This is a genomic window from Gabonia massiliensis, assembly GCF_001403595.1.
Taxonomy (GTDB): domain Bacteria; phylum Bacteroidota; class Bacteroidia; order Bacteroidales; family Coprobacteraceae; genus Coprobacter; species Coprobacter secundus.
On record NZ_LN877938.1, the window covers coordinates 561771 to 619441 of the forward strand.

Genomic DNA, 57671 nt, shown 5'->3' on the forward strand with positions numbered 1-57671 from the left:
ATTGTAGCTCGTCCATGCTTCTGCAGGAGTGCCGCCCCAGGTACAGTCGATAACTCCGACCGGAATACCGAGTTCCTGCCACAGACGACGGGCAAAGAAGTACCCCAGTGCGGAAAATTCGGGTACGGATGCGGGAGAGCATTCTTGCCAGCCTCCCATTGTCGAAGCGACGTCGGCTGCGGGGGCAAGCGATGTTGCTTTTTTTACCTGAAACAGGCGTATACAGGGATAATCGGCAGCGGCCACTTCCTGTTCGTAGTTCAAGACTTTGCCCCAGCCTGCTACGGGCATTTCCATATTGGACTGTCCGGAACAGAACCAGACTTCTCCTATCAGGATATTGCGCAAGGTGATTTTTTTCCCGTCCGAGATGGTTATGTCAAAGGGCCCTCCAGCTTCGGGGGTGGGTATGCGCACGCTCCAGTTCCCTTCGGCATCGGAGTGAAAACGGTATTGCTCATGGTCCCACTCGGTAGTTACGGTCATTTTCTTACCGGCGGCAGCTTTTCCGTAGAGGGTAACTTGTGTTTTTTGCTGCAAGACCATATTGTCGGTGAATATGGCGGGCAATGTGACTTTTGCCCGGGCACTTCCGACGACCAGGCAAAGGCATAACAGGATAAATAGCTTTTTCATATTTTTTTTACTGCTGGTGGTTGTTTTTCTATGTGTCGTATTTTTCAGCGGACTATTATTGTCCGTACAAAATGTATTTGGTCTGATGCGCTTCCTACTTGTATCTCAAATTCTCCGGGCTCTACCACTTTCTGCATACGGGTATTGTACAGGGCGAGTTCCGAGAGAGGCAACGTAAGTTCGACGGTCTTTGTCCCACCGGCTTCGACAGAGATTTTGTCGAAAGCTTTCAACTGCTGAACCGGTGTCGCCACAGTGCTTATTTTGTCTCTTACGTAGAGTTGCACTACTTCCTTGCCGTCTCTTTTTCCTGTATTCTCTACTGTAACCTTGACTTTGAGTATGCCATCTGCCGTCAGGAGAGTATCGCTCAGGACACAGCCGGTGTACCGGAATGTCGTATAGCTGAGCCCGTAACCAAAATTCCATAGGGGGTCGGGCTTATCGAATATATAGTGACCCTTGGGTTCGTCGGGAGTCCCGGGCTGGTCGAAGGGTTCTTCGCGGTCGGTAACATAGTGATTGTAGAAACAAGGAGTATTGCCCGTACTTCGGGGGAAGGAAACGTTTACTTTTCCCGAAGGGTTTACCTTGCCTGTAAGAATGTCTGCCAAGGTATTGCCCTGCTGCTCTCCAGCATACCACTGCACCAGAAGGGCATCGGCATTTTCTTTTACCCACGGCATTGCCAAAGGCTTACCGGCAATGAAAACGACAATGAGCGGTTTGCCGGTCTTTTTTATTTCCTTTAAGAGGGTCAGTTGCTCCCCGGGCAGCTCCAGAGAGGAGAGGTCGAATCCTTCACCGCTTGTAGAGTATCTGGGCGAACGTCCCAGATAGGTGCTCCGCGTACCTATGGCGACTATGGCTATGTCGCTCCGGCGGGCTACTTCAACGGCTTCTGCTATCTTGCTTTTGTCACGGCTCCACCAGTCACAACCTTGGGCATAATTGATGGCAACTCGGTCTTCCACAACGTTTTTAAGTCCCTGTAACAAGGTTATTCCTTCGTCGGTGTCGCTTGTCGTCCACGAATAGTCGCCCATGACTGTCTGGTCGGCATTGGGCCCGATGACGGCTATGGATTTGTAGCGTGTGATGTCCAACGGAAGTATGCCGTTTTTGTTCTCCAGCAAAATCGCACTCTCGTCGGCTATGGCTTTCGACAGTGCTATCTTCTCTTTGCTGCGTACTACTTTTTTCACTTGTTCGGGGTCGCCATAAGGTGCATCGAAGAGCCCGAGGCGAAATTTTACTGTCAGTATCCTTCTTACTGCCCGGTCGATGTATTTCTCGTCTAACCTCCCGTCGGCCACCATCTTTTCAAGGGTTTCGTAAGAAGAGTCTATATTCAGGTCTACCCCTGCTTCGAGTGCCATTTTTGCGGCTTCTTCCCGAGTAGCTGCTGCCCGGTGGAATGTGTGCAACCGCTCTACCGAGCCCCAGTCGGAATATACGTATCCGTCGAATCCCAGCTCCTCGCGCAACAGCTCGGTCATGTAGTAATAAGAACCGGTTACGGGTACACCGTCATAGGCACTGTAACATGTCATGACGGCCATCGGGGCGGTGCTCCGTATCACTTTTTCAAAGGGGTACAGGTACAGGCTTCTCAATTCTCTTTCTCCCCCGCTTACTCCGGCACAGTTCAGCCCGCCGGCAGGCGTACCGTGTGCTACAAAGTGCTTGGGCATACAGGTTATGTCGTATTCTTGGTATCCTTCGATAAAGGCTTCGCCCATGCGGGCTATGAGATAGGGGTCTTCGCCATAGGTTTCTTCTACCCTTCCCCACCGTAATTCCCGGGCAATGTCGAGCACAGGCGAGAGGATTTGGTGTATACCTATTGCCCGGGCTTCTTCTCCGGCTGCCCGGGTCATCTGCCGAACCAGCGAGGGATTGAAAGTGCTGCCTTGTGCCAATGCGTGGGGAAAGATGGTACAGCCATTCTGCAATATGCCTTCTATGCCTTCGGCTGAAGTGAGTACGGGAATGCCGAGGCGGGTATTGGTCTTCATGTATGTCTGTAATGCGCGGTACATTACGGCACAGTCGAAAGCGGGCATACTCATCTCATGCGTAGTGCCAAAACTTCTTCCGGCAAAGATTTTGTCTATATCTTCGAGCTTGCCTGATGCCCGGTTTTGCAACTGGTCTATTTTTTCTTGCAACGTCATCCGCGAGAGCAGGTCGTCGACCCGCTGCTGTACGGGTGCCGAAGCGTCTTTATACAAGGGCATTGCCCCTGTTGCAGACAGCGATGTTGCAGCAAGGGCAATGGAAATGGTTATGAGGTACTTTTTCATGATTATTTGTTGTTGTAAGGTGTTACTTGCAGGCGGTATGAGCCTCCTTGCAGGAGAGACTTGTCGAAAGTGATGGCGAGGTCTTTGCTCTCACCGGGCATGAGGGTAAAGTAGTTGTCGTTCATCATGGCGGGAAGTATGCGTTCTCCGTCGGTGGTACGTACGGCCTGAACGTGTACGGCAAATGCTACTCCTTGCGCCGAACGCGGATTAGTGACGGTTGCATTGATGCATGCTTTGCCTTCTTCGTCACCATCGACCAATTTGGAGGAAACTTTCAGCCGGGCTTCGGGCAGGGTATTCAATGCCGTAAAATCTCGACGGCCGTTTCCTCTCCAGTAGTTGTTCTCGGAGAGTACTTTTCCGGATTTGTCTTTCAGCGTAAGGCGTATAAAATGCACATCGGTGAGGCCTTCGGTGGGACGGGTCCCGCTGAGGACGTCGAAACTCCAGAGAGAATAACCGAACCACCATCCCAATTCGATGCCGAACATACGCACGTAACGGGCTTTTACTTCGGGGAAGGTGATTTCTTCCACGCCTTCGCGCCCTTCGTTCGTCTTGTATATTTCTTTCCAGTTTTTGGCGTCGTCCGAGATTTGTATTTTATAGGCTTTTCCATAGGCTGCTTCCCAATTGAGGCGTACGCCCCCGACCGATTGTATGCTGCCCAAGTCGACATATATCCATTCATTGTCGCTCCTATGCGCTGCCCAACGGGTATCGTCCTTGCCGTCCGATACATAGGAGGGGTCACCTTGTGCAGTAGACGAGGCTACTGCGGGCTTGCCCAGCGACAAGATTTCTCGCTCACGATTTACATCGAGGGTAAAACATGTGGTTGCCGTATTGGAGAGGGCATCGACAAGGGCTTTTTTCTGAAGGTGCTTTACCGGCTTGCCATCCATATTATAGATTACGGCTTCGGCTGTGAGTGCTTCGTAATTTCGTGCTGTGGTATTGGCAACTTTGATTTCTTCGGTAACGGGATTCCAGTATATATGGAGGGGCTCACATGCGGACTTGCACCCCCAATAAGCTCCTGTAAGGTCGTAATAGTAATCGTACGTCTGCCATACCATAGAGGGATATGCCGACTGCCCCATCCAAAGCATGATGCCTGAGGCATCTTCCCACATGTGGTCTAACCAGCCTTCGAAGAGGGCTTTATTGGATTCTATATTGACAAGCTGGGCTTTGCGGCAAAAGTCTTGTGCGTCGCGGGCAGTTCCGAATTCCCGGTCGATGGACTCGGCATAACGGTCGGGCAAGGCATTGCCTGCTCCCGAACCGAAATAGTGCTTGTTCCACATATCATCGCGCGGCCACCAGTTCTCGCGGGGCATGAATTTACGGAAGCTCTCGAAGGTGGGAACTACGGCTGTTCCTATCTCGGTACGGAATCCCCAGCCCCGTTTACCGTCTCCTCCGGAAGAGGGGTCGGGATATTTGCTGAAATAATAACGGGGGTCGAAGGCTCCCCAGTAACCGCTTCCACTCAATCCTCCGGAGTTGGAACAGGGCTGGAAATAGCGGTCGCCTCCGTCGAAAGTACGAATGTTCTCGGCCATCCAACCGGTAAGCGGGGGTTCGGGTGTCGCTTCATTGTCACCACACCATACGGCTATACAGGGATGGTTGCGTACGCGCTTGATTTTTTCGAGCATGTTGTTGTTGAAAGCGTTCAGGTCATACGGCAGAGTCGGGTTGGAATTGATCCAGAAATCGTCCCAGACCATGATGCCGTATTTGTCGCAGTACTCGTAAAACTCGTCATCGGTAACCGAACCGAGCCAATTACGAATCATATTGAAATTCATGTCTTTATGAAGCCGTATCCGAGTCTCGTATTCCTGCCCGCGGCAGCGCAGCATATATTCCGACATGCCCCAATTGGCTCCTTTGACGAATACGGGGACTCCGTTGATGTGGATGTGGAAGATATCGCCTTCCTTGTCATAGGTATATTTACGGATACCGAACGTAATGTCCCGGGTGTCGGATATTTCGTTACCCGCCAGAACTTCTATTTTGCAGTTGTACAAGTTGGGGTCTCCATACCCGTTGGGCCACCAGAGTTTGGGACTGTTGATACTTAACTGAGGGTAATAACGTTTGTCGAATTTTATTTTCCGGGTAGCTCCTGCCTCGATTTGTATCTCTTCTTCGAAGGTGATGTCCCCGGGTGTAATCGTGCCTTTGACGATGTATTTTTCTGCTCGGGAACGATTGTTTTCTACATCAAGCTCCAGCGAGAGGTCGGCTCTTGCATTGGTGGGCAAGTCGGTACGAATCCAGGGGTCGATAAGGGTTGCCGTACCGGTATTGCTCAAATAGACTTTGTCGGTAATACCGCTATTGAGACCCGGCACATAGGGCATCCAGTCCCACCCTCCGCTCGACAGGTAGTTGGGGCTCCCCTGATTGGCCAACGGGGTGCGAGGTATGTGCACCAGAACGGCCAATATATTCTTGCCATCTCGGTCTATAATGTCGGTGACGTTGAAGCGTCCCCGATGCATAAATCCGTCTAACGTCCCTAACAGAGCCCCATTGAGGTATATGTCGGCTTTGCGGTTGACTCCGTTGAAATGTAACCAGACCAGTTCTTTTTTATAGTCGGCAGGGACTGTAAATTCGGCCCTGTACCAAAAGCTCCTGTCGTACTTGCTTCTATCGACCCGGTGTATATTGTCTCCGAAATTGGGGTCTTCCTCGTAGCCGGCTACTACATACGAGTTGAACACAGTCCCCGGAACTACGGCATCGACCCACGAAGACATATCGTAACGGGGGTCGGACAGGCGGCTGACGTCATTGCCGACTTCGGCCTGAGGTTTTACTTTCCATGTAATCGACGGGGTTCCGCTGTGGAGGTAGATATTTTCGGCCTGTAACGGAATGCAGCCCAGACATGCAGATATGAAGGCTGTACATATTTTTTTCATATTTTACGCTTTGTTTTTTGTTGTCGAAATTGTTTTTCTCTTTCTTGTCAAGGGTTTTGTACGGATAAAAAGGGATGTACCATTTGCTGCCGCGTCTTTTTCATTTATCCTAAAGACCGGCTTGCCATGATGATACTCCCTTTTTATCTTCTCTTTCAAAAAGGGAAACGGGACAGCTACTTCAATGTGATACGATAGATGCGTGCATCTTTCCCAGGTATATCATAGTGAAGTTCCCCGTTTTCTACGGCAGCGGACCGGCCCGTCCACAATTCTTTGACCGATACTACCTTACGAGGGTTTATATCCAGAGCTTCCATAGATACCGAACCGGAAAGGTCGCCTTCGGCATCGTAGTTGAAACAGGCAACGTAGAGATGATGTCCGTCACGCAGCATAAATACAGACTCGGCTCCGTAATGGGTATCGCGAAACGATTTGTAACCGTAGACGGGCATAAACGAACGTTCTAAAGATGCCAATGCGAGTATATCTTTATTGTCTAACAGCTGAACCGCCCGTTCGATGGAGAGTTTCGGATTTCCGGTTTTTGACGGCTCGTCGGTACTGAAGTTGTCGCCCAACAATATCATTCCGGTAACTACTCCGGTGGTAATACGTGCCCGGTTTTCGCCCTCTGTCTCTCCGTCTTTCTGCAATACAATATGGTCGGGGTCGTTGTACTGGAAAAGCTTATCGGTCCACCATCCATAAGAAAGAGCGTTCATCACGTATTCAGAGTGTCCTATCGTGCCCCAAGCGTCGCAAGAGATGCGCCGGGAATTGCCATACTGGTAAGGGAAAAGCGGGGCTATCGAGAGGGAAAGGAACATGTCGTCGCCTGCCAAACCGAGCAGATAGCTGAATCCCTGATTGTAGGCTTGTGTCCCGGTGGTAACATTCTTGTCGTAGTAAGAATCGCCTTGTACGGCTCCGTTGGTCACAAAGTCGAGTTTTACATATTTGAATCCCCATTCTTTGAACTTCTTGAACTGATATGCCATGCGTTCTTTTATGGCCGGATGGGTGGGGTCGACACAGTACCCGCCTTGTTTGTGGGGCTTCCCGTTTACATACAAAAAGCAATCTTTGTACTTGTATTTGTTCTGAGTTCCTTCTACATAGGAGTCGCCATTGTCGCCCCAGTATGAGAAGGGACACCAGTAAATTCCGGGAATCTGCCCGTTTTCTTCACATTTGCGAACGTATTGTTTCAACTGGTCTTCGCTCATGTTGTCCCAAAAGGAGTCCAAGTCGAGGACAACTTTACCTTGTCTATTGTGGAATCCTTTGGGGTATAATGTATTACGGAAGAAATCGGAGGCATCGGCAGCTGCTTTATAGTTGAGATGATTGGCAAGTACCGCCCAACTATTCCAACCGACAGGGGCTCCTTGTGTCCAAGTAGAACGTATCGGGATAACACAGGTATTCGCTTCACCGTAGGCATTCATTCCTTCGCGCCAGTCATCGAAAACGCCCAGCATCATCTTGGCCGATTTTACACTATTGCCCTTTACCTTACCATGAGGTAACTTGTCGCGGGTAATATCGGAGGATGCTCCGGAATAGCAACAAAGCTGCTCGACAGTACCGTTGTCGGCCGACTTGACACGGACGGCGCTCTTCCAGGTGTCGTGCTCGACCGAGCCCAGCACTACTCCCTTGCGACTGTCGCCATGATAGAGCGAAGTGACTTCGTAAGAGGTGAGTTCGCCGGTCAGCTTGTGACACTCGTAACGGATAAACCCGTCGTTGTCCCAGGGCACGAACAGCATCCTGTTCTGTTCGCTTCGGGGAAACCATGCGACCGGTGTTTCTGTAACAACCGGGGCCAGGTAGTTGGACGATATACCGGCATCACCGGTCAATTCGACTTCGGTAAGAATATAGGGGCGCTTATCGTAGGTATATATCTTTTGCACCAATGCAACCGACGCCGAAGTACCGCTGAAACGAAAGGTATGGCATGTTCCTTTCCCGAAATTGTCATCGACCTTGTTCCGGGTATATTGCATCGTGGCGAATGAAGCGGGTGTCAGGGTCTTGGTCCCTATACCGGGAATATCGCAAGTCGCTTCAGGACGGGCATTCGCAAATATGCGAAGCCCTTTATAGTCGTAATCGAAACTTTTTGCCTGCTCGTCATAGGTGATGCGCCACCCTCTGTTTTTTATGGTTACGGCTCCGGCCCGCAGGGAAAATGCGGACAGAATAAATATGCTTAAAAATAATATTGTTCCGGTTTTCATGATAATGTCTTTCTATGATTTACAATGCTACTGCCTCGAAAACAAGGCTCTCGTACTCGTCGCTCATATAGAACGCGACACCGTGGTTCATCAGGAAATCGCCGGAGAATACTTTTCCTTCCAAGGAGTCGAATCGTGACCAGCGATTGGGTATCTTGTTGAGCTCGTGCAGGCGATATTGCTTGTCGGGGTCTAGTCCTTTGAGGTACAGTACTTGATGGTCTCCGTTCAGTGCCTTAGCCATGAGATAGGAATAAACAACGGCATGGCTCTTGTCTTCCAAAGCATACATAAGGGACACGCGGTTGCTCTCATAGGGCGACAGGAGGCGGTACATGTCACCGAACTGCACTACGTCTTTGACCCGGTTGTAATCGCTCATGGCCAGACGGCAATAGGCCTTTTCGTCGTCGGTCATCTGCCGGGGTTGCAAGTCCATACCGAGTTTGGCCGATGTGGCTACGTCGAAACGGAACTTCAAAGGTACCGTCCTGCCGGTGATGTGGTTGGGACATACCGAAACATGGCTTGCCATACAAATGGCGGGGAAGAACTGGCTGGCTCCCCACTGTATCTTGATGCGGTCGAGTGCATCGGTATTGTCGCTAATCCAGAACTCGTCGAAATAGGGCAATGTACCGTAATCGATGCGTCCCCCACCACCGGAACATGCCATGATGGTGACGTCGGGATACTTCTCCCGTACACGCTTGAGTACCGAATATAGACCTCTGACATACTCTATCCACAAGTGAGACTGCTTGTCGGCAGGGAGATAGCCGGATGCTGCATTTGTCATAAACCGGTTGCAGTCCCATTTGATGTAAGATATGTCTTCGGTCTCGCTCATGGTCTTGTCTACTACGCTGAAAACGAAGTCCTGTACTTCCGGGTTACAAAGGTCGAGAACAAGCTGATTACGGCTCAAATCCAACGGGCGGTTGGGTTGTGTTATCACCCAATCGGGGTGTTTTTCATAGAGTTCGCTTTTGGGATTTACCATCTCGGGTTCTAACCAGATACCGAACTTGATATTTCTCTTCTGACACTCTTTTACCAGATAGCCCAAGCCGTCGGGAAGTTTCTCCCGGTTTATCGTCCAATCGCCCAAACCGGCATTGTCGCTGTTTCTGGGGTGCTTCTTGCCGAACCAGCCATCGTCGAGAAGGAAAAGGTCGAATCCCATATCGGCGGCATCGTCGATGATACCGGTCAGTATTTCATTGTTAAAGTCGAAATAAGTGGCTTCCCAATTGTTCATCAACGTCATATGGGGCTTCGTCCCGTTGTATACTCCATATTGGCGGGCCCAGCGGTGAAAGCGGCGCGATACCGTACCTTTACCCTGATTGCTGTATGTGTACAGCAACGGTGGCGTAGTCAAGGTTTCGCCTTTTTTCAGGGTATATTGCCCGGCATACGAGTTGATACCTGATATGATGCGCAGCTTATCTTGGTTGTCGACACTGAAATGGAAGGCAAAACTTCCCGGCCATGCCAGCGTAGCCCCGATGACCTTGCCGCACTCTTCGGCCGCAGGCTTGTCCAAAGAGAGGTAGAAACAGGCATGCCCGTACTCGTTGGAGCGAACACCCAGGCGCGACTCGACGGTCTTTACCCCACGGGTGAGAGCACTCTCGGTCATGTGCATCTCATTTGCCCAATTTCCCCAAAACTGAGTCATATAATAATTTCTTGCATACAGGCTGATGCAGGACGAGGCGTAATCGTAAAGTACAACAGGCTTTTTCTCGTTACTGGTATATTCTACCCATTGTTCTATGATGTCTTCTTTCTCGTATGTCTTGAAGGAAACTTTTGCTCCGAATGCAAAATACGTGTCTTTCAAAAAGATGTCGGTCTGCACTTGATTATCGTTCAGACGACGCTGCTCGACCCTGTCAAACACCAATTCGGTAGAAGTGTTCCCGTCACCGTGTACGGCTCGAAGCGCCGGCTGGTGCACATATCCGGTTCCGAATGTAAGCAGTATTTCGTCGTTGGAAACCGGTACGAGTTCGCAATCCTTCTCCCTCAACCGATTGCCCAGATAGGACTGGCATAATTTGTTCTTGTCATTTACCTTATACACCAAACTTGTATTGTCCGTCTGGATAACAATAGTTTCTTGTGATGTTGCATTTGCCAATAACGGAAATGACAACATTGTCATAAGTACCGAAAAAAATTTCATATCGTGTGTTTTATATTAAAAATTTATATCAGACCTAAATAATAAGAGATGATACATAAAGTTTACCTCCAAAAAGAAATCACATTTTAACATTATAAATATTTCCTTTTTATTCCAATACGGAAAGTCTTGAACAAAGCCGATTCTCCAGTGCACAATATTTTATGCTACAAAATGACAAAAAATATAAAGATTCTACCGACACAAATATTTCAAAAAATACGACGAATGTAGCATTTTACCTTTGTCCAAGCGGTGTATTTACAGTTATTGCATTTCACATCTACATTTGTTATAGTGAGTATACCGGCTTGCCTCCGACATTACGGACGGGACATTTTTTATATTCTTTGCCCGGGGAAAGAGGCTTTACAAAGTATCATACGGCATATCGAGCATATTGCTTGGCGGAGGCTGCATCGGTATTTCTATCACTTATGTCTCAAAAAAAAGGTCATCGAACGATGAAACGGGGCTATCGAACGATTTATTCTCATAATTGATAAAAATAAAATTTCTTTTTTCGAATAAACTTCGTAAGTTTGCTTTGTAAATGTGTATCGGCAAGATACTGTATGACGATATTTATATGAAAAACAATCTTATCATCACCATCGGACGTCAGTTCGGAAGCGGTGGCCGCGAGATAGGCCAGCGCCTCGCCAAATTATTCGATATTGCATACTACGATAAGGAACTTATACAGGAAGCGGCCAAAGAAAGCGGCTTGAGCTCGGAATACTTCGAGAGGGCCGACGAGACGGCTCCGGGGTCTCTGCGCAACATCCTCACCATGAGTTGGGCAACTCTGGGCAACTCTTTCGGCAACGACGGTACATTGAGCAACGAGAATATTTTCAAGTACCAGTCGGACGTGATTATCCATCTGGCAGAAGACCATCCGAGCGTATTCGTAGGACGATGTGCCGATTATATACTCCGCGAAAACCCGATGTGCTTCAACGTATTTATCCATGCTCCGTTGAAGGACAGGATAGAGCGTATCATGAAACGTGAGCACATCTCGAAGGCGGAAGCTATGGAACTGGCTTCTAAAAAGAACAAATGCCGCGCCAACTATTATAATTATTATACGGATAAGGAATGGGGGGCTGCCTCATCATACGACTTGTCGATAGACTCTTCGAAGCTGGGCTGTGAGGCTACGGCTCTGTATATCTACGAATTTATCCAAAAAGTACAGAAAGGCAACTCATAAGATGCCGGGAGTAGCCGGCCTTCGGGATATATATAATTATTTAACCGGGAGATTTCTTGTTCTCCCATTTATCATTACATCATTATGAAAAAAAGTGCAGTTTTGATAGTAATCCTTGTCGTCAACGGGATTATGTCAAATGTGTTTTCACAGACAAAAACAAGTTTAAAAAATTTGTTAAATAACGTCGTAGAGGATGCTGTAAACTCAGTTACGAACAAAATCACGACGTTGACTCCCGAAGATATTGCGGGCACATGGAAGTATTCTGCTCCGGCCTGCGAATTCGAAAGCGGGGAAGTACTGAAAGATGCAGGCGGAAAACTGATTGCCGCCGAAGTGGAGAGCCAGCTCACCAATATATATACCAAAGCGGGGATTACGGCTTCGACTTTCGGATACAGCTTTGCCGACAGTACGTTTACCAACCAATACAAAAAAATCAACTTAAAAGGGACATATTCTCTCAACGGGACCGACAAGCAAATAGATATGACTTACCAAGTGGCCGGGCTTATCCGCCTGGGCGAATCATCGGCCAAGATAGAGAAAAACGGTGACAATCTTGTCTTGCTCTTCGATGCCCAGAAACTGGTGAAGATATTGTCTACCTTGTCGGCCAAGACTTCGAGCACGACGCTGAAAACGGTAAATTCGATTTTGTCGAACTACAAGGATGTCCTTATCGGATATGAGCTGACCCGACAATAGGCGGTCGTAGCGGCTCTACCCTATCTTATTTCCAGAAATATCATCGGTTGCTTTTTATAGGAAGCCGATGATATTTTTTTATAACAATTTTCAACAAAAAAAAATTTAAAAAAGGATATAATATTTTCATTTTTGTTATATTTGTAATATATAAAATTATGTAGAGTGCATTTGTCTTATTTGATTTTGAAAGACACGTCTGAAATATAAAACGAGAAATTCACATTGTACAAAAATTCATATATCAAATAAATATCAACATCCAGCCTGAGTTTCTTTTTTTATCCATCCGGCATTCAACCGTATCTTGAAATCAGAAAACAAATCGATTTCCGCGCTTTACAGTACATGTATAACTTATCTCCTGAAAGGAAATCGGCAGGGTTTCTTGTATTTATGAAAAATCATTATTTCCACAAACGCAACTATGTATTATTAGTTACATTTTGGTGTATCATGAGTGTAAGTCATGCATTCAGCTGGAGAGATGCAACTCAAGCCGATTACCCCCATGTATATCTCAATTCCTCATTCCATGCGGAGAATCTTATCGGCAATTCGGGATGGAGTGGCAACTTTACATTCAGCCCTACTGCCATATCGGGAAGGTACCCAGGTATCGAAGGTTCGGAATTCATCTCTCCAGAATTGGACTTGCTGGCTGCAGAGTGCCCTTCATTGATTATCTACGGCCCACAAAATAAATCATTTACTGTCTTTGTCAGCAATGATGGTATTCATTACAAATCTATAGCCACAACTTTAAATACCAAATCCCGATTGCCGAAAGATACCAAACGCATCAAAATAGAAAGTTGTACCGGAACAAATATAGGAATTTCCTGTATCCAGATACTCAACCTTGACGAATCGTCTTCAAGGGAAGAATTAAAAGATATAACTCAAACCATCTTATCCGGTGATGACCGGGGATATGCTGTGCTCGACGAAGCATCGGGGTTGTATATACGGGACGTCTCCATCACAAGCAATACTCTATTGGCACTTAAAAGTTCCCGTGTATATTGCAGCGGATACACATTTGACTTCTTTTACAAAGTAGGAGAGGAATACATCAAAGGGAACAACGATTCTTATAAATTTTCAAAAAACGGTTCTTACCATTATTTAATTCCCGCCCATACAAGTGAAATCAGGCTCTATCATTCTGATGTATCTCAATTTTACGCTCCTTCCAAAGTCTCTGTATATGATAACAGTTACAATACCGATGGAAGTTGGGATACAGGCATATTTACGAATGATATTTCGGCCATCCATACATCATATTATGATATAGACGGTGACGGAATCATGGAATATCAGCACAACTCCGCACTTTATGATTTCCAAAAAGGTTTTCTGAACAACATCAGTGTCGCTTCTGATTTTGCAGGCTTTACAGGGTGGATCAATTACAATAACGATGACCACATAGATTATTATTACAATGAGGGGGTCCCTGCTTATATCGCAAAAGGTGGAGATGCATTCAACTTCACCCAGGTTTATTCAAGAACCGATAATAAATATCTTCTCAATCCTATAGACTACAATAACGACGGCAAGACAGAATTTTTGGAGAAGAATGGAAACGACGCTGATACAAAGTCTCATAATACACTGGTCTTGGACAACGAAGGGAACTGGCAAAATGAAAAAATACGAGTGATGACATTCGATGAATATAACGGGATAAAGAAAAAAGTGGAATCAACAGGCGGTATGGTGATCCCCGGGATGCAAGATATGTATGCTCCTATTATCTCGGCAGCGCCATCGAGTTTCGGAAATTATAATGCAATAGACATAAACAGTGACGGACTTACGGATTTTGTAGATACTTCGCTGGGGTGCTATTTTCTCAATACGGGAGAAAACAGCTTTGTAGAAGGCAAATTCGGCGGGCAAGTTACTTTCCGGGATTTCAACAACGATGGCTTGACAGATCGACTGACTTACGACGAGAATACTAAAACAATGACCTTGTGTTTAGCACAAAAAGAAGGAAAAGCCAACGAAGTGCAACTATTTTCGGGATTATATTGCAGCGATAAAATATGGTGTTATGATTTTGACAAAGACGGAGACATTGACATTCTTGTCCCATTCGACTTTACCACAAATCAAGGTTCATTTAAAAATGGGGCTTCTTATCTTGTCATGATAGAGAACAAAGGTAACGGTTCATTCAAGAAGCACGAGACTTATCTTGAGGGTGAAGTATATTCTTATTACTGTATGGATATCGACGGGGACGGTTGTTATGAAGTCGTTTCTAAAAAGTCAACCGATGAGGTCGTGGGAAAAGATGACCGATACAACACCGATTTGTACGGGATAGATTATGTGGCTTACAAAATTTCGGGAATGGACGTATCGGCCGAGCCTATTCTATTGAAACGCGCCGGGACTATTTATTCTGACCAAAAAGGGAGATATTGGGATGACCAATATCCGTTTTTGATTGCAGACATCGACAACAGCGGCCTTTTGAAATGCTTGTATATGACAGAATATGCCAATCATATATTCCAAATATCCGACAAGGTAAATTCCGTCCCTCAAAAGATGTCGAAGCCTAATTTTGTATATGAAGCCGCTTCTGGTATGCTGAAGATATCGTGGGAAGCGGGTACGGATACCGAATCATCAAGTTCAGACTTGACTTATGCCCTCCGTATAGGAACAGCTCCCGACCAAGGAGACATCCTTTATGCACATGCGCTGCCGAATGGTGCCCGCCGTAATTTGCTCGATGGGAACAACGGTTACAATACTGTGCGCACACTCAATACGACATCCTGGCCGGCAGGAAAATATTATATTTCCGTCCAGAGCATCGATCCGAACCATCGTGGTTCCGAATTCAGCGAATATGCCATATTCGAAAAGAAAGAACCCGATAACGGATTTGTAATTTCATACAAGCAACCTTTTGCCGTAGGGGATGTCTGCAAAGTGACGTTGACCAACAAGGCTTTATCATCGAATATCTACAATTGGGATTTCGACGGAGCAGAAATCTTAAACCAAAGCGAGGATAAATCTTCTTACGAACTCCGATTCAAAGATAGTGGAGAAAAACGCATAGCTCTGCAAGTCTCGGACTCAAAAGGCAATTTGTCAAACATCGTCGAGCAATTTATCAACGTTACTTCCGGAAATATAAAACCGGGGAATATACTTTTGGATGACAACACAGCATTGACGGATGTCGGATTTGCACTCGATATGGATGAAGACGGCATTTCCGAAATATATTACAACGATGAACATCGTTTTATGCAAGGCAACGACAATGGGGTGTACACGAAGATAAAGAAAATCTTCAACAGCAACTCAAATCTATACATAGAGAAGGCCGCCACGATAGACTTGAACAATGACGGCTTATGCGACATATTCGGGACCAGCAACACAAAGACACTGGTGAAAGTCATCAATGAAGGTGACAAGGACTTGTCCGTGGAAACTCCGACTACTCTTTCTACTCCCGGTTGGGAAAGTATGTACGATTTTGACAATGACGGATTATATGACATAAAACAATATTATAATCGGACGGATCTTATCTATAAAAATACCGGAGATTATATCAACTTTGAAACGGTCAATTATGGAGCATCTTCAATAGCCGGTTGTAACGACTATAACAATCATGGATTGACAGACTTGCTTATCCCCGTATACAAGTGGGATGACAATACGCAAACGGGAGTTACCGATTATGTTGTCTACCAGAACAACGGAGACTGGACATTCACTCCGGCATCTACCTTACATTCGATAACAACTATCGATAAAAATTCGGATGAGTTCAAGAGCATCCTCCTGATCGATGACTTCGACGGTGACGGCAAAACAGACTTCTTTATCCAAAAAGAGCAAAACAACGTTATTTCTTATTCTATAGAATGGGGAGACAAGGATGTTACCAATATCGATTTTCCCAAAGAAATATCGTATATATCGGCATTCGATTTGGATAATAACGGCTGTCGCGATTTAAGAATTTGTGAAATAAAAGGTTCTCAGGGAGTCCATGAGGCGTATGCCATCTATATGTATCCCAACCATCAATACAAAATAGATAACGTATCAGGTACCGAGTCTGATTTTGAAATAGACAATTATTACAACTTCTATACAGGTACTCCGGTTTTTTATCGTTCTGACGGGACTTTGAGCCTGAATGTCAATATTCTTAAAGGTAACAACTCGATACCTCAGGCTCCTGGAAACTTACGGGCTTCCCAGACAAAAAAAGGCGTAATGATAGAATGGGACCATTCTGCAGACCAAGAGACTCCTGCCAAACTTATGCGATATAATATCAGCATCAAGCGCAAAGGCATGGAGGGGGACAACGCTTATCTAATCTCTCCTTGCAACAGTGCAAAAAACAACGTGCATATTCCTTCAGACAAACCTCTGATTCCCAATAACCGGTACTTCATACCCATAGCTAATATTGCGCCCGGAGAATACGAAATACAGGTACAAGGTATAGACGGATGGTATATGCAATCGGACTTTTCGGAGGTCTATAATCTGGCTGTCACAGAAACGTTGTCTATGGAAATGCCTGCCTCAACGTCTGTAGACACAGATACGAAAGTAATCGTATCGGGCAATATCGCAGCAGACATCAACTGGGACGGGGCAATAGTGAAATCGCAAGACAAAGACAGTTATACCATTGCGTGGAATACTCCGGGCATGAAAACGGTAGTTTTCAGGAATTTCACGCAACAGATTTACGTACATGAGAAACCCGAAGGTGCATTTTCCCTCCCTGAAAGCGCGATAGCCAATTCAACTATACGGCTGACTGCCGCAAATGCATCCGGCTCTCTCTGGGAAGTATCCACCGACGGTACCAATTATGAAACCATCGGGGAAAACCCAGTTGTCCATATAAATGTTATAGATGATGACAGTCTGACAATACTTTTTACAAAAGTCGGAAAATATCATATACGCCATACCGTCAGCGACGAATTCTGTACGGTGGCCTATGATGACAATATTACGATTACTGACGAGCCGACCACTCAGGAAATTTCTGTCATAACAGTCGATGCAAATACAGGAAAACACTTGATTTCCTGGGATGAACCTACCCATCTGCCTACAGGTGTAGAAAGTGTAAATGTATATAAAGAGACTTCGCGTCTCAATGAATACAAACTGATAGCCAATGTGCCTCTCGGTACGGGATATTATGTGGACCCATCTTCTGTCCCAGAAATGTCTGCTTCACGTTACCGCTTATCCTGGGTACTGAGCTTCGGCGAATCAGAACTCAGCAAGGCCCATCAATCCATTCATGTATTGATAAATCGAGGTATAGGAGATTCCTGGAATCTGATGTGGAGTAAATATGAAGGCCGAGATATAGAAAGTTATCGCATCCTCCGCGGGACGTCTCCTGAAAATATGACAATCGTCTCGGAAGTTTCGGGCCATATGTGCTCTTATAGCGATATGGCACCAATGACCGGCAACGCATTATATTATGCAGTAGAGACCGTGCCAGCAACGGCCATATCGGGAAAATCATATTTGAAAGCAGCCGATACTTCTGCAAAATCTCGCTCTAACATAGTCTCTATCATCAATGCTGCACATACCGATTTTATTACGGACATAGTCATCAAAGGGGAAAATGAAGAGAACGAAATTTTCTTCGAAGACAAGGAAACCCTCAAGCTGACGGCTTTTGTATATCCTAATACGGCAACATTCCAACGGCTGAACTGGCTTATTGTAACCGGTGAAGATATTGCGACAATAGACAGGAACGGATTGCTTACAGCAAAGGAAGGGAAAAGCGGTACGGTGACCGTACGCGCTTATGCGATAGACGGCTCAGGGGTATACGGTGAAATAAATGTCACCGTAACGGGAAATATAACACGGATAGAGCCCGTAAGTAACGACAAAGAGCACCGATTATCGGTATATCCGTCTTTTGTCGACTATGAAGTAAATATCAAGGGGATTCCCCAAACGGACAGTCCTACTAAGATTTATATCTTTAATTCCAATGGTGAGGTACTTTATATAAAAGAAGTATATGGCAATAAACAGATAACAGTCGATTGCAGCGGCTTCAATGCCGGAGTCTATTTTGTAAAAGTCGTTTCCGGAAATATTTCAATGAGCGAACGCTTTATAAAAAAATAGATGTGGCTTATATATAACAGCAAGGGCTGCCCAAAACTTTTTGAGGCAGCCCTTGCTGTTACTTGCAGTCTGAATGTGAAAGACATGAAACCGGCCTTACTCCCCGACAGAAAAAGAAATAATCTCAAGTTTGTCCTTTATAGACTTACAGCCTATAAGTTAAAAATACTATGGGCTACCTCTTCGGATGTACTTTGTGACAAGGACTCCATAGAGTAAGGCAACTATATAGTTGCCCAAGTAAACAATACGTCTTGACAATATTGTATGTCTTCTCAAAAGCAAAGTCCGGAAGAGACTGCGTTATAAAATCGTTACCGCAGTTCTTTCCGGACTTTGCTATTTCCTAATATCTCCTAAGAGCCGGTTGTCTAAATTTTTCAATAAAAATATTATCCGGTCTCTTTCCCTGTTTTCTCTCGCCAGATAGCCAGCTATCATCCTCTCAAAAAGGGGAAAACATCCTCAAAAGGAAATCTCAAACCCCGCTCAAGCAAAATGCAGACAGGCTCTATCTGTATCGAATGGAAATTTTACAATCGGCTTTATCCATAAGCCATATTTCTTATTTCTCTGTCCCGTGGATAGTAAGTTGCGGGAAAGGAAAGCCAATGCCTTCCTTGTTAAAGGTGGCATATACAGTACGATTCATCCAAAAGAATACATCCCAATAATCAGAGCTTTTTACCCAGACACGTACCGTAATATCCACACTACTCGCACTCAAAGCACCTATCTCTATGACAAAAGACGGATTTTTCAAAATACGCGAATCCGAATCGATGACTTGTTGCACGACCGCTTTTACCTTCTCGAAGTCTTCATTATATTCTACTCCAAAAGTGAAATCGACCCGACGAATATCTTTTTTACTGTAATTGATAACAGCATTGCTGCTCAACGAACCGTTAGGAGCGAATATCACCCGATTGTCAGGTGTTACCAGAATGGTATGGAATATCTGTATCTCCTGCACGGTTCCACTCACACCTGCCCCCTCGATATAATCTCCTACTTTGAAGGGTTTGAATACGAGAATAATCAACCCGCCTGCAAAATTGGACAAGTTGCCCGACAAAGCCATACCGACAGCCACACCGGCCGAAGCCAATAACGCGGCGAAACTTGTCGTCTCGACTCCCAGCTTACCGATGATGGCAAAAGCCAAAATAAGGTTCAACAAAATGTTCAACAGACTTCTCAAGAAAGTCTGGACACTCGTTTCCAGCTTGCGCTTTTCCATAATTTTAGCTATCAACTTGTTGATGTACTTAATGATAAAGCGCCCGATTACATAAATCAACACAGCAACCAAGATATCCTTACCGGCATCTATACTGAAATCGATTAGCTTTTCCAATGCTTGGTTCATGTTTATTGGTGATTCCATTACTAAATTAAATTATAAATTATTTGTTTCATATCCATATTACTCTACTTTGCCCATATCATCAGACATGAGAATCTTCCCATCTTCAGAGCCTGCCTGCATTTTGCCCGGGACATTGTTGAGTTCTTCTTTCGGTCTTCCGTTTTCTCTCGTCAGACAGCCAGCTATCATTTTCATAGAAAAAGAAAAACGTCCTGAAAGAAGCTCTCAAACCCAGCTCAGCAAAATGCAGGCAGGCTCTGGAGATGTTGTTAAAAAAACAGGAAGTACCCATCTCTCAAATCATATAGAAACAATTTGCCAGATTCTGTTTATCCTATATTTCACTTTTCGGCATCTAAATATTTCCAGACTAAAGCAGACAATGCAGCGCCTATCATAGGGGCCACAATAAACAGCCATAACTGGGATAATGCAACTCCTCCTTCAAACAGAGCAGGAGCTATGCTACGCGCCGGATTGACGGATGTTCCCGTAATAGGAATACAAACTATATGAACCAATACCAGGGTCAACCCGATAACCAATCCTGCTAAAGATGAATTTCCTTTTTTACTGCTGGTAACTCCCAATACGACTAAAACAAAAATGAATGTAAATATAAGTTCAGCAATAAATGCCTGCCACAAGGTCCCTTCTGCATAACTATTCGCACCGGTCATTGTAGGCCCGCTATTTCCCCCTGCCGATACCAAGGTATAAATAATCGCCGACCCGACCAAGGCTCCAATTACCTGAAACAACATATAGAATCCGGCATCTTTACCGCTCATCCTTTTCGACAAGTATACTCCCAATGTTATTGCCGGGTTTATATGGCATCCCGAAACTCCGCCAATCGTGTAAGCCATGGCTACAACAGACAAGCCAAAAGCCAAAGCGACCCCGATAGTCCCGACTCCGGCACCTACCGTACCTGTAACGCTACCGGCAAATACTGCACTGCCGCACCCCATCAGTACGAGAACCATAGTTCCCAGCATCTCTGCAACATACTTTTTCATAATAATGATGAATTTAGATTAACAAAAGATTAAAAATATCTGTTTCTGGCATAACAGAAAGGCAAATTAAACAAATTTATTTGTGATAAAAAAAATTATATAAGTAAAAATTCAGCTATCGCCAAACAGACTTTCATTTTATAAAAAACACGTCGTCCCGGTTTATCTTTGATAAAGGCTACCTCCTGCAACATAGATGAGACGGTCCGGATTTTCCAATTAAGGAAATATTATCGAGTCATCTTTACGGTTTCTTCAGATCTCTCTTCCCGTTTTCTTTCGTCAGATAGCCCGCTATCTTCCCCTTAACAACAGAAAAATATCCGCGAAAGAAATTCCCAAACCTGACTCGGGCAAAATGCAGACCGGCTCTTAGAGATAGAAAAGGGAATTGTTCTGCACTATATGTTACAAAAATGTGTATATTTGCACAAATTACATTGGTAAAATGTGATATATAGACAAAAATACCAATATAAAATGGAAATAAAAAGAGATATAATGTCCGCCCTACTCCAATGGAAACAACGGTCAGAGCGTAAACCACTCATTATTCAAGGAGCGCGACAGATAGGTAAAACGTGGATTATGCGAAAGTTTGGAGAGGAGCATTTTGATTATGTTGCCTATTTTAACTTCGACGCATCGGAGGAATTGTGCCGAGAGTTTGAGAATACGAAAAGTCCCGAACGGTTGCTTGGTATCCTCCGTCTTTATACGGAATATCCTATCGAAGCAGGACGAACATTGATTATTTTCGATGAAATACAACAGAGCAACAAGGCTCTCAACAGTTTAAAATATTTTTGTGAAGAGACTCCCGAGTATCATATTCTTGCGGCAGGTTCACTATTAGGTATATCTCTTTCGCAAGGCGATTCATTTCCGGTGGGTAAAGTAGAATTTCTACAAATGTATCCAGTGACATTCCGAGAATTTTTATGTGTTGATACGCCACAAATGTACGAATATCTGGAGAATTTAACGGAGATTGTACCGTTGCCAGAAATTGTTATGGGGCGTGTCGGAGAGGCATATCGACGCTATCAAATTTGCGGAGGTATGCCGGCAGCAGCTACTGCTATGCTTGAAAAGCGAGGTATACAAGAGATTGAGGAGGTTCAGAAATCGATTTTGACGGCCTACTCTCTGGACTTTGCCAAACACGCTCCAAGCAAGGATATTCCGCGCATTGCGTCTATCTGGAAATCCATACCATCCCAGTTGGCAAAAGAAAACCGAAAGTTCATCTATAAACTTGTCAAAACGGGAGCACGGGCGCGGGAATATGAGAATGGACTGTTGTGGTTAGAGCATGCAGGGATGATATATCGTATCTTCTGCTCTTCCAAACCCGGCTTGCCGTTGAGTGCATACGATGATCTCTCGGCATTCAAAATCTATTTGTGTGATGGAGGCTTGCTCCGTGTCATGGCACAACTCCCGGCGGACGTGCTCTGGACAGAAAATCCGCTTTATAGCGAATTCAAAGAAGCAATGGCAGAAAATATGGTACTACAGTCTTTCGTAACACATTTCGATGTAATGCCGAGATATCGGACCTCCGAAGCTACTGCAGAGGTGGATTTCCTGTTGCAGAACAATGCGTCATTATTTCCTGTGGAGGTCAAATCGGGTACTCGTTTGAGTGGTAAAAGTCTCGGGATATACATTGACCGCTTCGTTCCTGAATTGGCTCTGCGTTTTTCCATGAATAATCTGAAACAGGATAGTACGATTCTTAATATCCCCATATTCCTTGCGGATTGGACCCTTCAATTACTAAAATTATCTACTAAGCGATAAATTATCGGAGATGTCTTTATAATAAATAGTGCAAAGAACAGGCAAGTGATGGTAAGTGGCATGTAAAAAAAACCGTCCTCGCTCCGGTATGGTTCATACATTTGCGAGGACGATATCTAATTGACACACACACTATTTATAATAAAATCCGAAATGAGTTTATTCCTAAAAAACTTTAAGTGCCTGCCTGGATTTTGCCCGAGTCAGGGTCGGGAATTTCTTTCGCGGATATTTTTCCGTTGTCAAGGGGATGATAGCGGGCTATCTGACGAGAGAAAACTGGGAAAAAAGCGGAAGAAAATGACCTGATAATATTTCCTTAATTGGAAAACCCAGACCGGCTCTTAAAGAAACACAACTTTATACACCTATCTAACCTATCTACTCTTGTCTTAAAAATTTACAAAACCGATATCCGGCTTCTGTTTTCACGATACAAAGGCAAATGCCTCGTGATTTTCCCACAACAACCGGTATTTTATCGTCTTCGACCCGTCCTGCTTGTATTAACTTGCCTTCTGCATCATATATTTTGTAATCTCCGGCAATTTTCTCGGCAAACCGTACTTGTCCGTCGAAGTAGTATGCTCTTGCTTCCGAAACTGCCCGGTCGCAGATACCGATTGTCCCGATATATTCGTATGCTCCTATTGTGGCGTGCCCTTCCATGTCTCGCGGACGCCCTGTCTGGTCTTGCTCCAAAAGCGTGAAGGGGGCTTCGTCTCTGAGACCGCCATCTAAATCGGTCATGGTCATATAGTATTCGTTCAAATCTCTTTTTGCCAGGTTATTTATCGGTGTAGTCCCGTATTGCGGATTCAATACCCCGACCGTATAGGTTCCGTTTCCTTCATTTTTGGGACTGGCTTCGAACCGGTCGCCCGATACCGTCCCATCCAGGGTCTGCGCCAACCAAGAAAGTCCCGTGCCATAGTCTGCTGCCATTATATCCGTACCGGATTGTTTCATCACGATATTGTCGGCCGATGTGTACAGGTTGTGCTTCCCCATACAGTTCTTTATACCGGCACTTTCGTAGCATATATCACCGATACCGCCTGTCGAGTGATTTCCGGCTACTATATTGTTATACATAAAGACCCAGCCCGAAACCAATTGTACTGCCGCACCTTTGAAGCCGGAGGCGTTTCCTGTACTTTCACAGAAATTTCCGGCAATGGTATTGTTCACCAACGAAATTTTCCCATCCGTTCCGGCACGGAAGTATATGGCACTTCCTCCCGGAATATCGTCCCCGACTTCACCTTCAAATGCAAGGGCATTGCCGGCGAATGTATTGTTGACGAATGTAAACTTACTGCTTATCGCTTCTCCGATTACGGATATGCAACCGTACCGGGATGAATGATTGCCGATAAAACTGTTCCCCCGGGCATAAAGGGTCGTATTCTTGTCTATATGCAAGGCACTCCCCGACTCTGCGACATTTGCTTCAAAATGACAATTCCGCAATGTCGCCGACCAGTTTTTAGCCGATACATAAACTGCTCCTCCCGATGCTGCCCGGTTGTTGAAGAACGTGCAGTTTTCCGCATCTATGTCGGTCGTCGCCTTGACAGCTCCGCCGGATGCCTTTGAGATGTTATTCATAAAAATCACGTTTTTCATTTTGATTCCGGCTCCGATGCTATAAATTCCGGCTCCTCTTGTCACGGTATTATCATCGAGGAAGGCATTGCATATCTTGACATTTTCGATATGCAGAAGCGCGGGACTGTATACGTACACAAGCAGTTTGCAATTGTCTTCATTCCCCCCGATGACTTTCCCTTCATCGTCGTACCGGTCATTTCCGTTGAAGTCTCCGTCTATCGTCGTATATCCGGTAATTTTCTCAAATTTCTTATCGTACCCTCCGATAATACATAGTGTTCTCTTGACTTTGAGGTATTTTGTCCGGTCGATATTTTCCCGGTTTTCCGTCAGGTAACGGCCTTCGGTAATTCTCAACGTGTCACAGGAGCTTGCCATACTTATCGCTTTGCCGATAGTCTTAAAGGGAGACTGAAGAGTACCGTCTCCATTATCGTCTCCTTCTTCTCCGCAGACATATATGTTTTGCGGCAGAGCGGGTTGCCTCAGTGCCAAGGAGACTATTACGCAAAAGTGGTCGGACGGTGTCTCCCCTCTTCCATAATCTTCTGTAATAACTTTATAGCTTTTTACATCGGCATGCCGACTGTACACATAGTCGATGCGTTTGTTATCTGACCGCCCGGGGTTCCACCCCGAATATGTTCCTTCGGGCCCCGAAGCCGAGAGGTCAAGGCCACTCGTGAGCCGGCTGTCGTCATAGTAGGCTCCCATCACGGCATGTACGCCTTTTTCAGAAGCTTTGGCATTGAGGTCACCCACGATAAACACGGGGTAGTCTCCTGCCAGCTTATTCATCATCTCTACATTGATGCGTGTGCCTTCTTTACGGGCAATAACCCCGTCATTGTCCAAATGGGTGGAGCAGTAGAAAAATATCTCTCCGGTGTCCTTATCCTGAAGTTTTGCCCAAACAGATATCCGCTTACATCCAGCGTCCCAAGCCAGTCCGGGCACCTTCGGGTCGGGAGTCAGGAAATAATACCCCCAGTCCAGAAGGTTAAAATCAGAGGTTTTAAAAGCAACTGCCAACCGTTCTCCTTCGTTCTTCTCGGCACTTTCACGCCCCCAGGTAACCATCGAATATTCAGGTAATAATTGCCGGAGGTCGTTTTCCTGGTCGTCATTGGCGATTTCCTGTAATCCGATGACGTCGAAGCGGTTGTCTGTAATGATTTTGGCAACGTATTCTTTCCGGTTGTCCCAGTCCCGCAGACCGGTCAAGGTAGCGTTTATGCAACGGATATTGTATGTCCCCATATGGTAATCTTTTGCTTTTGCAGCTCCTGTACACAACAAGAGCAGTGCCACCATAGTAATGAATGGCGCATGGGGTATAACGGTGATATATTTTTTCGTTCTCATCTTTTTCCTGTTCATGATATAATTCGTTTTTTTTCTTTTCCGGCACGGCATTCTGCTGCTTTTCCAGGAGAGGGAGGCACGCGCGTATTTATTTTAACTTCAATAAGTCCTTCATCAGGTAAAAGGATGCTGTATTGTCTTTGAATCCGGAGAAGAGTTCTGCTCCGGGCCCGTAAGCGAAAAAGGGCACAGGCGATGCGGTATGCCATCCGGTATTGAATTTTACGACCACTTTTTTCTTGCCATAGTGTCCTTCGGCAACGGTTACTCCTCCTGTTTCGTGGTCGGCGGTAATCAGGACAAGCGTATTTTTATCTTTTTGGGCAAAGTCGAGTGCTTTGCCTACTGCCCTGTCAAAGTCCAATGTTTCGCTAATCATATAGTTCTGGTCATTCTTGTGCCCGCCTTTGTCTATCTGCGACCCTTCTACCATAAGCACGAACCCTTTCTTGTTACTGCTCAACTTGTCGATAGCCAATTGTGTGGCATCTGCCAGCAGGTCAGGGTCGCGCCGAGAGGCAGGCTCTACTGCGTCTTCGGCTATTAAAGCCCCTAATTTGTCCCCGGTTGTTTTCCGGGCCTCTTCCAATGAATATACTATTTCATATCCTTTTGCCCGGAGTTCTTCAGAGATGTCGCGCCCGTCTTTTCTTTTTTCAAAGTGCATTTTTCCGCCTCCGATAAAAAGAGTAATGTCGCTTGCCAGATAATCGGCGGCTATCTCCTCGTGCATAAACCGGTGGGGCCGATGTGCGACAAATGATGCCGGTGTCGCGTCTGTCACGGAGTGGGTGGCAATGACTCCGGTAGAGAGGCCCTTGAGTGTCGCCAAACGTATGATAGAGTTCAAAGGTACTGTATCGGGGGACATGCCTACCATATTGTTCTTGGTCTTTACTCCTGTTGCTATGGCTGTACCTCCGGCTGCCGAGTCGGTAATGTAGTCGCTTGCCGAATTTGTACGCCTCAATCCTGAGTAGGGGCAGCGGTCGGTCATATTCAGATAGCCTCCATTAGAGGTATATGCAGCCTGTACCTGATTTATTCCCATGCCGTCGCCTATCATGATAATAATATTTTTAGGGCCTTTTTTGGCTAATGCCGCCCCTGAAAATATCAATAGTAATGCTACGAATAGAAATGTTCTTTTCATATTGTACAATTTTTTAATTATTGTGATAATGGTTATACATCGTGTATCTGATGTTTTTATATACATAGGGAGATATTATTACCCCTTACACCCATTTTAAATAGTCGATTTTCATTCATTTAGCATTAATATGTTAATAGTTGATTTTCGCCTATTTGTTGTTTCAAAGAAGAATAGTCCGTTGTGAAAGCATCACACTTGTATTGTTTTACCTTCCCACTATATGGGTTAGTAAATGTGGCCACTACACTCCAGTTGTCCATCTCAGACGGTTTAACATTATTGCTTGGCTTAAAATACCAATAGTGACTGGCAGTAGTCTTGCAATATGGATCTGTCATTTTATTCGCTTCATTATAAAAGAACGAAGAAGCCCAAACATTGGAACAAGACTTATCAGCAAGCCTTGTGAAGTCGCCTATCTTTGCGTCATTCTGTCTCAACTCTACTTTCCAGTTATCAGAATCATCATCCCAAATCTGAACTACAAATGCATTCTGAAGATTTTTATTGCCTTTAATCTTACATTTGTCTATCAACAAAAGAGTAGAGGTTGTATACCAGTTGAAGCTGTAGCCTTTCGTTCCTGTAAGCGTTTTATTGCCATCAAACACTCTCATTTGGTAGCCAGCAGGTCTACCTGTTCCTTTGGCAGTCCAATCCACAATGGAATTTCCTTCAATGGAGTAGATTGAATATCCTGATGGACCTCCGAACTTGTCCGTATTATAGGTTGACCACCAAGCTCCACAGGCAGCACCATGGATGTGTTCATAAACAGGCTTACCATTCTGACATTTATAGTTAGCATGAATCCAGTTTTGTGAGTAATGCGTATGCCCTATCATGATATGAGCTTCATTAAACTGAGTCATCAAGGACAGCACTTCAGAGTAAAATTTATCAGTGTTAACATTGGAACCGTTATTAGAACCTCCTGCTCTAAAAGGAATATGTCCACAAAATATTAATAATTTCTCCTGTGGATTTTCCACATTGCTTAAGTCTGCTTTCAACCAATTGTATTGTTGTTCGGTGTATCCAGCCTGATAGTCCCATTTCTTGCCATTCGGCTTTGAGGTTGATGATATAGAAGTTTCATACACATTATCCATAACGACTATATGAGCCTTACCTACATTAAAGGAATAATCAGTCGGACCGAAATGGCTTTGGAAGAGTCCTGTCGGGTCAGTCTGGCTCAAACCATCATGATCATGATTGCCAATAGTCTGAAAGAATGGGATATAATCATTGCCTGATATAGCTACATTTGACATAGAGTTTTTTAGGCTTTCATATAGATTATTCGAGTCGAACGTAACGTCACCTAACGTGACAGCAACCACATTTTTGTAGCCAGCATTTCTTGTTGTTGAAACGATATCAGCTATTGTTTCGGTAGTGTAACGGTTTAGCTCTGAATTACTTGAACATTGGGGGTCGCCCACACCTATCAAAGTAAAGTTATCTCCATTATCAGAGGGTGTAAGATGGAAATCGACAATATTTACCTGGGTTGGATCTGCAATTTTACTGTAGAAATCAGGAGTCTTTGATTGAGTTAAGTTTATATCATATCCTGATGGGGTTGAATAGTAAATAAAACGCGCATCTGAATGCAATGGAATTCGATATACGCCATTCGCATCAGTTTTAGTTACAGTGTAACCATCAGATACAGAAATTCCTGCAATGCCTTTTCCTGTAGTTGCATCAAGAACCTTGCCTTGACCGGTGTAGGTTTCTTGTTCTAAGGTGTTATAGTCAACGGCCGGTACATTTAAAATCCTTCCCGACTGGATAGTCATTTTTTTCACAACCTTTCTTAGGCATTTGTTCCCATCGTATACATGTACCACAAGGTCAGAATATTCGCCTGCTGGCAAAGGGAATACAATTTCTGCCTTGCCATCTTTGATAATTACATCAGAAATGGAGATTTGGTTAAGGCCTTCAATTGGTGTAATGCTTGCAGATTCGTAATTTACCTCAAATTCGCCAGCTAATGCTGCTCCCGGTATGGAAAGCATAACCTTAGGGTATGATGAATTCTCATTGTCATTGATAGTAACTCTCAGGAAGCCACAAATATGTTTTAGGTGTATATACTGAGAATCGGATGTTTTAGCAACTGCAACTGATGAACCAGCAGGAATACCTGTTTCTGTGTGGCAATAGGTAAAAGGAAGATGTATTCTTGTATAATCTTCACTATCCACGACTGAAGACGGATAAACCACGCTATATGAAGAGGCTGGCTGCATATTTGGGACTGTAAAAGTAGCATTCACAGAATTTACATATTCGTTTGGCACCTCTTCTGATTGATATCCATTTACGGATATTTTGTCTCCTGCTGACCAAAGCAACTCGTAATGATTATCTGTCTTATCACCTAAGTGTGTTCTCGTGTCAGGCAACATTATTAGATTGACTCCAAATTCTAATGTATCAGTATCAGTTAATGAAGTCTCTATTTCGCTTTTACAAGCTACAAATGCCAGTGTTAACAAAGAAATAGTTGCCTTGAACAACATCGTGGTTATATGTCTCGTTATTTTCATTGATATAGAGGTCTGTTATTAATTTAATTGTCCAGAAATCATTTTCTGCATTATCTTCAAAAATTCCGTCTATACGAGAGGATTGCGCAAATCCTTTTTCAACCTCAACTACAATTATTTGAACCTCAGGCGAGATATAATTTATATCCTGCTTATCTTCTTTACAATATTTGTTTTTATTTAACGATTATTCTATAGTCTAACTAACTTCTTAATAACTAAAATCATATGACATTTTAACCGCCACAAAGGTACTACTATCATTGTAAGTCATAGCTTCCAACACACCTGTGCCGTTGGTAGTAGCATCGATATAAGGGTCGTGAAAGTTTACAATAACGCTGTCTTTTGTCACACGGGCATCTATCTCTATCATATCGATGCCTTTCGCTACCACCCATTCGAGAGCCTCCAACGAACTCTCGGGTACGTTGTTTTCAAATCCGGCGGCAGTGTTCCCGCGATGGGCACAGAGCATCATCTTGTACCGGCTGTTTTGCGCCAAGGTCTTCAAATCGCTGCTGAGACTGCGTGCCGATATATTCATTATCGACACAACTCCTAAGAACGGCAAGAGTGCGAATATTCTGATGAACTTCATAGGTTTGTCCTTATATCTGTTTTCCGGATATTTATACAAGCCGGAGCTCCTGTCATTACTGCAACAGGAAACTCCGACTTTTAAAAGGTGTTTTTACTCAATTATTTTTTGATAAAACTTTGGGTCTGTGTTCCTACTCTGACAGCATATACTCCTGCGCTCAGACCGGATACATCTACGGTATTTCCAAAGCCTTCGATAACGGTTGCTCCACTTCTCAAATCGATAATGGCATAATTGCTTTCGATTCCTTTGATATGTAAAACGTCCGTTGCCGGAGAGGGATATACGACGAGTTTTTCAGTGTCTTCAGCAATCGATTTTTCGGTCCCTACGGTACCTTTTTTCGCTGTAATCCTTATTTCGTCGAAATGCATCATCGGTGCCAATGACTGTACTTTTATGGTGTGGCGTCCTTTGGTCAAGGGAACATCCGCATAGTCGGGTTTTATATAGGCATTGAGTGATTCATCTCCGGTTCTCTGTGCAAGTTCCTTATACAGTTCGCTCTTGTAATAGGTAGACCATACAGTCATCGGATTGCCATTGTCGGGGTCTCCCGCACGGGGATTCGGATATATAAACAGGGTGTCGCTGTTTACCAGATTGCCGTCTTTAAGTACTTGCGTGCTCGTCCATCCGCTGTAAGGGTCGCTTGCCAAAGCAGCATATTCCAGTTGCGAATGTCCATTGAGTTTCGGGTATGAGCTCCAGTTGGTGGTCAGGTTGTTACCGTCGAGAGAGGTCACTACCGTTGCACAATATTTCTTTACCCAGTCTTCGGCCATGCCTTCTACTATATATCCTCCTTCTTCACGAGGTTTGCCAAAACTTTCGGTTCCTGTTCCTCCAATAGGAGAGTAAACAGCCCAGTGGGTTCCTATTTTTAAGGATATATCGGCCACGCAGTCTTCGGGTACGTCAAATGTATATTCCAACCAGGCACCCCAGTTTTTCTTTGCGCTTTCGGCTGTTATTATATTGGAAGTCCCATCTACGTAATCCCCTTTATAAGTCATCCAATCGGCTCCGCTGGGACACATATTCTTTACAGCACGACCATACCAGTCGTCTTTGTGCCCATGTCCCAAAGTCCACGACTGGAAGAAAGCTCCGTCATCTTGCCATGAAACATATAAATCGGCATCGTCTTCACGATATTGATTCGCTCCCCCACCTATCGGCGAATATGCTTTACGGTTATTTATCCAAAATTCATCATAGTCTTCTGCCTGTATATAGATGGTATCATTCAATCTCAATTCGGGCATAAACCAATCACTCGACAGCTGGATATAATTAAAAGAAATCATTTCACCCTGTTTAGGATTCTCAAATATTACATCAATAAAACCTACTTCTTCTGCAAATGGTTCTGTTAACTTGTTAATTGCTGTATCACATACTTGTGTTTCTGTATTATCAGGAGCAACTTCAAAGTTAAAAGTTGTCAATACTGTATTTTCCGAACTACGAAGAACCACTTTAGGAACGATATGAGCAGATCCAGCATTTTCTGTTCCTGAGATAAATTTTAAAATTGCCCGTGTTACATAAGGCTGTTTTTTCTCTCCAGCAACTTTTGACAAATCCCTAGTCCATGTTACAGGACCATTACCATCTGCCGTCACTATATAAAGTCCATCAAAAGCTTCTCCTGTCCCTCCTGTTACGCTCCAACCATCTGCTGAGGGATTATCCCCCATTGCAAATCCAAAATAATTATCTCTGTGCGCATAGGCACTCGTTGCTAACAAGCAACATACAACTAAATGTAATAACTTCAATTTCATAATTGTTTTGATTTAAGTGAATAATAAATATTACATGTCTCTTTTTTACATGTTATTTTCCTTTGTCCGGTACCACACTCCCGCCCCCTGCTTCGCAAAAGGCTCTGCATTTTTTTGCCGAAAAGGGGTTCAAGGAATGCGGGCTACCAGTTTACCTTACTACGAATTTCTGCGTACCCGACCTGCCATCAAGGGAATACCGGGTCATATATACTCCATCGTCCAACATCATCCGTGCACCGTGTCCGGGCTCTTCTATCGACTTCATCATACGCCCCATAATATCGAAAACCTGAATGGATACTTCGGCAGAATCATTGTAGGAAAATGCCACATTCCCGTCGGTACAGGTTATTGTGAAATTTGTATCGTCTTTCTCGACACGGCTTACCGCAGAGGGCAAGGAAGCCCCTTTGTAACGATAGTTGAAACGTCCGTTGGGTGCGACATCCCCGTCCGATATAAATGTCATGATGTCGGGGTCGTTATCGGTGATATTATCGGCCCATTTGAAGTCTATGTCCCGGTCTCCGGCGAGTCCCAACGCAGCCCTGGGTACAGATACTTGCATCCGGTTTCCTACAACCTTATATTCCACAGGGGTTACCGTTTCCCAGAGGAATTTGTCTTGCCGGTTCTTCATCAACGAATATTTGCCGGTAGCGGCATCTTTGTACACCATATAATCGTATCCGCCCCATCCGGTCGTGTAGTCGGTATCGGTGTTGAGTAGCAGGCGCATCCAGTATTTCGATGATTCGAAGTCGCTTATATCGTCCATCGTCTCTACATAGAAATAGATATTGCCGGCGTCTTTGGTTACTTTGGCCATGACAATGTCGTTGGATTTCCGTTCAAGGGTCTCTGCCGTCTGCACGTCTCTCGATATGTATGCTACATCGCCTTTATCGTCCCGATATTCCACAGGCTCGGCATCCCACTGGGAAAAATCCCCGTTTATATCTATCGACAGGTTTACAGTGGGCACCGGTATCTTATTTACCCCCCGGTACTTGCGTGTATTGGAAACCAACTGCAAATAGTAGTTGTCCCGTATCAGGGGGTGTGTACCGGGTTCCAAATCGCGGCTGAACTCGGCGTTGTAGACATCGACGAAGTATGTCTCCCCGATTTTGGCTGTGGCTCCCGGACGGATGTTTCCATATTCTCCCTGATTGCGAATCACAAACCGCTGGGCTATCCATTCGTTGAACTGGGTCACCATCACGATGGGCGGATGCACATCTATGGCGTGGTTCCACTGTTCTTGGAAATACAGCCCGTAAGGGGTTTCTTCGCATAGCCCGTATTTGTCGTATGCCGGCTGTTTGCCCCCGTGGTAGCTCTTCCCCACTTTGGTCGTCGCATGCTGGGCTACGCTGACCGAGATTTGTTCGGTCTTCTTCACCGTCGTCCCCAAAATACTGTTGTACACGCTTGTCCATCCGGGACGTTGCGGATAATATTCGAGCCAAGCCCACTCGTCGGCATTCGCCCCGCCCATCCACGCCCAGGAATTACGGAAGGTAAAGCGGTCTACCAATCCTTTCACCAGGGTATGGGATATCTCGGCCTTATTCCCGAGCAAGAGAGGTTTACCCTCATACTCGAACCAGTACTTATCATATTTGCTGTCTTTATAAAAGGTATTGTATATATTCTCGGCTGTTGCCGTAGCGTTGGAGTGTACCATAAATGCCAGTTTCGGGCTTTTCATGCCCAAAGCCTCCCGCCGGTCCATCTCGCGCATCAGCACTTCTACCCGCGTGGGATAATGATAACTATTGGTAGCATCCAGGAAGAGAAAGTCTACTCCTGCATCGACCAGCATCTGCATGTGCTTGGCCACGACGTATTTGTCTCCTGCCGTGTAGTATCCCAACCAGGGCTTACTCCCCCAATGGAAGGTCTGCTCGGCTCCCCAATCGGGATTATCGGGATTTTCCTTGAGAAGTTCCGTCACATCTTTTCCTGCCATCGGATGCATTCCGTGCCAGATGTAATAAAACATGCCGACTGTGCAGTTCTTGTCGATACTGCCGCGTGTCACACCCTCATCGGACTGGGCTACATTTCTCCCCAATTCGTCAACAGCCACCCATGTATCGGGATATGTCTCCCATGTCTGGGCTTTCAGCGTTGACGTCACCAGCAACAGGCTCAATCCTGCCAGAATGATTTTTTCTTGTTTGCTCATCTTGTTATATTTACTTTCCGGTTCTTTTTTACTTTTAAGGAAACATTATAAGGGATTATTCCCATCCGGGATTCTGGAAATTGAGCCCGGTATGTACCTGCAAGCGTATCGCTTCTTCTCCCGGTATCGGGAAACGAAGGAACTTGTCTGTATACGCATTGCGCCGGCTTACGACAAACCGTTCGTATTTGCCTTCGTCCGTCACCCGCATACCGGTGACAATCCGGTCGGTCTCATGCAGTATTTTCCAACGACGCACGTCATAAAAACGCTGTTCTTCAAAGGCAAATTCCACCCGGCGCTCGTTGCGTAATCTTTTCCGAAACTCGTCTTTTGCCAGCCCGTACGGAATGTCGGGCATCCCTACTCTGTCCCTGACTGCATTTACCGCATCTACAGCGGCATCGGGAGCTATATCAGATGCTTCGGCTTCATTCAAGGCTTCGGCATAATTGAGGTACAACTCTGCCAGACGGAATATACGGAAGTAGCCGTCATTGTTACCGTTGGCACGGTTTGACGTGGGGTTTCCGAACTTACGCATATAATATCCTGTACGTGTATTTCTCCGGTTCGTACTCGACAAGGCACAATTTCCTCCTTCGAATGTCCAGACGTAGGTGTCTCCTCCGACCTGAAAGGGAGCCCCGTTATAGTATATCGACGCTTTCAGGCGCGGGTCCCGATTGGCAAAGGGATTATTCTCATCATACAGCACGGCTTTCGGATTGATGATGGGTCTCAAATGGTCTTCGTCTTCGTATCCGAGTATAGGCATCTCTCCGTCGATGGTCTCATAGCTGTCTACCAGCTCCTGCGAAGGGCATGAGCCTGCCCGTACTTGCCCTTCGGTAACGGGCAATCCGCAATGCTCCCACACGGTGAGTTTGTTACGCCCGGTCATTATCGTTTCCGGGTCTTCTACTCCCCTTACATCGGCTGCTGTCATGAAATACATGTCGTAAGGGGTATATGCCAAGGAGGCAAATCCTCCCGAGGGGACGGCCTTGTACAGGGAATACCCGTTTGCCAGACAGAGGTCCAGCGCTTCTTTCGTTATCTGGGCAGCTTCGTCCCAATCCAACGTGCCATCGTTATTGAGGGGACTGGCCGCATATAAGGCGGCTTGTGACATTATTGCCGCACTCATCGCCTTGCTCCACCGGAAGCGGTAACTATCGGATGACCCGGAGTGCCATCCCAGTGTCTTATTTTCCATGGAAATACGACAGTCTGAAATAATCTGCCGGGCACACTCGGAGAACGTGGCACGACGCAGTTTGGAGAAGTCGTACCCTTCGGCAGAGGGGTCGTCGAGGATAATGGGCACTCCTCCGTAATTCTTAATCATCTGGAGATAATAAAAGGCTCTGAGGCCGTGTGCTTCTCCTTTGTAGCTTTCCCGCTGGTCTTCCAAGTGCATATTAGCGGTAGCGATACGGGCAATTATGATGTTGCATTTCCTGATAGGTTCATAATAATCCCACTTTTCCGGAGTTCCCAACGGATTGGAGAATGCCGATACAAAGCCGTTGCACCACTGGGACATCACTCCATTGGTGACATCGCCTACGTCATGGGCTTCATCGCTTGCCGAAGCCAGAAACGTATTATCTGTATAATTGTTTCCCATGTTATTCCCGATTGCACCGTAACAACTGTTGAGGTAGCCTCCGAGAAGTTTCTGATTTTCGAATATCTGGTCAAATTCCAGTCTTCCGTCAGGATAATCTTCGATAGAGGTGCAGCCGAATGAGATTACCGCCCATGCGGCCAGTGCAATATATGATAATCTGTATCTTTTCATTTTACTTATCCTATATTTATTTAGAAATTGATATTCAACCCGAAATTAAACATCCTGTACACAAACGAATCGATGCTCTTGGACTCAGGATCAAATCCTTTGAACTTAAGGTCGGTCATCGACAGGAGGTTTTGCCCTGTGATATATATTCGGAACTGGTTCATTTTCATCTTCTTAACGATTTTATCAGGTAAAGAGTACCCTAAAGTGACGTTCTTGAGCCGCAGATAATTTGCTTTGGAGACAAAAAATTCATTGGCCAGCAAGCTCGATGAAGTTGTCGATGTCAATGCCGGATATTCTATTTTTTCCCCGGCGGCATAGCGTTCGGGAGTCCAGGCATTCCGGTGTATGTCCAGATATACGCCTTGTGCCTGATTTTCGAATACGCCAAGCCCGTCATAAAAGGCATTGCGCCCGGTCTCTCCCTGCAACTGGATATAGAGGTCGAAGTTTTTATATTTCATCTGTACGGAAGCCCCTGCCATAAAGCTGGGCATGGTTTTTACCCCATCGAGAGGGGCTTTGTCTCGCTCGTCGATAAGACCGTCACTGTTCAGGTCGCGATAGATAAAGTCACCGACACGGGGTGTGACATCCTGATAAACGAGTTTACGGTCTGCAATTTCCTGCCGGCTGTTGAAAAAGCCGTTACCGTTGGAATAATCGATTAGATAACCGAATTTCTGCCCGATGCTGTATCCGGTCTTGCGGAAGGGGTAATAATACCCGATACTGGAATAATTGAGGTCGTTTGCATCGATTATCTCGTTCTTGTTCCAGGCGAAGTCTCCGGTCACCCCGATTTCAAACCCGGAATTCCATTTTTTACTATATCCGACTTCGATATCCACTCCCTGATTCTGTACTTTGCCGACATTCGTATAGGGCAGTTTGTCTCCGGTGAAACCACTCAGGGCAGGGGTCAAGTCGCTCTGGCACAGTACTCCTCTCTGTTGGGTACGCCAATAGTCTACCGACAGACTCAACGAGTTGAAGAGAGTCATATCTACGCCATAGTTTTGCTGGTACGACTTTTCCCATTTGATATCCGGATTTCCCAAGGCTCCTTCTGAGACGAGAAAATTGGTAAATATAGAGCCTATGAGCCCGCTACCGCCCATATCTCTGATGTCATCGGCATACAGGTAGCGGCTCGAAAAATTCCACAAGTTGTCGTACTGAAGGGCTCCGAAAGAGAGCCTAAATTTCAAGAAATCCAATACACTCTGGTTTTTCATAAATTTCTCATTCGATACGACCCAGGCTCCGGATACCGTCGGAGAGAAATGAAACTGATTGCCTTTCCTCATCTGTTCGGAACCGGCATGTGTAAAGTCGAATTGCAGGAAATAGCGGCCATCGTAACCGTATTTTGCATGTCCTCCCAGTTGTATTCGGCGGAAAGGCAGCAGCCATCCGGCACTGGTACTGTCACCGAGACGGTCTTCGGCCAGATAATTCAAAAAGGCATCGACCGAATGGGCTCCGAAGGTACGGTTGTATTCGAGCATTCCTTGAAAATTCATAAAATATACGGTCGAAGCGCTCTTGGACCAACTCAAGGCTTTCTCCACGTTGGTACCGAAGAGTACGAGTTCCCCTTCTTCATTCCTTACGTAACGGGCATAGTCGTACTCCCCTTTCCGGATACCGGTATAATATGAGTGGTACCCGACAATGCCTTTAAGCGAAAGTCCTTTGGTGAGGGCACTCAAATCCAGATTCAACCCGAAATCGGCATTCACATCCGTGGCTGTCTCCTGATTTACTCCTTTATAATTGATAGAACCATATATAGGATCGGAGAAATTCTCGGTGGTTACGATTTTACCATCGACCAAAGGCCCTTCTATCGTATTGGGGGTCGTATAAATTTTATTGATAATATCTCCTCCCCGGGTTTCATTGTTACGGTATATCCTCATATTTGTATTGAGGAATGCTGTCATAAAGCTGAACAAGTCGATATCGATATTCGATACCAGTGTAAAACGGTTCTCGAAGTTGGCGGGATTATACTTTTCTTTCCAGTCTACTTTATACATTCCTTCCGTACGGGCATAACCGCCGTTGACATAATAACGTACTCTCTCGTTCCCTCCGCTGAGTTCTATATTGTACCGTTGCGAGGTACGCATGTCTTTCAGGAAGATTTTGCGCCAGTCGTTGTCGATACCGGTACCATCGGCAAAAGCAGTGATGTCGTCCGGGCTGTAAACGGGTTGCAACCCGTCATTGGCCAGTGCCTGATTACGTAAAACGGCGTATTGGTAAGAGTCGAGCATATCGGCCTTTACAGTAGGCATCTCAAGAGCAAAATTCAGATTCACATTGACTTGAGTTTTCCCGGGACGGCCTTTCTTGGTCGTAACCAATATCACTCCCTGTGCTCCGAGGGGGCCATAGAGTGCCTTTGCTGCGGCATCTTTCAGTATAGAGACCGACTCTATGCTTCTCGGGTCGAGCGAATTCAAATCGAGGGTTGGCGCCGGCACTCCGTCGAGTACTATCAATATCGCTTCGCCGTTCATCGAACTGAGTCCCCTGATATGTCCGTCATGATATCCCGCGAGCTTTCCTTGAAGGGTTTCGGTAAGGCCTTTGGACTGCCACAGTTCTATCTCTCGGCTCTTCACCGTACTCATAGACCCGGTGTAGGAAAAACGCGGTTCGGTACGGTCTAAGGCAATGTCGAGCATTTCATCGCTGCATGAGGCATCGGGGAGCATTTTCACTTCCATATCCGAATTCTCGGTTATCGGCAATATCTCGTTTTTATAACCGATACAGCTAAAAGAGAGTTTGCCGTCGGCTTTATCGGTATTTATATAGAATCTGCCTTCAGAATCGGTTATGACGTATTGCCATGAATCCAATATTTTGACGGATACTCCGGGAACGGGGTTTCCTGCCTCGTCGCGAACGACTCCGGCCAGATGTTTTGTTTGAGAAGCAGCCTCGCCAACTCCTGCCAGAGAGCAAGCCGCCACAAGAATCATTACTATTTTTCTTATTTTTTTCATGATTATATTTTTAAGACTTGTTACCAACCATAATTCTGCCAGCGGTCTCCGGTCTGGTCTTCCAATGATGACACATCATCAATCGGTATCGGCAAGAAATGCCATTTGGCTTTATAGGAAAGCTTGCTGGGCGACGAACCGTCAGAACCGACGATAAAACGTTCGTATGTCAGTTTGAGCCCCGAACGTTTGGCCCTCATACCGGTACAGAACTTTTCGTTCTCCAGATCTTCTTCGTTTCTCGTCCATCTTCTTGTATCGAAGAAGCGGTGTTCTTCGAAGGCAAACTCAACTTGGCGTTCGTGCCTCAACAACAAACGTGCTTCATTTTGAGTAGTCGCTGTCACGTCTACCGAGGGGTCGAATCCTGCCCGATGCCGTATATCGTTGATAAGCGCCAACCCTTCGTCTATATGTCCGGCTTCAATGGCAGCTTCAGCCAAATTGAGATATACCTCGCCCATACGATAAAATTTCCATTTACCATCAGCTCCCGGCATCCCAGAAAAAGCTTGCCAATTACGATATTTGTTCAGATAGTAACCGGTACGGGTGTATCGGCGGTCATTGTCTCGAAGCTCACAATTGCCTCCGTTATAAGTCTGCACGACAGATTTCGTATTACCTACGTATATATAGGCACCGTTATAGATTACTGTAGCATAAAAACGCGGATCCCTGCCTTCGTAAGGACGTGCGGGATTGTACCCTGAACCTTCGGTATAGTTAGGCTGCAAATGTGTCTCGTCGAGGTAGGGTCTCTCCAGGTCCAGAACAGGTTTTCCTGTCTCCAGCATATCATAAGCATCGACCAACTCTTGAGAAGGCACGCATCCCGCCCGGTAATTGCTCTGTATAGGTAATCCCCATACCCACCACATCGGATGGTTATCTTTCAAACTTCCCCAAATTGTTTCTTTATCTACAGGATTAGCTCCATTACCACCACCATTTTGAACAAAATACTCTCCATAGGAACAAGAATATTCTTCCGGATATAAATGCTGGGTATATAACTCATAACCATTTTCTTTCAATTTTTGAAAACATATTTTATTCTTTTCATATGCCCAGTCCCAAAGATTCTCACCATTATTATATAATGGACTTGCAGCATATAAAGCAGCTTGTGAACATATAGCAGCTGCAATTCCACGAGATAACCGACGAAATTCCTCGCTATTCGTAATTCTCCATGGAAGCTCTTCACACTTCATAGCCTCTTCACAATCTTCTACGACAAACTTTAAACATTCTACCGCCGTATTCTTTTTCAGAGTTGAATAATCAGCATCATCAGGAAATGGCTCTTTAATTATCGGAAGAGCACCATACCACTTTACCAATTGCAAATAATAAAAAGCACGTAATACTCGAGCCTCTGCTCCCCATCGAGAACGATTATTTTCACTATCTACTGACGCTGTAGGCAGATTTTTAAGAAAGACATTTAAAATTCGTATTGACTTCCAATATTTATTCCAATATCCATAATCGAACTGATCATTATACATTGTTTCAAATATATTTTCCCGAGCACTCCCCTGTCCTTTATAAGCATTAACAGCACCTGTACCTTCCACATCATCACACGACCAAGACTCATCACTCAACGCTGAAGGCAAATTGTCAAACCAGTAATACCATGACATTTTAAACGGTATGGCATCAAATGCCGTAGAAAAATAGGCAGGAACATAATCTGGATTAGAAAACACCTCCTCCATGGTTAAACGTCCATCAGGAGTGACATCCATCACATCACTACAAGAACCGAGCGGCAGCAACAAAGCAACTGTAACGCAGATATATAATAGTTTCTTTCTCATATCTAAGAATGTTAAAAATGAATATTGATTCCACAATTGAATGTCCGCATCAAGGGATAGTCTACCACAGAAGCCTGTTCCGGGTCGAAAGCTTTTGTGGGCAGTGCCGTCCAGGTACAGAGGTTGTCTCCGGAGATATAGATGCGTACATGGCTCATTTTCGCTTTCCGGGTAAGTCGTGCAGGGAATGTATATCCTATCTCTGCATTCTTGAGACGCATATAGGCGGCATCCATTATATAGTATTCGTTCTGTATATGGCTTGTAGAACCGGAATTTGCCAAACGCGGATGCGTGATTTTCTCCCCGTTGGCATAGCGCTCTTCATTCCAGCGGTTGTCGCAAATGTCCAGATAGTATTTGGAGCCTTCTTCTTCAAATATGCCCCGTCCCGAATAGTATTTGGAGTATTGTCCTACGCCTTGGAACATGACGGAGAAATCGAACCCTTTGTAAGAGGCTCCTATATGGAAGCCGTAGCTTATACGAGGCACCAAAGAAGAGTACTTGATAGGGGCCATGTCTTTCTCATTGATAATATGGTCTCCATTCAGGTCTTTATAGATAAAATCACCCGGTTGAGGACTACCACCTCCGGTCTCATAGGTGAGCCCGCTATTGATGACATCTTCTTTGCTATTGAAAAATCCGGAGCCGTCTTTCCCATGTGCGGGGTCTACGGTACGGTCGATGACGTATCCCCAATTCTGTCCTAAGGAGAATCCTGTCTCACGGTATCTGTAAGCATAGTCGGCAGACAATATGGCTTCATCGGCCGATATGACCTTGTTTCTCGCATAAGAGAAATTTCCGCCCAAATTGACGTTCAAGTCCCGGGTGATATTTTTATTATAATCCAAGGTAATTTCGTATCCTTTGTTTTTTATCTCACCCATGTTTACTCTCGGTAATTGCGACGATGTAAGTCCTGAGATAGCCGGAACTGTATTTCTCTCGATAAGAATATCGCTACGGTCTTCGATAAAGTAATCGAACGTGAGGTCCAAGTCATCGAAAAGCGACAAATCGATTGCATAATTTTGCTTCCAAGCTACTTCCCAATGGATGTTCTTGTTTCCTAACATACGTTCGGTAATTTTTCCTCCGTTTCCAAGAGAACGAATATGGTTTATATCAATATGATAATCGATATTGTCCAGATACAGGAAACGGGTACTACCCAAGCCGTCATTCCCTACTTTACCGACGGATGCCCTCAACTTCAAATTGGAGATGATTCCGTTGTCGCGCAAGTTATTCATAAAGGACTCGTTCGATATGACCCAACCTAAAGAGAAGGCGGGGAAAAACCCGAACCGGTTGGAAGGAGCAAACTGCTCGGTACCGTTGTAGCCTATATTCACTTCCGCCAAATAACGGCTATCGAAGGCATATGTACCACGTGCCGACAGCCCCACCATATTGTAGGGAATGTCTCCGCTGGCCACCTCGCGCAAGTCTCTCTGAAAAAGCACCATACCGGTTACATAATGCTTGCTGTTAAATGTACGGTTGTAGTTCAGTTGCATCTGCATATTGAGGAAGTAATTGCTTGTCGTAGAACGGTGCAGGCTCAAGGGGTCGTCCTCTTCATTATCTCCGTCGAAGGTATAAATGGGCTCATCCAATCCGGCGGGTTTTCGTTCATACTTATATGTTACGAAACCTTTCAATGCGGTAGTTACGTTATTGCTCCTCGACTCGAACGATGCCAATCCTTTAAGGCTCAAACCTTTTGTTATAAATCCGAGGTCTACATTTAAAGATGCTATGGCGTTCACTCCGGAACGTGTCTGCAAATTGTATCCGCTACGATTCATATTTCCGTACCCTGATTCCAGGGTTTGTACCGGGTCGTGCACCACCTGCCCGGGCCTGACATCGTGTACAAGGACATTGCCCTCCGAATCGGTTCCGTTCTCACGTACTTTGAATCCGGCTTCGGTAAGCGGACCGGGTGATGTAGGACGGGCTGTTATCGCATCGCCCCAGACTGCCGATTCCACTCCGTTTGTCCCGTTTACTTTCTCTATAAAGCTCGACAGGTCAAATGAGGCTTTTATCCATTTACTGAAAGAATAGTCGATATTGGAACGGAAATTGTACCGGTTCATTTTTGCCTGAGGGTCATATCCCAACTGTGATTTCGGTTCGGTATTGTACATACCTCCTTGATATACATACCCCGCATTTACAAAATATTGCAACCGGTCGGAACCTCCCGATATGTCGACATTGGCTTTCACCATGGAGGCATAGTCTTTGAAGTAAATGCTTTGCCAGTCGGTATTGGGATACCAATAACGGTCTACGGGGTCAGAGGGCCCCGAACCATCGCGCCAAGCATCGAACTTGGCAATGTCTTTTCCGTCAAACTCGGGGGCTGCTCCTTCATTTTTGCGTGCTTCGTTGAGCAAGCGCACATAATCCCACGAATTGCGCCGGGTAGATTTGCGGGCAAATGTCTGCATACTATACGAGAGGGACGGACGTACGGAGACTTTCCCTTTCTCACCTCTCCGGGTGGTCACAAGGATAACTCCATTGGCTCCCCGCACTCCGAATACGGCTGTAGAACTGGCGTCTTTGAGCACGGTAATCGACTGTACTTCGTTGGCATCTATTTCGCGAATGCTTTCCCGGGGAATACCGTCGACCAGAATCAAGGGTTTCTTATCGTTGTACGTAGCTGCCCCGCGTAAAAACATCGTCACTTCGTCCTTGCCCGGGGCACCGTTGGTCTGTATGGTCGTCAGACCGGGAAGCCGTCCGGCAATAGCTGCCGTGATATTCGGGGCAGAACTTTTCTTGATGTCGTCGGCCCCGATAGAGGCGACGGAACCTGTCACGGTGACTTTCCGCTGTGTACCGTATGCCACGACAACAGTCTCATCGAGCAATTTTTCCGCAACTTTCATGACCACTTTTACTTGTGAGGTTTTCACAGGATATGTTGCTGTTTCATATCCCATGTAGGTGATTTCCAACACGGGTTTGGGAGTCGTCAGTTTCAGATTGAATACTCCTTCGAAATTTGTGACAGTAACATTGGCTGTTCCTTTTTCTTTTACGGTAGCTCCAATCAGGGATTCTCCGGATTCATCTACAACAATGCCTTTCACGTTTTTTATCTCGGCATATATCATTACCGGAGCAAACAATATAAGTCCCATCAGTAAAAAAAACCGGCATAGATTTTTCATTGGAATTTGAAATTTGTTAAGACTCATGTATATTAAATTTAGTTCGGTTTCCACTATACAAAGTAATGCATCGATTCATATAAGTACTATCGATTTTTGTCTAATTAATTTGCATATTTGTCTCTTTTATGCATGTGAGACTTTTTTGCATTATATACACAACATATTAATAATCAGCATATAATAGTTAGTTTTGTCTTTACGTATACATTTCCGTATTATCGATACAGATGCAACAAAATGGTCTTGGCGCACCTGCTCATACCGGAAATTACCGGTTTGCCTACAGTCATTTAAATACTTCCTGAACAAACCGAGAAATATAGTGACGCCAATTTCTCCAAGAATGACCGCCTTCTGTCTCGAACCAAGTATAAGGATAGTTGTTGAGAGAAAGGAATTTCCTGTAATCGAGGTTTGCACTGTACAGGAAATCATCTTTACCGATGGATATCCAATATAATTCGGGAGAGGTATCGAACTGTTTTTTCAATTTGAGTTCCATATTCTCGTAGACTTCACTATGTACTTTTTCTCCGGGTGCAACGGCTGCCGAAAACAACCCGATATAATCGAACATGTCGGGGTATCGTGCCGATATAAATTTGGCATGGAACCCTCCCATCGACAATCCGCAAATGGCACGATGCGACTTTTTACGGGACGTGCGATAATGCGTATCGACGTACTGCACGATATCGGGGAATGTGCTTTCGAATGTCCCTTCCATCGTCTTCGGCAGATAGGGCGTCGGAGGGACAAGCCCGAGTGCAGACTCTCCAGGAGCTGCTTCCTGCGCTACATTGCCATTGGGCATTACTACAATCATGGGGTGTGCCTTGCGATCCGCTATGAGGTTGTCCATTATCTGTGCCACACGCCCGAGGGCCAACCATGCCTCTTCGTCCCCTCCCATACCGTGCAACAGATAAAGTACCGGATATTTCCGTTTCGAACCGGGGTCATATCCGGCGGGTGTATAGACGGAGAGACGTCTCTTCATCTGCAACGACGGACTGTCGTACCATACCCGCGAGACCGTCCCGTGAGGCACGGCATTGACTTTATAAAGGTCTCCAATGCCTCCACCTATGATAAAGATATTCATCGTCGTGGATACATCCCGGACTATATACACGTTAGAGGGGTCTAACATCATCATGCCATCTACTACATAGAAATAGCTGTACAACTCTGAAGGCAAAGGCTCCGGGGTCGTATATTCCCAGATTCCTTCCGCATTTTTCTTCAAATCGGCACCTCCTGAAGAAAAGCAATCACTACCTACTCTCACCGATGCAATATGGTCCGGGGTCTTCAGCCGAAAAGTAACCCGGTTATCGTCATGTATTTCGGGAGAGACAATCGTGTGCCTGCTATCCAATGCTTCTTGGGCTGAAGCGGTGATGCCGACTGTCAAAAGCATTGTCAATAAAAGATTTTTTATCATACTGTCTTTTCTATAATTCAATGGTGAGATATGCTTATGTAACCTATTTTCCAACCGTCCATCGCAGGCAGAGTGACTATAACATCGCTACCGTCAGCTACGGCTTTCAGCCGGATATTTTTATGTCCGGGTCGTTTCCAGATGTATCTGCTTTTCGAGGCGCATCCTCGTAATCTCAGTTTTATCCCTGTATACCGGGATATGCTGCTGTTGAGTACCGTAACGGAACGCAGGCGATAACCGGAATCGACCCGAGGCACGACCACTACTTGTGCTGCTGTCTCAGTCATTACGGGCAACCGATGCTCCGATACCCAGTCGGCAGCCTGTATCAGGGCAATCCTCGAGGCATTATTTACCGCAAGGCTGAAGAAGGGTACTACTGCTACCCGCGCTCCGTCCGTCGAAGTATAATATCGGGTCTCTACGGCTTCTACCGATTTGCCACAAGGGTCAAGGCTCTTATCAAATCCACGGCTGCACGCTATATTCCAAGCTGCCCGGTCGATGAGTATGCCTCTTTCCCGAAACAACGATTCCCCTTCTTTCTGTCCCAATCCCTTAACGGCCTCGGCATCCATAAAGAGTGCAGAGCTGTAATCTCCGTCGGGACTGAATGGTATTCCTAAGGTTGCCAACTCTGAAATCACATCATTGGCTCCGGTGGTAAACCATCCGAAGGCGGGTTCTCCGGGATAATGCGGACGCAATACGAAATCGGGGCTGATATAGGGATTCAAACCTCCCGGCTGAGTGCCTCGATTGAACTCTACGTATTCTTCATAAAAGGACCGGCAAGCGGACAGAGGGCCAAAATAGTTACCGGCATACCAGCTCATGGGTTCCAATGCACTGCATATAATGGCATATGACAGTTGTGTCGCCCCCATGGAGAGGTATAGCAATGACTCAGTACACAGACCGTCAGGGGATTTTCCGGTATGTCTGTGCGGATGGCCTTCGATTTCGGCTGCAATCTGCGTTACATACGCGGGCAACCGCCGTATCTGCCGCGCCATGTCGAATGCTTTTCGTATCATGCCTCTGGGTTCATGATCATCGTAAAAACCACTGCCCGGACGAGATGCCGGGGCCTTACCCGTCTCGTCTTTAATGGCTTCAAAAACGGGGGTCCAATCGTATCCTTCGAGCAACTCGCGATGAAAATTGGGATGCTGCAAGCCGACAATTGTCTCCGGTGATACGGCATGTACGCCACGGGCAACAGAACGGGCTACTTGAGCCAGGCTTTCTTGGGAGAATTCTATCCATCGACTGCGCAAAATACCGTTGTCTGCATTGCCGTTCATGGCAACAAGGAGAGATGCAGCCTCGTAACTGTATCCGTATTTTTGATTGAAGAGGGATATGCAAGTATTGCAAAAACACAGCATTTTTGCAGGCCAATGCTCCGTAATTCTCAAATCGTCGTCGAGCCATACTACCGACGGCTTGCATTGTAATGCGTATTGGGCAAAGGTATGCTCTACGTATTCGAGGAACTGTGCCTGCCGGGGACAACTGCACATTCGGGTTGCCTGCCCGGCATTGTTTACTATCGTTGTCCATTTATCGGGAATGGACTCCTCGGTATTGAATTCAAAGCCGTCTCCATGTCCTATCGTAAGTCCCTGCACAGACGGCTTTATTCCTATGGCTCTCAGCTGCTGGGCAGCTTCCCCCATCTTCCGAGCCGAACAGTTATGTTTCTCAGATAAAAGCGTATTATATTCCATGAAAAACCAGGCTTCATCCCAAAGTCCGGGATAATCTTCCAGCGCTGCCAACAGCTCATTTTTCAACGAATCGTCGGTATGGTGATGCGGCCAGAGCCGTAGCAACATCTTAAATTCGGATGCGGTTGCCCATACCGGCCATAAGGAAGACATGAATACCAGAGCTAAAATGTAAAGATGTGTTTCGGATTTCATTTGAATATGTCTATTACTTTGGCGTAATTGTATCTGTACTTGTCATATATCTGTGCCAAATGACAAAGCCGTTGCAGGAAATGCGAATAGTCCATTCGGTCGGGTTGCGACCATTGTACTTCCGAGAGGGCGGCAAGCCGGGGCAAGAGCATGTACTGCACTCTGCCGAATGTGGGCATATATTCGGTCCAGACGTTTGCTTGGACGCCTAAAATATGTGTCATCTTTTCGGAATCGAAGCCTTCTGGTACCGGATTTAACGAGTACACTTTGTCTATCTGTGTAACTTTTTCCTGGTCGTAGTCAAAATAGCAATGGGAGGTGGGGGAAAGTATGGCGTCGTGCCCTTGCTTGACGGCTTCGACGGCCCCGCCCATGCCTCTCCAAGAGTGTACCGTGGCATCGGGCCCCAACCCTCCTTCGAGGATTTCATCCCAGCCGATAACTTTACGTCCTTTTGTTGCCAGAAATTTCTCGACCGAGACCATAATATAGCTTTGCAGTTTCTGTTCTGCCGAGTGCTTTTTGTCCGGTACTATGCCCAATTCTTTTATTTTTGCCTGACATGCCCGACACTCTTTCCAGCGTTGCTTAGGGCATTCGTCTCCCCCGATGTGTATGTATTGCGACGGGAATAGCTCGGCTATTTCGGTAAAAACATCTTGCAGAAAGCGCATGGTTTCGTTCTTTCCGGCGCATAATACATCTGCCGGCCCTCCCCATACTTCGCATACTTGGTAAGGGCCACCGGTACATCCTATTTCGGGATATGAGGCTAATGCCGCCGCAGAATGTCCGGGAATATCTATTTCGGGAATAATGGTTATATACCGTTCTTGTGCATATCTGATGATGTCACGTATCTCGTCTTGTGTGTAAAATCCGCCGTGAGACGTGCCGTCTCCCGTCGTCTGTTTACGGTATGCCCCTACGGAAGTGAGCCGGGGACGTGACTTTATCTCTACTCTCCAACCTTGGTCGTCGGTGAGATGCCAATGAAAACGGTTTACATTGTGAAGTGCGATGATATCGATATAACGCTTTACCGAATCGACAGGAAAAAAGTGTCTGACTACATCGAGATGTACTCCCCTGTATGCGAAGCGGGGCGAATCTTTTACGATACATGATGGTATCTCCACTTTGGAGGCCTGCTCTGCAGGGAGAGCCTTGCGCAATGTCTGCACGGCATAAAATACGCCTGCGGGAGAATTACCGACGATGTGTATGTTTTTCTTGTCGACAGTCAAGGTGTACCCTTCGGAATCGGTAGAACGGTTCTCCTCGACGCGAAGGCTTATCGTCCCGCGTTTCCGAGGTTTATCGGTCAGCTCGGGAACAATGCCTGTCATGTCGGTGATGTATTGTTGCAGAAAGGCGGCATTGCGCTTCTGCCCTTCTTCGTAGTATATTTTGGTATTGCTATCCAGAACAAAGGGGGCCGACGTACCGGCACAGATGGTACGCGGCACGGGTATTACATTAAAATCGGCTTTCGGGCCGGCGGCAGATGCCGTACTCAACAGGGCAAACAGCCCGATAATCGTGACGATTCTATTTTTCATAGGAAAGAGTTTATTGGTTGTCTACTTTGAATTTATATTTTCCTTGCGGCACACGCACGATACAGTTCCCGTCTTGTATACCTTCGAACCGGACGTCTTTCGAGTCGCGTACCGATATCCCGCTTTCTGTCACTTCCGAGGTATTGCCTCCTACGGGTATGTATATGGTGGCTGTACTCCCTACGGGAACGGTCACGTTCATTTCCAGATTGCGGCCTGTCTGCCTGATTTCGGACACGACTTCGCCGTAAGGTGTCATGTGCGAGTAATAGACTTCGGGCAGCCGCTTGTCCAAGATGGGCTTTATGATGATATGTTCGTATGCGGGTCTTTCGGCATCGACATTGACTCCTGCAAGAATTCTGTAAAACCAAGTGAGTCCTCCTCCGAACATCGGATGGTTGCGGGAATCGGCTCCGTTCCATTTTTCCCAGGTGACGGTAGCTCCTTGTTTTATCCAGTTCCCGAAACTGGGAAAATCTTCCTGATTCATGGCGTTATAGGCGATGTCGTTGAGCCCGTTCAGCGCCAGTGTCTCGAAAAAGAATTGTGTACCGAATATCCCGGTATTGAGATGGTTGTCGTACTTGACCGAAATCTCGTGTTTCAAGGTCGCCACGACATCGTCGTAACGGTCGTCAGGGACACCTAATACCAATGCGAATATATTGCTGCCAAAATCTCCATAAGAGCGGGTTTCGGGATTGTAAAATTTCTTGTTGAAGGCTTTTTTTACATTGCCGGCCAATACCGAATAGTAACGGGCATCGTCCTGCAACCCCATCACCCGGGCGGCTTTTGCGGTAAAATCGGCACAACGCCAGAGATAGAACGTGTGCACGAGCTCGACAGAGGGTATGTCGAATGCGGGTGCCCAATCGCCCAGATTGAGCCAATAATTGGGTTGGGTCGCATTCAGATTGGCACGTTGTGCGAGCATGGTACTGTCGGGAGTAAGCCATGTCAGCATGTAGCGTATTTGCTCTTTCATGGCGAAATAGTTGTCTTCCAACATCTTCTTGTCTCCATAGTGCAGATAGAATTCCCAGGGCATGATATTCATGGCTGCGCCCCAGGGAACTCCTCCTCCGCAACCGGGTTGCCAGGGGGCTCCGTTGGGGACATAGCCGGTCTCTATATTCTGGGCATCTCTCATGTCTCGTATCCATTTCTGATAAAAAGCGGCAGCGTCGAAGTTGTGCATTACCGTAGTGCACACGACTTGCGCATCGCCTGTATAAGGTGCTCTCTCTCGGTGGGGACAGTCGCTGGCTATGCCCCCGTGCATATTGTCGAGCTGGCTTTGCCGCCAGATTTGGTTTATCTTGTTGAACAGCGGGTTCGAAGTCCTGAACTCTGCATCAATGGGAACATCGGTATTGACAGCTTCTGCCGTCATATTTTTTTCGGACAGGTCATGTACTCCCGATATGACGGCTTTGCGGAAGACGTACCATGTAAAACGGGGTGCATAGCTCTCCTTGCCTGTGCCCTTGAATATGTACCGGTATACTCCGAGGGGAGACTCGCAGATGTACTTGACATCGAGTGTATCGCCTTTGTTCCCTTTTATGTCCTTGAACCGTATCCAACCTGAAATTTCTTTGCCAAAGTCTACTTCGTAGGTACCGTTGTCCAGCTTTTTCAAGGATACGGGCTCCAGCACTTCGGTGATTTTATCGGTAGGTGCGGTGTTTGCCGTGAGTGTGCCGACAGGGGCATTCCGATAAACGGCCCGGCTCCAGTCTGCATCGTCGCAGCTCGTCGTGCACCAACCGTCAGTTTCTTTATTGGCATCGTAGACTTCTCCTGCGAAGACGTCATCGGCTACAATCGGAGACTCTTTTACTTTCCAGGTTTCGTCGGTGCATATCATTTCTTTGGTATTGTCGGCGTATGTGATTTCTATCTGGCAGAGCAGGCGGGGCGACCCGAAGGAGCATACCCAACCGGTGGTGCAATCGTAGAATCCGTTGCCCAATATCGCCCCGGCTACGTTGTCACCGCGACGGAGCATGTGCGTGATGTCATAAGCCAGATACATGACCCTGTAACCGCGAAATTTGTTGTCGATGGATATGCCATAGTGCTTTATGTCTTCGCGTACGGTGTAATTGGTAAAGTTGGGGACTAAATAGTCGTCTCCTACTTTCTCTCCGTTGATATACAGCTCAAAGTAGCCCAGCCCGGTGACGAAGGCTTTTGCAGAGGTTATTTTTCCTTTGGCCCGGAATGTCTTGCGAAACAGCGGTGCCGGGTATTGTCGCTGCTCGTACTTTACCGGGCTGAGTACTCTCCGGGGGGCTTCTCCCTGCCAGGGCACTCCTATCCACCGGGCTTTCCAGTCGGCGGGTTCCAACAGCCCCATGCCCCAATAAGCGGGCTCGCTCCAGTCTGAAGCCCGGTCTTTATCGTCCCAGACCATAACGCGCCACCAGTAGTCTCCCGCCGACTTCAAGGGGGCTCCTGCATAGTGCACCAGCCGCGACACGGAGGAGTTTTGCCGGCCGCTGTCCCACGCGTCGTAGTCTCCTTTTTGCAATTTTTCTTTCGAGGTGGACACGACTATGCGGTACGCCTGTTGCGAGCGTCCTCTCTCCTGCCCGGAAGATGCATGGTTTATCCAAGAGAGGCGCGGGGCACGGGTGTCTACCACTGCGGGATTTTCCATATATTCGCATCTCAGGTTACCGGGGCTTATTTTCCCCCATGCCATATTGCCAAAAACAAACAGCATCGCCCCCAGAGAGAAGAGGGCACGTCTGTCCGGCCGGCATCCGGCCCGTAATTTTTCTAATGTTCCTGCCATTGCTCAATTTTTAAAGGATATGGATATTTCTTTGTTTTCGGGTTTTATTCTAAATATTCGTCCCGAGGAGTCTTTGCAGTCTGCGAATGTTCCTTTCTTACAGGTTATTTTATAATCGAATGTTTTTTCCCGGGCATCGATACGCTTGTCATCTATTCGTGTAAAAGGCAATGCGGTACCCGGCACGACGGAGAGTTCCATGTACCATTCCATGCGGGTGTTGCCGGCCGATTCGATTTGCATACGGACTTTGTCTTCGTCAAAGGTCATGACAAAAGTTGCTCCGGGTATTTCCAGCGGCCATCTTACGTAAAGACGCTTTCCCTTGTGTGCTATTTCGGGTTCCCGGCCTGTCGCTTCAATCATCGTACCGTCTTGACGGGCACAGAAAAGCCGGAGGCCTGCCAACTTCTTGTCGGAGCTCCAGATATTCCCGTCGACAAAGGGCAAAGTGGTGTACAGGCAAGTAGATGTCGTACCGGGCTTGTCGATATAGTCGGAAGCAAATCTTTCATCGAAGAGGTGTATGTCCCTGAACCGGAATGTATTGCCTTCCCAAAAGAGATTGGCCCGGTAGTATTTGCTGTTGTACCATACGGTCTTTTTCCCGGTGTTTTTATAGTCGGTCAGTGCACTGATTGCCGAGGGTGCAGTGGTAGAATAGTTGTCTTTGTACCATCGTCCTGTCTCGGACAGGGTCTGGATGCGTATCGTATTATCGTCCCGAAGGCGTGCGAGGAGGGGTATCTGTATCTCCAGGCCTTTTTTCATGGCTCCCCAAGTAAAGGAATTTTCCTGTCCTGCCTGGACGTACGACAATCCCATACCGGGGTCTTTGAACATGGAGTCGAAAAACCATTTTACCCAAGTTTCCGACCCTCCGGCACTGCCATATACCGGCTCCAAGGTAACTACTCCTTGATAGTTGCCGCCGATTCCCAAATCGTACTGGTATATGGGGTCGCTTCCCAGCATACGGAATACGGGTACGGGAATCTGCCCTTTCCGGGTCTGTGCCGGCATATATGCGTTTTTGCGGCTGGGGTAATATCCTCCCTGCCAGTATCCTCCCCAGAGGGTGTATCCGTCGGTTCCTATCTGGTCTCTACAATTGCAGGAAGCCTCGATATGGTATTTGTCGTACATATATGCCAGTGTATGGGCGTCTATAAACCATGAGCCTATGGCTGAGGGATATTTTCCGAATATTTCCTTGAATTTCGCCATATACACATCTACGAGTTTTTCGCGTTCTTCGGGGGTATATCCGGTGGCAAAGCCTACATCGGCATGCCAGTCCCACGGATACCGTCCGCGCCACTTGAGCCCGGCGGCTTCCACATGCGGCTGTGTGATTTCCCACCAGCCTCCTATTTCTGTTCCCGGCAGGGTTTCTTTTTTCAGCAGTTCCTGATATGAGGGCGATATAAGCGCATCGTATTGCAACAAATATGTGCCTTTGATACCGTACCGATTGAGGAGCTTTACCTGCTCGACAACGGTGCGGTAGAGCACTTCGTCGGTAATGGCGTCGATACGGGGTTCGGTCTGCCGTATAAAATTGATTACGTTGACTATTCTGGGAGCTGACGTGCTCTCCTGCTCTCCTGCTCGGATTCCTGCGGTGCAAACAGAAAGGGAGAGGGCGAGGATACATAGTCTTTTCAATGATTTTACCATAGTTGAAATATTAATGTTTTATGTGTGATTTACTGTAACAAGGGGTGGAGAACGGTCATTTATAGTAATAATCGAATGCGAATATGTAGACTCCGGCAGTCCACCCCATGAAGGCTCCGGGCATGGCATATTCGTCTTTCACATCGGTACTTCCGCTGACGGCATTGTACTTTTCCCAGAGGTTGCCGGTGCGCTTGTAGATATCGGCCATACTGTGCACGTACTTTCCGGCTATCCTGCGGGCGGCTTTCCTGTAACCGTAACTGTCGAGTCCTTTTATCGCGAGATAGTTGAGTGCCGCCCACCCGTTGGGATAGTCCCACTGGTATACTCTCCGGCGATCTCCTTTTTCACAGGCTGCGACTCCATTGGCACACTCCAGCCGGGAGAGGTTGCGATATATGGCGCGGGCTTGTTTCTTGCCCGCCAATTTTGCAAACAGTGTACTGAACACGGCAGCCGAAAGTACAGGGGAACGGCGCCGGTTGACATAGTCGTAATCATAATACAGCCCGTCCCGGGGGTCAAGGCACATCTCGTCGAGCAAGGCCTTGCGCCGGGCTGCAAGCTTTTCCCAATTTTTTGCTCCCCGAAGCCCGAGTTCTTTATAGAAATATGCGAAGTTGCGCTCATAGGCGTATAGGTTGGCATTGAGGTCTACGGGATTGTGGTCTTCGCATCTGGAATCGAACCGAGGGTTGAAGTCCCAGCCCGACTCTGCTTCTGCAAGAAAATGGGAGGCTACGGCACATCGCTCCTCATCATCGGTATAGTGAGCGGGATTCAGCCCGAGCCTTCCGACAATGTAGTTGTAGAATGCCATCAATGATGCTTTGTCGGCATTGTTGGAATACCGGTTGAGCCCACTGGGGGTCATGCGCCGGGTCATCCAGAAGCCGTATTCTTTTTCGAGGGTCTTGCATGCCCGGGCAAGCCAGGCTTTGTCCCGGGTCGCTTCGTATACCTCTCTTACCATCATACTTGCATACGGGGGCTGCGACCTGTTGAGCATCCCCTCGCAAGTGGCATTGGGCATGTATCCGAACCGCTCAATCATCGCCAGTATGTTATCTATGTTGTTTTTTGCTTGTCCTGCATTCCCGTCGAGCAAGAGCCCGACATTGGTGAAATATGTGTCCCAATAGAACATATTTTGAAAGCCGTTTACGATGCAGGGCACACTGAACGGATAGGGCAAGGCGAAGTTGCCTACTGTATCGGCCGTGCATACACGTACGGTCTTGGGCATGTCTCTGTCGATATACGCTTTCAGATTTTTTGCCTCGTCGGGAATTTGTGCCCGGCTGAAGGCTGCCCAAGCCATTGCCAATATGGTTATCGTCTTTTTCATTTTCGTATCGGTAAACCGGTATGTCATATTGTTATCTTATTTGTCCCATGTCATCGTGAGTTTCTGTAGCTCACGGGAATTGGGGCCCACCGAGATGTTGAACTTCCCGGCTTCCCAATCGTATTTCAAATCCTGATTATAGAACTTGAGCTGCTCGGTCGTAATGCGGAAGGTTACTGTCTTGGTCTCTCCCGGTGCAAAATCGACTTTCTGAAAGTCTTTCAATTCTATAACGGGTCTCGAAACAGATGCTTCGGGGTCTCCGATGTAGAGTTGCACGACTTCTTTTCCGGTATATTTTCCGGTATTGGTAATGTCGATGCTCAGTGTTACGACATCGTCATCTCCTCTGGCCTTTTTCTTGTCCAAAACGGGTTTTCCATACGTGTACCGGTTATAACTCAACCCGTAACCGAACGGATAGAGGGGTTCATTGACGCAATCGACATATTTTGTCGTCGCCCAGAAGCCGGAATACGGACGTCCCGTCCTGAGGTGGTTGTAATATATGGGTATCTGCCCTATGTGGCGGGGAAATGTGGCTGTAATCTTTCCTGAGGGACATACTTTTCCCAATAATATGTCGCACAGAGCTTCACCGGCCATAGTACCGCCGTGCCAGGCTTCTACAAGGGTGGAAAACTCGGCATCTTCCTCAGTAAGAATCAAAGGCCGGCCGCTGAATATGACGACAACGACGGGTTTTCCTGTTTTCTTGAGTTCGCGAAGCATCTTTTTCTGGCAGTCAGGCAGGGAGGGATTTACCCGGCTTTTGGCTTCTCCACTCCAAGAGGAGGGTTCGCCTACGGCTGCAATTATAAGGTCGGCATCGCTTGTCTCAGCAATGGCCCTGCGTATGAGCGAGTCGGTGGGTATGGTGAATGCCCCGTCGTATATGCAATAGTCTTCGATATAATTGGCTCCTTGCGAGTAGGAGACTTCGCATTTCCCGGCCAGGGCTTCGCGGAGCGCTTCGTATGCCGAGTGCATCTTGTCTTTAGAGTAGCCGTATGACCATGTACCGAGCAGCTCTCCACGTACATTGCCCATAGGGCCTACAACGGCTATTTTACGGGGAGGGGTAATCGGCAGGAGCTGCTCGGAATTCTTGAGCAGGACAATAGACTCGGCAGCAAGCCTACGTGCGACATCGCGGTTTTGAGGTGATAGTACTTGTGATTGCCGTTGCTTGTTTTTCAGATACCTGAAAGGGTCTTCAAACAGTCCTAATTTGTATTTGGCTTCGAGCACTCTGCGGCAGGCGGCATCTATCCGGCTGAGGGGGACCCGTTTTTCTTCTACCGCTTTTTTGAGACAGAGTACATACAGGCTGGAACTCATGTCCATATCGAGCCCGGCGTTCATCGCCAGCTCGGTGATTCGTTGAGCGCCGCCCATTCCGTGTTCTGACATTTCGGCCAGCGAATTGGCATCGGATACCATGAATCCTTTGAATTTCCATTGGTCACGCAGCAAGTCGGTCAGGAGCCACTTGTTTCCTGTGGCCGGTACTCCGTTCACGACGTTGAAAGAGGTCATCCCACTACCCGCTCCCTCATCGAAGGCTGCCTTGTAGGGCGGCAGATAGTAGTTGTACATGGTTACGGGATCCATGCTCACGGTATTATAGTCGCGTCCGGCTTCGGATGCTCCGTACAAGGCAAAGTGCTTTACACATGCCAGGAGGGTATTGGGTTTGGAGAGGTCGTCACCCTGAAATCCCCTGACCATTGCCCGGCCTATGCGGGAGCCGAGGCAGGGGTCTTCTCCTGCACCTTCGGCAATACGCCCCCATCTCGGGTCGCGGCAGATGTCGACCATAGGCGCGAATGTCCAGTTGATACCGAATGCGGATGCTTCGTCGGCTGCGACCCGTGCGCTCTCTTCCAAGAGGGGCATGTTCCAGCTGCATGCACTGGCCAAGGGTATGGGGAAAATCGTATAATATCCGTGAACGACATCGAGCCCTGTAATCAAAGGTATCTTCATGCGCGAATTTTCTACGGCAAATTTCTGGGCGTCTTCGGCTGCTTTGGCATCGAACCCTCCGACCGAACTGACAAGCCCTTTTCTTATGGCTTCGTCGAGTCCTATGGCACTGCCGACCACTTTGGGGCTGCCGACTCCTCCCAAATTCAACTGCCCGATTTTTTCTTCCAGCGTCATCTTCTTCATCAATGATGTGATAAAGTCATCCATCTGCCTGTCGTCCGAGGATTTTTTTGCCTCCCCGTACGTCACTGCCAATAACAGGATAATAAGGATAGTATGTATTCGTTTCATTCCAATAAAAAATTTATTACAGACTTGTTTTCGCTTTATTTTCAAATAATGGCTTCTGCCGGGTGCCGGGGGATTATGGTGTTGTCCCCGGGCTTTATGGTTACATGGTCCGACAAAAGTAGTTGCATCGAAACAATGGGCTGCCATCTATATGTCTCATTTATTTGAATATTTGTTTCAGAATCGAATGGCGAATTTGTCTATACAAGGGTGGTACATTTTGCAATTTATCCAATCATCATTCTTATTATCAACATTTTATATTTTCAAAATTCTTATCAAAGTTTATTTCAAAATATTTTCCGACGAGCGGGCCGGCTAATATTTCACTTTTATCCAAGGGGCGTTTTCTGCAACCCACTTTTTGAGCTCAACCGGGATATCGGTGCACATATAGTCACATCCCAAGTACGCCCCGAGCATAAAGTCCTGTACCGACTTCCCCGGCCACAGGCTTACGATAATGCCTTCATCGTGTGCCCGCCGTACACTTGCGCGACTGGTACCGTCCATGGTCGCCCCGAGGCGTTTTATGCCGACAGTCTTACAGAGGTCTATGGTCTCATCGTTGCAGGGCTTGGAAGTGATGAGCAACAGTTCTACTCCGGGGTAGCGCGATTGCAAATAGCGCAACGCCCGATAATCGCTCGACGTGAACACATAAAGGGCATCTGCGGGCTTCTCTGCCATGACTGCTTCATAGAGTTTGTCGCAATACTCCTCAAGACGACGGGAGGGATAGAGATGTTGCGGAGCGGTCTTCATCTCAAACTCGACATAGAGCCCCGG

General features: G+C 46.4%; 30 protein-coding genes (1 of these 30 only partly in view). 4 read left to right on the forward strand and 26 right to left on the reverse strand.

The window, feature by feature from the left end:
• The 5 genes from BN2628_RS04365 to BN2628_RS04385 form a co-directional block, all read right to left on the reverse strand.
• Positions 1–636: sialate O-acetylesterase (locus BN2628_RS04365; RefSeq protein WP_317614740.1), on the reverse strand; the 636-nt coding region annotated here is incomplete at its 3' end.
• A gap of 44 nt (positions 637–680) precedes the next feature.
• The gene (locus BN2628_RS04370; RefSeq protein ID WP_055096164.1) at positions 681–2942 is read right to left on the reverse strand and encodes a glycoside hydrolase family 3 N-terminal domain-containing protein; all 2262 of its coding nucleotides are present in this window, start codon (positions 2940–2942) and stop codon (positions 681–683) included.
• Between the two features lie 2 nt (positions 2943–2944).
• Positions 2945–5890 (reverse strand): galactose-binding domain-containing protein, encoded by a 2946-nt coding sequence (locus BN2628_RS04375; protein WP_055096167.1) that lies wholly within the window; start codon positions 5888–5890, stop codon positions 2945–2947.
• 176 nt (positions 5891–6066) lie between these two features.
• Positions 6067–8142 (reverse strand): alpha-amylase family protein, encoded by a 2076-nt coding sequence (locus BN2628_RS04380; RefSeq protein ID WP_055096169.1) that lies wholly within the window; start codon positions 8140–8142, stop codon positions 6067–6069.
• A 19-nt stretch (positions 8143–8161) separates the two neighbouring features.
• A complete protein-coding gene (locus tag BN2628_RS04385; protein ID WP_055096171.1) occupies positions 8162–10336 on the reverse strand; it encodes an alpha-galactosidase in 2175 nt (724 codons plus the stop codon).
• A 589-nt stretch (positions 10337–10925) separates the two neighbouring features.
• Here BN2628_RS04385 and BN2628_RS04395 point away from each other — a divergent pair.
• The 3 genes from BN2628_RS04395 to BN2628_RS04405 all read left to right on the forward strand — a co-directional run bounded on the left by BN2628_RS04395 (position 10926) and on the right by BN2628_RS04405 (position 18458).
• Positions 10926–11555 (forward strand): cytidylate kinase-like family protein, encoded by a 630-nt coding sequence (locus tag BN2628_RS04395; protein WP_044229763.1) that lies wholly within the window; start codon positions 10926–10928, stop codon positions 11553–11555.
• A gap of 84 nt (positions 11556–11639) precedes the next feature.
• Complete coding sequence (locus tag BN2628_RS04400) at positions 11640–12266, forward strand: DUF4923 family protein (protein WP_055096175.1); 627 nt, start codon at positions 11640–11642, stop codon at positions 12264–12266.
• 396 nt (positions 12267–12662) lie between these two features.
• Positions 12663–18458: a T9SS type A sorting domain-containing protein gene (locus tag BN2628_RS04405; RefSeq protein ID WP_257606385.1), complete on the forward strand. Its 5796-nt coding sequence runs from the start codon at positions 12663–12665 to the stop codon at positions 18456–18458.
• Between the two features lie 565 nt (positions 18459–19023).
• On the opposite strand, the gene BN2628_RS04415 is transcribed toward BN2628_RS04405, so the two are convergent.
• From BN2628_RS04415 to BN2628_RS04420, 3 genes are all read right to left on the reverse strand, one after another.
• Complete coding sequence (locus BN2628_RS04415; RefSeq protein ID WP_021930379.1) at positions 19024–19848, reverse strand: mechanosensitive ion channel family protein; 825 nt, start codon at positions 19846–19848, stop codon at positions 19024–19026.
• Positions 19849–19887: 39 nt separating this feature from the next.
• Positions 19888–20025 (reverse strand): hypothetical protein, encoded by a 138-nt coding sequence (locus BN2628_RS17205; protein WP_154668398.1) that lies wholly within the window; start codon positions 20023–20025, stop codon positions 19888–19890.
• Positions 20026–20171: 146 nt separating this feature from the next.
• Complete coding sequence (locus tag BN2628_RS04420; protein WP_021930380.1) at positions 20172–20852, reverse strand: MIP family channel protein; 681 nt, start codon at positions 20850–20852, stop codon at positions 20172–20174.
• 480 nt (positions 20853–21332) lie between these two features.
• Between BN2628_RS04420 and BN2628_RS04425 the strand changes: the two genes are divergently transcribed.
• Entirely contained in the window at positions 21333–22658 is a 1326-nt protein-coding gene (locus BN2628_RS04425; protein WP_055096314.1) for an ATP-binding protein, read from the forward strand.
• Between the two features lie 381 nt (positions 22659–23039).
• Here BN2628_RS04425 and BN2628_RS04430 read toward each other — a convergent pair whose 3' ends face one another.
• From BN2628_RS04430 to BN2628_RS04515, 18 genes are all read right to left on the reverse strand, one after another.
• A complete protein-coding gene (locus BN2628_RS04430; protein ID WP_087880339.1) occupies positions 23040–25637 on the reverse strand; it encodes an endonuclease/exonuclease/phosphatase family protein in 2598 nt (865 codons plus the stop codon).
• An 88-nt stretch (positions 25638–25725) separates the two neighbouring features.
• On the reverse strand, positions 25726–26790 hold the full coding sequence (locus BN2628_RS04435) for an alkaline phosphatase (RefSeq protein WP_044229772.1): 1065 nt from the start codon (positions 26788–26790) through the stop codon (positions 25726–25728).
• A gap of 125 nt (positions 26791–26915) precedes the next feature.
• The gene (locus tag BN2628_RS04440; RefSeq protein ID WP_082430128.1) at positions 26916–29357 is read right to left on the reverse strand and encodes a metallophosphoesterase N-terminal domain-containing protein; all 2442 of its coding nucleotides are present in this window, start codon (positions 29355–29357) and stop codon (positions 26916–26918) included.
• Between the two features lie 211 nt (positions 29358–29568).
• On the reverse strand, positions 29569–29958 hold the full coding sequence (locus BN2628_RS04445) for a glycerophosphodiester phosphodiesterase family protein (protein ID WP_154668399.1): 390 nt from the start codon (positions 29956–29958) through the stop codon (positions 29569–29571).
• Between the two features lie 101 nt (positions 29959–30059).
• Complete coding sequence (locus tag BN2628_RS04450) at positions 30060–31751, reverse strand: T9SS type A sorting domain-containing protein (protein WP_055096186.1); 1692 nt, start codon at positions 31749–31751, stop codon at positions 30060–30062.
• A gap of 151 nt (positions 31752–31902) precedes the next feature.
• A complete protein-coding gene (locus BN2628_RS04455) occupies positions 31903–33948 on the reverse strand; it encodes a hypothetical protein (RefSeq protein ID WP_052431555.1) in 2046 nt (681 codons plus the stop codon).
• A 55-nt stretch (positions 33949–34003) separates the two neighbouring features.
• On the reverse strand, positions 34004–35755 hold the full coding sequence (locus BN2628_RS04460) for a RagB/SusD family nutrient uptake outer membrane protein (RefSeq protein WP_021930388.1): 1752 nt from the start codon (positions 35753–35755) through the stop codon (positions 34004–34006).
• Positions 35756–35775: 20 nt separating this feature from the next.
• The gene (locus BN2628_RS04465) at positions 35776–38781 is read right to left on the reverse strand and encodes a SusC/RagA family TonB-linked outer membrane protein (protein WP_055096188.1); all 3006 of its coding nucleotides are present in this window, start codon (positions 38779–38781) and stop codon (positions 35776–35778) included.
• Between the two features lie 20 nt (positions 38782–38801).
• Positions 38802–40610: a RagB/SusD family nutrient uptake outer membrane protein gene (locus BN2628_RS04470; RefSeq protein ID WP_055096190.1), complete on the reverse strand. Its 1809-nt coding sequence runs from the start codon at positions 40608–40610 to the stop codon at positions 38802–38804.
• Positions 40611–40621: 11 nt separating this feature from the next.
• Positions 40622–43813: a SusC/RagA family TonB-linked outer membrane protein gene (locus tag BN2628_RS04475; RefSeq protein WP_074023986.1), complete on the reverse strand. Its 3192-nt coding sequence runs from the start codon at positions 43811–43813 to the stop codon at positions 40622–40624.
• 289 nt (positions 43814–44102) lie between these two features.
• Positions 44103–45263 (reverse strand): esterase, encoded by a 1161-nt coding sequence (locus BN2628_RS04480; RefSeq protein WP_044229685.1) that lies wholly within the window; start codon positions 45261–45263, stop codon positions 44103–44105.
• 17 nt (positions 45264–45280) lie between these two features.
• Entirely contained in the window at positions 45281–47194 is a 1914-nt protein-coding gene (locus tag BN2628_RS04485; RefSeq protein ID WP_055096194.1) for a hypothetical protein, read from the reverse strand.
• Complete coding sequence (locus BN2628_RS04490; protein WP_055096196.1) at positions 47191–48759, reverse strand: beta-N-acetylhexosaminidase; 1569 nt, start codon at positions 48757–48759, stop codon at positions 47191–47193. Before BN2628_RS04490 ends, BN2628_RS04485 begins: the two co-directional genes overlap by 4 nt.
• Positions 48760–48769: 10 nt before the next feature.
• Complete coding sequence (locus BN2628_RS04495; RefSeq protein WP_055096198.1) at positions 48770–51568, reverse strand: alpha-L-rhamnosidase-related protein; 2799 nt, start codon at positions 51566–51568, stop codon at positions 48770–48772.
• Between the two features lie 3 nt (positions 51569–51571).
• Positions 51572–53248, reverse strand: coding sequence for a hypothetical protein (locus tag BN2628_RS04500; protein WP_055096200.1), 1677 nt, complete (start codon positions 53246–53248; stop codon positions 51572–51574).
• Positions 53249–53303: 55 nt separating this feature from the next.
• Entirely contained in the window at positions 53304–54599 is a 1296-nt protein-coding gene (locus tag BN2628_RS04505; RefSeq protein ID WP_052431557.1) for a trehalase family glycosidase, read from the reverse strand.
• 36 nt (positions 54600–54635) lie between these two features.
• Positions 54636–56882: a beta-glucosidase BglX gene (gene bglX / locus BN2628_RS04510; protein ID WP_044229792.1), complete on the reverse strand. Its 2247-nt coding sequence runs from the start codon at positions 56880–56882 to the stop codon at positions 54636–54638.
• Positions 56883–57200: 318 nt separating this feature from the next.
• On the reverse strand, positions 57201–57671 hold the 3' portion of the coding sequence (locus BN2628_RS04515) for a glycerophosphodiester phosphodiesterase (RefSeq protein ID WP_052431558.1). It continues 366 nt past the right edge of the window; only the last 471 of its 837 coding nucleotides appear in the window; the start codon falls outside the window, past its right edge; the stop codon is at positions 57201–57203.

Coding starts and splice junctions, on each gene's coding strand:
- BN2628_RS04370 (WP_055096164.1), bottom strand. CDS start 2,942: ATGAAAAAGTACCTCATAACCATTTCCATTGCCCTTGCTGCAACATCG.
- BN2628_RS04375 (WP_055096167.1), bottom strand. CDS start 5,890: ATGAAAAAAATATGTACAGCCTTCATATCTGCATGTCTGGGCTGCATT.
- BN2628_RS04380 (WP_055096169.1), bottom strand. CDS start 8,142: ATGAAAACCGGAACAATATTATTTTTAAGCATATTTATTCTGTCCGCA.
- BN2628_RS04385 (WP_055096171.1), bottom strand. CDS start 10,336: ATGAAATTTTTTTCGGTACTTATGACAATGTTGTCATTTCCGTTATTG.
- BN2628_RS04395 (WP_044229763.1), top strand. CDS start 10,926: ATGAAAAACAATCTTATCATCACCATCGGACGTCAGTTCGGAAGCGGT.
- BN2628_RS04400 (WP_055096175.1), top strand. CDS start 11,640: ATGAAAAAAAGTGCAGTTTTGATAGTAATCCTTGTCGTCAACGGGATT.
- BN2628_RS04405 (WP_257606385.1), top strand. CDS start 12,663: ATGAAAAATCATTATTTCCACAAACGCAACTATGTATTATTAGTTACA.
- BN2628_RS04415 (WP_021930379.1), bottom strand. CDS start 19,848: ATGGAATCACCAATAAACATGAACCAAGCATTGGAAAAGCTAATCGAT.
- BN2628_RS17205 (WP_154668398.1), bottom strand. CDS start 20,025: ATGAAAATGATAGCTGGCTGTCTGACGAGAGAAAACGGAAGACCGAAA.
- BN2628_RS04420 (WP_021930380.1), bottom strand. CDS start 20,852: ATGAAAAAGTATGTTGCAGAGATGCTGGGAACTATGGTTCTCGTACTG.
- BN2628_RS04425 (WP_055096314.1), top strand. CDS start 21,333: ATGGAAATAAAAAGAGATATAATGTCCGCCCTACTCCAATGGAAACAA.
- BN2628_RS04430 (WP_087880339.1), bottom strand. CDS start 25,637: ATGAGAACGAAAAAATATATCACCGTTATACCCCATGCGCCATTCATT.
- BN2628_RS04435 (WP_044229772.1), bottom strand. CDS start 26,790: ATGAAAAGAACATTTCTATTCGTAGCATTACTATTGATATTTTCAGGG.
- BN2628_RS04440 (WP_082430128.1), bottom strand. CDS start 29,357: ATGAAAATAACGAGACATATAACCACGATGTTGTTCAAGGCAACTATT.
- BN2628_RS04445 (WP_154668399.1), bottom strand. CDS start 29,958: ATGAAGTTCATCAGAATATTCGCACTCTTGCCGTTCTTAGGAGTTGTG.
- BN2628_RS04450 (WP_055096186.1), bottom strand. CDS start 31,751: ATGAAATTGAAGTTATTACATTTAGTTGTATGTTGCTTGTTAGCAACG.
- BN2628_RS04455 (WP_052431555.1), bottom strand. CDS start 33,948: ATGAGCAAACAAGAAAAAATCATTCTGGCAGGATTGAGCCTGTTGCTG.
- BN2628_RS04460 (WP_021930388.1), bottom strand. CDS start 35,755: ATGAAAAGATACAGATTATCATATATTGCACTGGCCGCATGGGCGGTA.
- BN2628_RS04465 (WP_055096188.1), bottom strand. CDS start 38,781: ATGAAAAAAATAAGAAAAATAGTAATGATTCTTGTGGCGGCTTGCTCT.
- BN2628_RS04470 (WP_055096190.1), bottom strand. CDS start 40,610: ATGAGAAAGAAACTATTATATATCTGCGTTACAGTTGCTTTGTTGCTG.
- BN2628_RS04475 (WP_074023986.1), bottom strand. CDS start 43,813: ATGAAAAATCTATGCCGGTTTTTTTTACTGATGGGACTTATATTGTTT.
- BN2628_RS04480 (WP_044229685.1), bottom strand. CDS start 45,263: ATGATAAAAAATCTTTTATTGACAATGCTTTTGACAGTCGGCATCACC.
- BN2628_RS04485 (WP_055096194.1), bottom strand. CDS start 47,194: ATGAAATCCGAAACACATCTTTACATTTTAGCTCTGGTATTCATGTCT.
- BN2628_RS04490 (WP_055096196.1), bottom strand. CDS start 48,759: ATGAAAAATAGAATCGTCACGATTATCGGGCTGTTTGCCCTGTTGAGT.
- BN2628_RS04495 (WP_055096198.1), bottom strand. CDS start 51,568: ATGGCAGGAACATTAGAAAAATTACGGGCCGGATGCCGGCCGGACAGA.
- BN2628_RS04500 (WP_055096200.1), bottom strand. CDS start 53,248: ATGGTAAAATCATTGAAAAGACTATGTATCCTCGCCCTCTCCCTTTCT.
- BN2628_RS04505 (WP_052431557.1), bottom strand. CDS start 54,599: ATGAAAAAGACGATAACCATATTGGCAATGGCTTGGGCAGCCTTCAGC.
- bglX (WP_044229792.1), bottom strand. CDS start 56,882: ATGAAACGAATACATACTATCCTTATTATCCTGTTATTGGCAGTGACG.